Origin of the sequence: Methylobacterium brachiatum, assembly GCF_020523825.1 — a bacterium.
Taxonomy (GTDB): Bacteria; Pseudomonadota; Alphaproteobacteria; order Rhizobiales; family Beijerinckiaceae; genus Methylobacterium; species Methylobacterium brachiatum.
This window is the reverse complement of sequence record NZ_JAJALK010000003.1, coordinates 1-57,671: the sequence shown is the minus strand read 5'-3', so window position 1 is coordinate 57,671 and position 57,671 is coordinate 1. Positions and strand designations below refer to the sequence as shown.

Sequence of the window (57,671 nt, the reverse complement as noted above, 5' to 3'; positions counted from 1 at the left end):
ACCGGCTCGGTGAACTTCCCGACCATCGTGTACGAGAACAGCGCCAGCCTCGTCGCCGACCTCGCCGGCCAGATGAAGCAGTTCGGGATCCGGCCGGAGATCGAGATCTTCGACCTGTCGCACCTGCATGGCGCCAAGCGGCTGGTCGAGGCGGGCCTCATCGATGCGCGCCCGCACGTGCAGTTCGTGATGGGTGTCCAGAACGCGATGCCGGCCGAGGAGCATCTGCTCGACATCCTGCTCGCCGAGACGCGGCGGATCCTGCCCGAAGCGACCTGGACCGCCGCCGGGATCGGCCGCAACCAGGCGGTCGTGATGGAGTGGGCGCTCGCCCGCGGCGCCGACGCGGTCCGCACCGGGCTGGAGGACAACATCCGGGTGACCAAGGACAGGCTGGCGGCGAGCAATGCCGAGCTGGTCACCCTCGCGGCCGAGGCGGTGCGCCGCCACGGCCGCCGGGTGGCGAACCCGGCCGAGGCGCGGGCCGCTCTCGGCCTGGCCTGACCGGGCCGCCGGAGGCCCGCGGGGGCCGCATCCTCACGCGGCCCGGACGGTCTGCAGGAAGTGCCGGACCTCGACCGCGAGGTGCTCGGACTGGCGCGACAGGGCAGAGGCGGCGCTCAGCACCTGGGAGGCCGCCGCCCCGGTCTCGTCGGCCGCTCCGGCCACGCCGGCGATGTTCGTCGTCACCTCGGCGGTGCCGGTCGCGGCCTGCCCGACATTGCGCACGATCTCCTGCGTCGCCGCGCCCTGCTGCTCCACGGCCGACGCGATCGAGGTCGCCACGCCGCTGATCTCCTGGATCCGCGCCGTGATGCCGCCGATCGCCGTCACCGCCTGACCGGTCGTGCCCCGGACCTGCGTGATCTGCCCCGAGATGTCCTGCGTGGCCTTCGCGGTCTGCTCGGCCAGCGCCTTCACCTCGGACGCCACCACCGCGAACCCCTTGCCGGCCGCGCCCGCGCGGGCCGCCTCGATGGTCGCGTTGAGCGCGAGCAGGTTGGTCTGACCGGCGATGTTCGAGATCAGCCCGACCACGTCGCCGATCCGCGAAACCACCGTGCTCAGCTCCTCGACCAGCGCGCCGGTCTGGTCGGTCTCCGACACCGCCAGCCGGGCGAGCTGCGCCGAGCCGTCGACCTGCCGGCCGATCTCCTGGACCGAGGAGCCGAGCTCCTCGGCTGCGGCCGCCACGGTGTTGACGTTGACCGCCGCCGCCTCGGCCGCGACCGCCACCGTCGTCGATCGGCTGGCGGTCTGGGTGGCCGTGACGGTCATCGTCTGCGCGGTGGCCTGGAGCTCGGAGGCCGAGGCCGAGACCTGGCCGATGATGCCGCCGATTGCGGCCTCGAAGCTGTCGGCCATCTCGCGCATGCCGAGCTTGCGCTGCTCCTCCGCGGCCAGCCGGGCCTGCGCGGTCTCCTGTTCGAGGCTGCGGGCGCGGATCATGCTCTCCTTGAAGATCTGGACAGCGCCGGCCATCGCGCCGACCTCGTCGCGCCGGCCGAAGGCGGGGATGGCCGTCTCCGTGTCGCCGGACGCGAGCTGATGCATGGCGGCGGTCATGCGTCCGAGCGGGCGGCTGATCTCCAGGACCAGCATCACGACCGCCCCGATCGCCAGGATCGCGGCGACCGCCAGGAAGACCATCATCTGCTGCCGGGCCTGATCGTAGGCGGCCTGCGCCTGCGCGCCGCTCGACTCGGCGGCTGCGTTCTCCAGGTCCGCCAGGGATTTCAAGGTCGCGACGATGCCCCGGATCGAGTCGGACATGGTCGTGTTGTACTGCTCCTGCGCGCCGGCGGCGTCACCGGCATCGGCCTTGGCGAAAGTCTCCGCCTGCTCGTTCAGATACGCCGCCCATTGCTGCTCGAAGGTCCGAAACAAGGCCCGTTTGGCCTCGGTTTCCATCAAGCTCGTGTAGCGTGCCTTGTAGCCCTGCAGTTCGGCCATCCGCTGGTCGATCGACGTCATCGCGTCCGCACGCTGCTGCGGTGTCTTGGCGAGGAGGAGACGGTTGCCGTTGACCCGGATGCGCAGCGTCATGGTCTGGATGCCGCCGAGCGCTTGCGTCGCCGGGAGACGCATGGCGCGCAGGTCGGTGGCGACGTGATTGATCGTTTCGATCTGGTGATAGGACAGGGCCGCCAGGCCGCCGATCAAGGCGAGCATGATCGAGAAGCAAGCGATCAGCTTGCCTTTGATGGACACGGACTCGAGCATTATTCTTCCAGGTCGTGTTAGTCTCTGCGCTCCATGCGCGCGGACAATGCTTTATCGTTGCAGATAAAATAGATCCTTAAGCTCCGATAATTCTTAGCCGGCGACGACTTTTAGCTTCGGCCGTCATTGATATCGGAACCGCAGGATTACCGGCGCGCCCGGATGGCAGCTTTGCGCATCGCCGAATCAAGTCCAGGGCCGCCGCTATTCCTGCAGCGGGCCGGGCCGGGCCGAAGCCGGCCCTGGACGGCCGCCGTTTCGCGCGGCCCCGCCCCCAACTCCCACCTTCTCACGCGCCGGGCGGCGTGCTAACGATCCGCCCGCGCGGGTGTAGCTCAATGGTAGAGCAGCAGCCTTCCAAGCTGAATACGAGGGTTCGATTCCCTTCACCCGCTCCACGCCCGCCCCATGACGGGATGACGGAGCCCCGGCATCGCCGCACGGCCCGCCCGGTCAGGCGCCCACCCATCCGGTTTCAGCCCTCCGCCCTTTCGTCGGCGGCCATGCGCCGCGTTCGGGCCCCTCGGGAAGCATCACCATGAAGGTATCCGCCGACCTGTGCATCGTGCCGATGGGCGTCGGGCCGTCGGTCTCGCCCTATGTGCGCGAGATCAAGGCGATCATCGAGGCGAGCGGCCTGACCGCCACGATGCATCCCAACGGGACCAACATCGAGGCCGACTTGTCGGAGGTCTGCGCCCTGGCCGAGCGCTGCGAGGCGCGGCTGGCCGAGCTGGGCGTCGAGCGGACCTTCTTCACGCTGATCTTCTCGACCCGGCGGGACAAGGAGCAATCCATGGCCGACAAGCTCGCGGCCGTCTCCTGACGGGTCGCCCCCAGGGCACCGCGCGGCGGGCACACCGTCGCGCGGTTCTTTCAAGTCCGAAACCGCTCAGCCGTGGCAGGCGCAGCCGGCATGCTCGCAGCCGGCGTGATCTTTGTGACCGTCGGCGCAATCGTCACAGCAATAGGCCTTGCCGTCCCGGGATACAGCCTTGGTCAATTGGACCACGCACACGCAGTCCTGACAGGCACACTTTACCATCTCGACGTCGACACTGGCCATAATCTTCTCCTCAGACGATTCGTCCGCCGGCCCAGCCTAGCGCCGCGCCGCCCCGGGCGGAAGCGGATCGGCGCCGCGGTGACGCGCCCGTGATCCGACCCGCCCCTTCGTGCGTTCACCCCCGTCCGGACGTGCGCGTCCCGGGAGGAGGACGGCATGAGCGAGCAGAACACCGGCGACGTGCGGATCGAACCCTATGACAGCCCGGCCGGCGGCTGGGGCTCGGCCCGGTCCCTGGTCGAGATCCTGACCCGCGAGGGCGTTCCGGTCACCGGCTCGGCGATGCTGCTCAAGCAGAACAAGCCGGACGGGTTCATGTGCGTGTCCTGCGCCTGGGCGAAGCCGGCCAAGCCCCTGGCCTTCGAGTATTGCGAGAACGGCGCCAAGGCGACCGCCTGGGAACAGACGCGCCGGCGGGCGACCCCGGACTTCTTCGCCGCCCACACCGTCACCGAGCTGCTCGGCTGGAGCGATTACGCGCTGGAGGAGCAGGGCCGCCTGACGCATCCGATGCGCTACGATCCCGAGACCGACCGGTACCGGCCGGTCTCCTGGGGTGAGGCCTTCGCGGAGATCGGACGGGAATTGCAGGCGCTGCGGGCCGAGGATCCGAAATCGGTGGTGTTCTACGCCTCCGGCCGCGCGTCCCTCGAGACCAGCTACATGTGGGCGCTGCTGGCGCGCCTCTACGGCAACAACAACCTGCCGGACTCCTCGAACATGTGCCACGAGCCGACCTCGGTGGCGCTGCCGCAATCGATCGGCGCGCCGGTCGGCACGGTCCTGCTGGAGGATTTCGAGTCCACCGACTTAATCTTCTTCTTCGGCCAGAATGTCGGCTCGAACGCGCCCCGGATGCTCCACCCGCTCCAGGAGGCGCGGCGCCGGGGGGCGCAGATCATCACCTTCAACCCGCTGCGCGAGCGCGGGCTCGAGCGCTTCACCAACCCGCAATCGCCGGTGGAGATGCTGACGCGCTCGGCCACCAAGATCTCGACCCAGTACCATCAGGTGAAGGCCGGCGGCGACCTCGCGGCGATCACCGGCCTGTGCAAGATCCTGATCGCCATGGACCGGGAGGCGACGGCGTCCGGTCGGCCCGCCATCCTCGACCACGCCTTCATCGCCGAGCACACGCACGGATTCGAGGATTTCGTGGCGTTCTGCGACAGCCAGGATTGGGCGGGGATCGAGCGGCGCTCCGGCCTCACCCGACCGGCCCTCGAAGCCGCGGCCGGCACCTATGCCCGGGCCAAGGCGGTGATCGGCATCTACGGGATGGGGCTGACCCAGCACCGCAAGGGCACCGAGACGGTGCGGATGCTGGTCAACCTCCTGCTGCTGCGCGGCAATATCGGCAAGCCCGGCGCCGGGATCTGCCCGGTGCGCGGCCATTCCAACGTGCAGGGCCAGCGGACGGTGGGCATCTCCGAGAAGCCGGAGCTGGTGCCCCTCGACAAGCTGAAGGAGCTCTACGATTTCGAGCCGCCCCGGGAGAAGGGGCTCAACACGGTCGAGACCTGCGAGGGCATCCTCGACGGCAGCGTCCGGGCCTTCGTCAGCCTCGGCGGCAACTTCCTGCGCGCGGTTCCCGATACCGGGCGCATGGAGCCGGCCTGGCGGCGGCAGCGCCTGACCGTGCAGATCTCGACCAAGCTCAACCGCTCGCACCTGGTCAACGGGACCGTCGCCTACATCCTGCCCTGCCTCGGCCGGATCGAGATCGACCAGCAGGCCAGCGGTCCGCAGGCGGTCTCGATGGAGGATTCCACTGCGCGCTTCCACGGCTCCCGGGGCGTGTCCGATCCGGTCGGCCCCGATGTCCGCTCCGAGCCCTGGATCGTGGCCGAGATCGCCAAGGCGTCGGTGCCCCCGAACCCGCGGATCGACTGGGATGCCTGGGTGGCCGATTACGCCCGGGTGCGCGACGCGATTGAGGCGACCTACCCGAAGGTGTTCCACGACCTGAACGGCCAGATGTTCCGCCCCGGCGGGATCACCAAGCCGCTCGGCGCCCGCGACCGGAAATGGGAGACCGACACCGGCAAGGCGAATTTCGCGGTGCCGGAAGGGCTCGAGGCGGATCCCGACCTACCGGCGCGCGGCCCGGACGTGCTCGACCTGATCACGCTGCGCTCGAACGACCAGTTCAACACCACGGTCTACGGCTACGATGACCGCTTCCGGGGCGTGAAGGGCACCCGGGACATCCTGTTCATGAACCGGGCCGACATCGCCCGGCTCGGGCTCAAGGATGGCGGCTCCGTCGATGTCGAGGCGGTGGCCGGCGATCAGATCGCGCGGCGCGTCGGCGGCCTGCGGGTGATCGCCTACGACATCCCGCCGGGAAATTGCGGCGGCTACTACCCGGAGCTGAACGTCCTGCTGCCGCTCTGGCACCATGACGAGCAGTCCAAGACCCCCGCCGCCAAGGCGATCACCGTGCGGGTGACGGCCGCGACCTGAGCCGGGGGATCTGGCGCGGCGCCGTTCTCTCCGGCAAAGAGCCCGGATGGATCAGGTCACGCCCCGAGACGTGGAGCCGCGCCTGCGCGGGCTCCTGGACCTGATCGCGGCCGGCACGCCCGTCCGCGAGCCGGGTCTCGACCTCGCGCATGTGGATGCGAGCGGCACCGCGCTCGCCGCCGGCGGGACCGCGCCGGCCGATGCGGAATCGGGCGGCCTGCCGCTCGCCGAGGCCGACCTGTCGCGCGCCCGCATGGAGGAGGCCGACCTGTCCGGGGCCAACCTGCGCCGGGCGAGCCTCACCGGGGCGGTCGGGCGCTCGACCCGCTTCGTCGGGGCGATCCTCGAGGAGGCCGACCTGTCCGAGGCGGACATGTCGGGGGCGGATTTCACCGGCATCGTGGCGGGGCAGGTCAAGTTCGCCTCCGCCATGCTGGAGGATGCCCGCTTCGGCCAGGCGGCGATGCGCTTTGCGGATCTGTCGGGGGCGCTCTTGGACGGGGCGAGCTTCGCGGAGGCCGACCTCTGGGGGGCGGATTTCTCCGGCGCCGACGCAGACGACACCGTGTTCCGGGATGCGCGGCTCGACGAGGCCAAGCTCGCCGACGCCAACCTGACCCATGCCGATTTCGAGGGCGCCAGCCTGACCAAGGCCTCGCTGGCCGGCTCGCGCCTGCGCGGCGCCAAGTTCACCGGGGCGAAGCTCGACGGCGCCGACCTGTCCGGTGCCGACCTGTCGGATACCGATCTCGTGCGGCTCAACCTCGCCACCTGTCGGCTGCGGCATGCCCGCTTCGCCGGCGCCTGGCTCAACGGCACCCGGATGAGCGTCGAGCAGCTCGGCGGCGCCGTGGGCGAGGAGGTGACCGGCGCCTATGAGCTGGCGCAGGCGAGCTACCTCGCCCTGGAGCAGAACTGGAAGAGCATCGGCAGCCACGATGCGGCGAGCTGGGCCTACAAGCGCGGCCGCCGGATGGGCCGCTTCCATGCCGGGCACCAGGCGCGCGCCGCCTGGGCCGAGCGGGACTGGGCCGGGATCCTGCGCCACGGCTACCGCTGGACCGCCGACCGCTTCGTCGAATGGCTGTGCGATTACGGCGAGAGCCTGTCGCGCATCGCCCGGGCCTTCGCGCTTCTGATCCTCGTCTTCGCCGGCCTCTACGGGCTCACCGGCGGCCTGTTCGTGGTGGAGGGGCCCGAGGCGGGACCGACCTACAACCCGATCGACTTGATGAGCTACAGCGCCCTCAACATGATGACCGCCAACCCGCCGGAGATCGGCCTCAAGCCGACCGGGCGGGTCACCAACCTGCTGGTCGGCCTGGAAGGCGCGGTCGGGATCATCCTGATGGGGCTCTACGGCTTCGTCCTGGGCAACCGCCTGCGGCGGTGAGGTCCGTCAGTCGTTGCCGTTCGCGCTCAGCCGCTCGATCAGGGTCCCCAGATCCTTGCGCAGGGCCCGGATCTCCGGCTCGCTGAGCTCTAGCTGGCACATCACGCTCTCGCGCACCGTGACCGCCTCCGCCCGCAGGGCCGCGCCCTGCGGGGTGAGCGCGATCTCGACCTCGCGCTCGTCGGATTGGCGCCGGGTCCGGACCAGGAAGCCCGCGCTTTCCAGGCGCTTGAGCACCGGCGTGAGCGTGCCGGAATCGAGCCGCAGCCGCCGGCCAATCTCCGAGACGGTCACGCCGTCCTGCTCCCACAGCACCAGCAGGACGAGATATTGCGGATAGGTCAGGCCGAGCCGCTCCAGCAGCGGCCGGTAAGACTTCGTCATCCGGTGCGCGGCCGCGTAGAGCGCGTAGCAAAGCTGGTTATCGAGGAGCAGCGGATCCATCGCCTGCTCCGTCTCGATCGTGTCCACTGAATACGACATGTGTCTCGCCCATCGCGGTCCGAGTGCCGCCTGTCTCGCACCGCGACCGCGGGTTGGTCATCCTAGCATAACATGCTCGCCACACGCGCAAGCTCCTGCTTGACCAGCCCTTTCTCAACAACCCCGTCGGTCCGGCGTTGCGACACCTGGGGATGACAAGTTCGATAGGCTGTCCAGAAACCCGGCTTCGTCCTCCAGCGTACGCAAGTCGAGCACGATGGCATCGCCGCTGATGCGGCCGATCACCGGTACCGGCAATCCGCGCAGGCGCTCGGCCAGCCGCTTGCAACGCCCCCCGGAGCCGCGGCGCCCGCCCTCGCCCTCTGGCACCAGGACCAGGGCGGCACTCGGCAGGGTCTCGACCGGCAAAGCGCCGGAGCCGATCTGGCTGATGCAATCCCCGACCGACACCGTGGCCCAGCCGGACACAAGGTCCGCGACCGCGGGGGCGATGGCCCGGGCCTGCGCGTCGATCGCCGCGCGCGGGCGGGTCAGCAGGCGCAGGGTCGGCAATTCCTCGGTCAGCCGCTCGGGGTGGAGATAGAGGCGCAGCACCGCCTCCAGGGCCGCGTAGGTCATCTTGTCCACCCGCAGGGCCCGCTTGAGCGGGTTCTTGCGCACCCGGGCGATCAGGTCCCTGCGTCCGGCCACGATCCCGCACTGGACGGCGCCGAGCAGCTTGTCGCCGCTGAAGGTCACCACATCCGCCCGCGCCAGGGCCGCCCGCACGGTGGGCTCGGGCGGCAGGCCGTAGGCGGAAAGATCGACCAGGCTGCCGCTGCCCAGATCCTCAGCCAGGGGCACGCCGTGCTCCCGGCAGAGCGCGTGGAGCGCGATCGGATCCGCCTCGGCGGTGAAGCCGGTAATCGCGTAATTGCTCGGATGCACCTTCATGACGAGGCCGGTGCGCGGCCCGAGCGCCTCGGCGAAGTCGCGCAGATGCGTGCGGTTGGTGGTGCCGACCTCGCGCAGCCGGCAGCCGGCGCGGGCCATCACGTCGGGGACCCGGAACGAGCCGCCGATCTCCACCAGCTCGCCGCGCGAGACCACCACCTCCCTGCGCATGGCGAGGGCGTTCAGCACCAGCAGGACCGCGGCGGCGTTGTTGTTGACGACCACCGCCGCCTCGGCCCCGGTCAGGCGGCAGATCAGGCCCTCGACATGGTCGTCGCGCTCGCCCCGTGCGCCGGTGGCGAGATCGAATTCGAGGTTGCTGGCCTGGACCATCACGGCGGCCACCGCCTCGGCGGCCGAGCGCGGCAGGAGGGCACGGCCGAGATTGGTGTGCAGCACCGTGCCGGTGAGGTTGAACACCGGTCGCAGGGACGGGCGCCGCTCGGAAGCGAGGTTCCGGGCCGCCGCCTCACGGATCGCCGCCGCATCCGGCACCGTACCGCCCTCCGCCCGGATCTCGGCGAGGACGGCCCGCACCGCCGCGGTGAAAGCCGTGCGCCCGTAAGCGGCGAAGACCTCCTCCGAGGCCCCGCCGACGAGACGTTCCACCGACGGGATCCGGCGCTGGCCCTGCGCGGCGTCTTCGGGGGTCGGGCGGGCTGTCGCTGAGGATGTCATGGTCCGCTGAGAGATAACGATGCCCGCGCCGAGGACTACCCCGTCCGGCGCGCGCGATCCCCGCAGGATCGGTCTGGGGGTTGCTTGAGCGGGTGGGGGCCAGCGACCGCTTCTGCGTGAGGCAGATCCACGTCGTGCCCGCCTGGCGCCTGTCCGGCGGAACCGGGATCGCCGTGCCGAGCACCGAGTGGATGTCAGCGGCATCCTCGGCCAGGGTCCCGCTTGGGCTGATCGAGGTCCGGGTCGGCTCGTCGATCGGCGACGCCATCAACGGCGCCGAAGAAAATCCGGAGCGGTTGAGCCGGGCGCGCGACAGGGCGTGCGAGCTGCGGCCGGATGACACTAACGGGACACGGCTTTCCCGCCTTCGGCTGCTTCCCGGCATCCGAGTTTCCTCGACCGCTCTTTCGCATCTTGGACTCGGGCACCCGCGACGTCAGGCCGCGCAGCAGCGTCGGGATGTTCAGGCGCCTTACAGGGGGCTCCGTCGAGGGTAGCGCGCATCGCCGCCGCAGCTTCTGCATTCCAGCACTCGGGTCCCGGCGAGGCCGAGCCACCTCGGCTGCGATCCGTATCGGTATTTCTCGACGAGGACCCGATGCCCGTCGCACGGCATTCAGGGCCCGAGCGATGCGACGCGCTTCGGCTGACAATGCCGCGAGGTGATCCGGCACGGCCCCACCCTTGCAACGCATGTATCCGCCGGCGGAAATAAAATCGTTCCCGCCTAGACCCACAGATTTACCGTCCAGCCCCGGATGCGATACGAGTGCTCAGCGAATCACAATTTGTAATGGAAAATATCGGCGATGGGGCAAATAGACATCCCGACGAGCGCCGCATCCCCTTCGGAAACATGCTGATTCGCGCGTCAGTCGCGCGATGAAGACCAGAGATCGTGATCGCCGGGTTGAGATGAGACATGGTTGAGCAGGCAGCCCCGACGATCGAGAACCAGGAATCGCGCGAACATTACGAGGCCGTCGTGCTCGGGGCCGGCATCAGCGGCCTGGTCTCGGCTGCGGTCCTGATCGAGCAAGGGTACCGCCGGATACTCGTCATCGACGAGTTCGAGAAATACGGCGGCAATCACATCGATTGCGCCATCGGTCCGTACAGCTTCGATATCGGCAGCTTCATATTCCAGGACGACTCGCCGTTGCTGGTGCATTTCCCTGAAATGCTGCCGTTGTATGTGCCCATCGACCCGACCTGGGGGAAGCTGACGCCGCAGGGCGCTGTTGCCGGCTATCCGCTGTCGATCAAGGACGACATCCTGCGCTCCGGCCTGTGGGGCTGTGCCCGGATCGGGTTGTCCGTCCTGTATTCGCGGATCTCCCGGCCGGCGATCCGGAACGCGCGCGATTTCGCCCGGTACTGGATCGGCGACTACCTGCTGAGACGGTCCGGGCTCGAGAGCTACATGATGCGCTTCTTCGGCATCGCCGCCGAGAAGGTCGATCTCGATTTCGCCGAGAAGCGCATGCTCTGGATCAAGGAGCATTCCTCCCCGAGAGCGATGCTGCGGCACCTGCGGCCCCGCAAGGCGGAGGCGCCGACCAATCGACAGCTCGCCCGGCCGAAATCGGGCTACGATGATCTGTACGCGGTCGCCGCCGCGAAACTGCGCGGACAGGGCACCGAGTTCCGGCTGGGCTGCACCGTCTCGCAGATCCGAAAGGCCGGGTCGGTGTTCCATCTCGACACGACCGGGGGGGCCGTGACCGCGGACCGGGTCGTGTCGACGATCCCGATCAACCGCGCCCTCGAGATCTCCGGACTGGGCGCCGACGAGAACCTCACGTCGGTGACCCTGATCAGCCTGTTCTTCAGCTTCTCGGGCAAGAAGGGCTTCGACTGCGCGGTCCTGTACAATTTCTCGCATGGCGGGTTCTGGAAGCGCCTGACCATGTACTCAGATTTCTACGGCACGGCCGAGGGGCGTGAGTATTTCGGCGTGGAGGTCATCGCGTCCCAGGCGGGGAACAGCCTGGAAATCGCGGAGCGGGATTTCCGGTCGCACGTGGCGGCCAATCATCTGTTCGACGGCGACCTGAGACTGGAGGGCAGCCGCTTCGTGCCGAACGCCTACCCCATCTACATCAACCGCGCGCAGGAGCGGGTCGGGGTGGCTTTGGCGCGGCTGCGCGCGTTCGGGATTGAATCCTTCGGCCGGCAAGGCGGATTCGATTATCAGCCGACCGCCCGCGTCTCCACGCAGAACGCCGAGACGCAGGTGCGGCGCGGGCCGGCGCAGAAAGTGTCCTGACACCAGCAACCCGCCGCGGGCGCAGGCTGACGCCCTCGCCGGCCATGGCAGCACGGACAGGGGCCGCGCCGGACCTATCGACATGGTTGCAGCCTCATCAACGCTTGCAACCATGAGATCAAGGTTGGGGACACGAAGAATTGAGGGCCTGAGATACCGGACCGACCCATGTGGATCGAGCAATCCATCCCTTGTATCGGCTACGTAGACGAGTGGATTTTGACATCCGGGCAGGATAGAGACCGGGGTGAAATCCGTACCCGGTTCCGTCGTGTGGGGCGGGGCTTTGAAGGCCCGGTGCGGCGCCGTCTGGCGCTGAAACGGCGTCCGCTCCGAACGCGAGCGGTGAAGCGATCGGCTCGCGGCGGGCGCGAACGGGCCTGACCTGCGTGAGCGCGAAGCGGAGTAGGCGTCAGTCGTGGAGAAAGAGCCGAGGATCGCCGTCGTCATCACGTGTTTCAATTATGAGACCTACGTGGGCAAGGCGATCCGGAGCGTCCTCGACCAGAAGACGGCCGATTGCGAGCTCGTGGTGATCGACGACGGGTCCACGGACCGGTCGTGGGCCGTGATCCAGGAGACGGGCGCGCGCGCATACCGGATCGCCAATGGCGGGCAGCGGTCGGCGTGTCTGTACGGTCTCGGACAGACACGCGCGCCGTTCGTCCTGTTCCTGGATGCGGACGACGAATTGGCGCCCGGCGCGCTCGCGCGCATCCTCCAGGTCCTCGATCCCGGTGTCGCGAAGGTCCAGTTCTGCCTGACCTGCATCGACGCGACCGGACGGGTCATCACCGAGCGCTACCCGGCCCTGGAAGCCTTCCGCAGCCAGGACAAGGTGGTCGACGAGATCCTGCGCTCGGGCGTCTATCAGACGCCGCCGACCTCCGGGAACGTGTTCCGGCGGGATGTCTGCGAGGTCCTGCACCACTGCGCGTACGACAATGCGGTCGACGGCGTGATCCTGCTCGTCGCGCCGTTCATGGGCGATGTCGTCAGCCTGTCCGAGACCCTCGGCCTGTACCGGGTCCATGGGCAGAACGATTCGGGGCTGGGGCGTGCCCCGCGGGCCGAGACGTTCGAGCGCGACCTCCGGCGCTTCGAGCTGCGGTTGGCGCATCTGCGCCGGCTGGTCGGTCAATTGCGGCCGGAGGCGGTTCTGATCGAGGCCGAGCGGACCTACTATTTTCGGTTCATGGATTTTTCCGCCGCGCTGGTCCGCGGAACCCGATACGGGTCTCGTGGCTTCCTGGACCTGCTTCGGGCCATCCTGACGGAGCCGCGCCCGCTGAAGTGGAAGGTCGCGACCGCGCTGTTCTTCGTGGCGATGTTCCTGGCCCCGCTCCGCCAGGCACAGGCGCTTCTCGCGTTCCGATTCTCGGTCGGGCAGCGCTCGGCGCGACGCTTTCTGCGGGCCGCCAACGCCTCGCAATAGAGGCTCGACCGGCCGAAATTCAACCTGTGCGTACTATATCCAGGCACAGCGCAGACAATGCGTAGTCCAATAACGCTGGACGGTTTGTATTAATCTTCGGCGTTGATTAGGGTCGCGCCTCGCGGCACCGCCGAGCGTCACGCGGCCTTGAGGGCCGGACGCGATGTCGGGAATGTCTCAGGTGAAGCGAGCGTCGGTGTAACGTGCGGATTCTGCATCTTCTCAATCATAGGCGCCGCCTGAACGGGCATGTGCATGCGGCCGTCGATCTGGCCTGCGCACAGGTCAAGCTCGGCCACACCGTCGCGATGGCGAGCCAGGGCGGCGATTTCGACGAGCTGCTGCGGACGAACGGCATCGAGACCTTCGTCGTCGATCACGAGCGCCGCCCGGGCCCGGTCCTGAAGTCCATGGTGGGGCTCACCGGGCTTCTGCGGCGCTGGAGACCGGATGTCGTCCACGCGCACATGATGACGAGCGCCGTCCTGGCCTGGCCCGCATGCAAGCTGACCCGGGTCGCGCTGGTGACGACGGTCCACAACGAGTTCGAGAAGGGCGCCATCCTGATGGGGCTGGGCGACCGGGTCATCGCGGTGAGCGCCGCCGTGGCCAAGTCCATGCAGAAGCGCGGCATTTCGGCGTCGCGGATCGACGTCGTGCTGAACGGGACGATCGGTTCCGCCCGGATGACCGGCCGTTCCGAGGTTCCGAAATCCCTCGATCACCCCGCGATCGTGTTCGTCGGCGGCCTCCATCCCCGCAAGGGCTTGCCCGACCTGCTGCAGGCCTTCGACGCCGTCCACGCGCAGCACCCGGCGGCGCGGCTCTACGTGGTCGGCGGCGGCCCGACGCAGGATAGCTACACCGCGATGGCCCGGGCGATGGCGTCCGCGGACGCGATCGCCTTCGCCGGCCCGCAGGACGATCCCTATCCGTGGATGCTCGGCGCCGACATCTTCGTGCTGCCCTCTCACGCCGACCCGGCGCCGCTCGTGCTCTCGGAGGCGCGGGAGGCCGGGTGCGCGGTGATCGCCACCCAGGTCGACGGCATTCCCGAACTCCTGGGCCAGGGCGAATCGGGGATCCTCGTGCCGCCGAAATCTCCGGACCGGATCGCCGACGCGCTCCGGATGCTGGTGACGGACCCGGACCAGCTCAAGGCGTGGCGCGCCAAGAGCCAGATCGGGATCGAGAACCTGCGGATCGACCGCGTGGCGCGCGCCGCCCTCGAGGTTTACGGCCGCGCCATCGGATCCAGGGCCAAGCCCTCCGCATCGTGACGCAGGCGGGACCCAGGGGTCGCGCGAAGCCGCTATCCTGGCGGGTGTCAGGCTGTGTATTGGGGCAATAGGCTCACTAAGGCCTGTCATCGCCATATCGCCCATATCCGGGTTCATTTTCAGGGACAGAGACATCACGTTTCGCGCCGGCCGCGATCCCGTCGCATGTCGTCTCCCGCAGGATCGGTTCATGCTCACCCTCAAGACGTTGCGTGGCGCCGGCTGGAGTGTCGCGGCCCGAACGTCGTCGCGCGTGATCGACCTCGCAACGCTGCTCCTCCTCGCCCGGATGCTGACCCCGGCCGATTTCGGCCTGACGGCGATCGCGGTCTCGCTGGTCGCGATCGTTGAAATGGTTCTCGAAGTGCCCTTGGTGCAGGCGCTGATGCGCCTGCAGAAGATCGAGAAATCGCACCTGGACACCGCGTTCACGCTCGGCCTGCTGCGCGGCGGGGTGATCGCGGTCCTGATGATGCTCGCCGCTTGGCCGGTCGCGCATATCTACGACGATCCGCGGCTCGTCCCGCTGATCCTCGTCCTGGCGCTGGGGCCGATCGCGCGCAGCCTCTACAGCCCGACGATGGTGCACTTCTTCCGCGATCTGGACTTCCGCGTATCGTTCGTCGCGGATTTCTCGGGGAAGGTCATCGCGGCCCTGCTCTCCCTGGCGGTGCTCTACGCGGGCGGCGGCTATTGGGCGCTCGTGATCAATCCCGTTGTGTCGTCGCTCATGCCGACGATCCTGTCCTACGTGCTGGCCCCCTACAGTCCCAGGCTCTCGCTGGAGCGGCTGCGCGACTTCTCCGCCTTCACCGGCTGGTTCACGTCCTCGCAGGTCCTGGCCGCGTTCAGCTGGCAGTATGATCGCGTGTTCCTGGGCTACAATGTCGAGAAGGCCGTCCTCGGCCGGTACAGCCTGGCGAGCGATTTCTCGGTCATGCCGACCCAGAGCCTGATCGGTCCCGCCATGCGGCCGGTCATGGCGGCCTTCGCCACGATGGCCGACGACCGGAAGCGCCTGCACCTCTCCTTCCTCAAGGCGGCGCGCCTGACGATGTTCATCGCGCTGCCGGCGGGCATCGGGATCGCGCTGACGTCGGACCAGATCGTCGAGGTCTTTCTCGGCAGCCAATGGAGCTCCGCGTCGGTCTATCTGCGGTGGCTGTCGCTCGCCGTCATGCTGACGGCCTATTATCAGCCGGTCTCGTCGCTCTGCGTCGCAATCGATCAGCCCAACCTGTTGTTGAAGATCAACATTCTGGAAACCGTCACGAAGCTCCCGCTGCTGACGGTCGCCTTCTACACGGGAGGCCTGCTGCTGATGCTGTACGCGCGGGTCGTCGCCGCGGCCCTGCATTTCCTGATCAGCGCCGTTTACGCGCGCCGCGTGATCGGAACCAGCCTCACGGCGCAGATGCGCAATCTGTGGCAGGTCGCGGTGTCCTGCATCGCGATGGCCTTGGCCGTCCTCCTCCTGGAGAACCTGTTGCAGCGCTTCGCCATCCCCTCGATCATGCAGCTGGTCGCCATGAGCGCGTGCGGCGCCGTCGTCTACGCCGCATCCATGCACCTGTGCGGCTTTCGCCTGCGCGCCCTGCGACAATAATCCCGGGCGGTCGATCGCGGATAACACCGGCCATCGACCGGGATATGCTGCGCCGCGTTCGATTCAATCTTAATTTGTCTGTTCATCGCGCCGCGCGATTTTTAGCAAAATTCGAGGGCGCGATATTTGCGTAAACTGCGGAGCGGGTTGAGTGTTGCCTGATATCGTATAAAGTAACAGCCAGCGACGCAGTGCGGCCCTTGTCCCGAATAGCGGGACGAAGCCGAGGTATTTTGTCGGAACCCGGTTTCGGCTCAGGAGATTTGAATGTATTGGCGGCAGATTGCTGCGTCTTGCGTGTTCGTGGTTGCCAGCGTTCTCGCAGCACCGGCCGCCGAGGCCCCGGGCCGATACTTGCTCGGCCCGCAGGATCGTCTGACCATCCGCGTCTACGATCTGCGACGCAACACCGGCGAAGCGTATTCGTGGACCGCCCTGAACGGCGAATTCTCCGTGGCCGCGGACGGCACGGTGTCGCTTCCTCTGATCGGCCAGATCAAGGCGTCCGGCGGGACGCCGACCGATCTTGCCGAGGCGATCGGAACCTCGCTGAAACAGGCGGCCGATCTTGCGGAGACGCCGGCGGCGTCGGTGGAAGTCGCCAAATACCGCCCGTATTACATTACCGGTGCGGTGCAGCAGCCGGGCAAGTTCGAGTATCAGCCCGGCCTGACCGTGCTCCAGGCGGTCAGTACCGCGGAGGGGCTGCTGCGCGCCACCGACCCGCGCATGGTGCGGCGCGAGATGGTGACGACGCGCGGTGAGCTGCGGACGCTCGCCGCGGAGCGGATCGCGCTGGCCGCCAAGCAGGCGCGCCTCGACGCGGAGATCGCCGGGACGGATACGATCACCTTCGGTGAGGATCTCAAGGCCAACGCGGACAAGGCCCGGGCCGATCAGGCGATGCGCGGCGAGCAGCTCCTGTTCGACACGCGCCGCAACGCGATCAAGGCGGAGGTCGCCGCGATCGAGCAATCCATGTCGAGTTTCCGCGCCGAGATCGGCGCCCTGGAGAACAAGTCCAAGTCGCTCGATCGCCAGATCGAGCTGAGCCGGGGCGAATTGAACCTCGTCAACGATCTCGTGGCCAAGGGGCTGACGATCACGCCGCGGAAGCTGGCTGCCGAGCAGAGCCAGGCCGCCTTCGAGAGCAACCGGCTGGACGTTCAGGTCGCGATGCTGCGCGCCCAGCAGAGCCTGACGCGGGCCGAGCGCGACATCATCGAGCTCCGGTCCCGGTTCCGCCGCGACGCCCTGGCGGAGGCGTCCGATACCCGCCTCAAGCTGGCGCAGAACGACGAGAAGACGCTGACCGCCGGGCGGCTCTCGGCGGATGCCGAGGCGCAGACGCTCGGCACGGCCGAGGATGGCAGCGAGACGCTGACGCCGCGCTACGAGGTGACCCGCCGGGTCGGCGACCGCTCGACCACCTGGCTCGCGCAGGAAGACGGCCAGGTCGAGCCCGGCGACGTCGTCCGGGTCACCCTGGTCCGCAACCCGGGCAGCAGGTCCGGGGAGGCGCCGCAGGTCGCCGTTCCGCGCCGGCCGTCCGAGGGGGGCAATGCGAACCGCACCGGGCCGGCTTCCGCGGATGCCGTGCGCCGGGCCGCCGAGAGCGCGGACCGCTAGCGTCCGGCCCCGGACGGAGCGGGGTCGAGCGCGGCGCACCGCGGCGACCAGCTGAACGTTTCTCCCCTTGAGGCAGGCGGATCATGAGCTTCGAGCCGATCGGCGCTATCACGATCGTTGTCGGGCTGTTCTGCCTGCTGTTCGGCACCCGGTCGACGGTCGTCGCCTTCGTCATGTTCTGCACGCTCGGCTCCGCCGCCGCGCTGCTGCTCGGCGGCGCGAACGTGCAGCCGGCCCACCTGTTTCTCGTCTTCCTGGCCGTCTCGACCCTGTTCTGGCGCAAGACCGCCGTCGAGATGCTGGAGGCCCTGAAGATCACCGAGCCGGGTTTCTGGCTGCTCTGCCTCGTCCTGTACGGCGTGCTGAGCAGCTATGTCATGCCGCGGCTGTTCGCCGATGAGACCTACATCATCCCGCTCGGCGCCTCGGCGCATCTGAGCACCAGCGACGGCGCCGTGCCGCTGGGGCCGGTGTCGAGCAACCTGACCCAGCCGATCTACCTGATCGGCGACCTCTTCTGCTTCCTCATGATCGCCACCGTGGGATCGACGCAGCGGGGCCTCGAGACGCTCGCCACCGCGCTCATCGCCTACGCGGCCACCAATATCGGCTTCGGCATCCTCGACCTGGTCACTAGCGCCACCGGCACGCAGGAGGCGCTGCAATTCATCCGGAACGCCCAGTACACGTTCCACGATGAGGAGGTGGTCGGCACGATGCGGCGGATCATCGGCTCCTGGCCTGAGGCGTCGGCCTTCGCCGGCATGACGCTGGGGGCGCTCGGATTCACCGGCATGCTGTGGCTGTGCGGGCGCAAGCCCCTCGTCACCGGCCCCCTGGCGCTGCTCTCGCTCATCTTCGTGGTGATCTCGACCTCATCGACCGGGCTGGTCGGTGCGGTCGTCGTGCTGGGGCTCCTCTACGCGACGGCGCTGCGGCGGTGCAGCCTGCGCCCGCAGGATCGCTTCAGCGCCGCGACGGTCGTCCTCGGCCCGCTGCTGCTCTGCCTGATCGTGCTGCTCGTGCTCGCCACCGACGGCGTGGCCGCGCGGATCTACGAGTACGTCGACACGCTGATCCTGAGCAAGGCGCAGACGGAATCGGGCATTCAGCGCGCATCCTGGAATGCGCTGGCCTGGCGAAACTTCTTCGATTCCTGGGGTCTCGGCGTCGGCCTCGGCACGAACCGGACCTCCAGCTTCCCGCTCGCGGTGCTGTCGAATGTCGGCGTGCCCGGTGCCGTCTTCTACCTGCTGTTCATCCTGACCGTGTTCGGGGTCCGCCGGGGCGAGCCGCGGAGCTATCCGAGCGACGTGCGCGCCGCGGCCCGGGTCGCCTGCCTATCCCTGCTGACGGGCGCCGTCATTGCCGGTCCCACGGTCGACCAAAGCCTGCTGTTCTACGTCTTCGCCGGCGTCGCCTCCGCCTGGCCGGAACGCGAACGCCGCCCGGCCGCGTCGGCCGCGAAGCTCATCCCCGACACGCTCGCTCTGGGCCAGGTGCGGCCCGCGCTGCGGTAGCGGTCAGGCCGCCGCGGCGGCCCCTGCGGCTTGCCGGATGGCCTCCGCGTGGATCTTGGCCGAGTTCCCGACGCTGTAGCGCTCGATATTCTCCCGCCTGAAATCCGCGAAGCTTCTCTCTTCGGCGATCCGGTCGCAGTAGCCGTTCATGGCCTCGACCAGGGCGGCCTGGTCGTCGGGCGGGACCAGCTGGCCCAGGCGCCGGTCGATCAGGATGTCGCTCGGCCCGAACTCGCAATCGGTCGAGATGACCGGCAACCCGCATCGGAGCGCTTCGCAGATGGCGAGGGACCATCCCTCCCACCGCGACGTCGCGACGAAGACATCGCTCGCGTAGAGCGCCCGCTCCGGACTGTCGGGGTGATATTCGAGCGTGACCACATCCGTCAGGCCGAGACGTTGGATCTGCTCGGTCAAGGCCGCCTTGTCGGCACCGTGGCCCACGAGACGCAGCCGGATGTCCTGCCGGCGCTTGTAGAGCGCGGCGAACGCGTCGATCAGGATGTCCTGGCCCTTCTGGTAATCGTATCGCCCGACATTCACGAAGGTCACCAGCCCCGCCGTCGGCTTGTCGTCGGGCCCGGGCGCCGCGAATTTCCGGACCGGGTTCGGCACCCAGACCGTCGGCCTGCGGCAGTTGAAGTCGTCGGTGAAGGCGCGCAGCTGCCGGGGCGAGGTGCCGAACACCGCGGCCACGCGTCGGAGGACGAGGTGCCGGAGGAGGAAGAACAGGATCTTCGCCTTGAGGTGCCCGCTCTCCCGGCGCGGATTCCCGTGCAGGTGCATCGCGATGGGCTGCCTCAAGCCCAGGCACGAGAACCAGAAGATCACCGTCGGTTCGATCTGGGGAATGACGACGAGGTCGTAGCGCTTCTCCCGCACGACGCTCCGGAACGCCCGCATCAGGGCCAGGCGTGACGAACCGGGACGTCGGACGATGGTGTAGGCCCGCGGCAAGGGCGGGTGGTTCCTGTGCTCGGACACGAGCAGGACATCGACGTCGAACGCGTCGCCGTAGGTTTCAGCCAGTTCCGTGCAGATCTCGTCGTTGACGCGCTCGATCCCCGCGAAAACCGTCGTGCCGGGCTGGCAATAGAGGACTTTGATCTTTCGATCCGTCGCGACGGCCATCAGGGACACTCTGAGTCTCGGTATGCGGGCACGGTGATCGCCGGAAGTGCGCCGCGAGGGCGGGACTTCGCGCGGACCTTGGAGCGATCCCCGCCGGAGCGGAGGCCGGTTCGGCGGGAGACGGCGCGCCCGGTGACGGACCAGGCGCGCGCCAGCACGCTAGGCGCGGTTGAGCACGGCACCGATGACGCTGGCGCCGGCACTGCGCAATCCGTTCACGGCGTCCGAGAGTTCGTCGACGGTGGTGCGTCCGGCCTCGGCCACGATGATCACCGCATCGGCCCGCCGGGCCGCGGCCCGGGTCTCGGCGGAGACCGACAGGGGCGGCAGGTCGAGGATGACGTAGCCCGTCTGCCGCAGGTGGTCGATCACCTTGGGAAAGGACGGGGCACCGAGGTAGACGCGGCTGTTGGCGGCCGTGTTCGGCAGGCGCGCGGGCAGCACGGAGATCCCGCCGTAATCGAGGAGCTTGGCCTCGGGAATCCGGCTGGGATCCTCGATCAGGTCGGCCAGGCAAGCCCCCTCCCAAGTGTCGACATCGTAGGTCAGGGACCGCGGGGCGGATCCGTGGATGTCCGCGTCGATCATCGTCACCGAACGTCCGCTCTCCCGGATGATCCGGGCGAGGTTCAGCCCGATGAGCGAGGTTCCGGAATTCGCGGTGCAGCCGACCAGGGCGACGACCGCCTCGCTGTCGCCGGGGCGGCTCGAGAGGGCGAGCTGGATCGAGGTCCGCAGGTCGCGGATGCCGGAGGCGAAGCCGCTATTGCCGAGCCACAGCGTCGTGGCGGACCGCAGGTCGCTCGGACCGCGCCGGCCGGCGACGCCCTTGCGCGAGACGTCGGGCATGACGGCCAGGCACGGGATGCCGACGCGCTGGACGAGATCCTGCGGGGTCCGGATCCGCCGGTCCAGCGCCTGCCGCAGGGCGACGGCGAGCAGCCCGCCGACGAGACCCACCGTCAGGCCGAGGCCCAGGATCAGCGTCTTGCGGGGTGCGGACGCCCGGAGCGGCTGGAGCGCGGCACCGATCACGCGGGCATCGGCGTCCGGCGTCGGCGCGTCCGGCAGGCTGCCGCTGGCCACCGCGGCTGCGGCCGACCGCGCCTGCGAGGACAGCGCGTTGACGCGGCCCTGCAGGAATTCCGCGCCGTTCTTGGCGGCGTCGGCCTTGGCGGCGATCGATTGCCAGAGATAGGCCGAGACGGCGGCGTTCGCGATCCGACGCGCCTGGGTCGGGTTGGTGGAGGTGTAGGAGACCTCCACGACGTAGGACTGGCCGACCCGTCGGACGCTGAAATTCTGCGCGAAGGTCTCGAACTGACGCTGCTGAACGACTTCGGGGCTCGGCGGCGGCGGCTCCGGAATGCCGAGCAGGGATTTCAGGCTCAGGCCCGACGACTCGGCCTTGGCGGAGGGCGGAAGGCCGAATTCCGGATTGTTCGCGAGGCCGAGGCTGTTGAACACGTTGGCGAGCAGGCGCTCGGAGCGCAGGACCTGAAGCTCGCTCTCGGCGCGTCCGACATCAAGGCTCGGCGCCACCGCGCCTTCCGCCGAGCCCGAGCCGGCCTGGCGGCGCGGCTCGAGCAGCAGCGTCGCGGTCGCCGTGAACAGGGGCGTGGCGGTGCTCGCGTAGACAAAGGCGACGCCGACGCAGAACAGGATCCAGAGCGCCACCACGAATTTGTGGCGCTTGGCGGCCTTCAGCGCGGCGGAGATCACCGCCATGGGACCGTCCGGGACGCCCACGGAGGTCGCCTCCGGGAACGGCCAGACGACCTGAGGCCGATCCTGCGAAATCCGATTTTGATCGTGCACGCTCATCTCACGGCTTTCCGTCGGATCTGCAGGGCCCGCTCAGGTTCGAGGCGTCCGAGGAGTGCGTCGGCCGCACCCCGCAGGTTGCCTCGCAAACGGCCGCGCCGATCGATGAACGGCTCCGGGACGGCTGATCGCGCCAGATTGCTGGTGAAGTTCCGAAATAAATGATCGGCCACCTGAGCGTAAGTCATCGTTCCCTTACGCAGCATGTACAGGGGATTAACCACCTGCGAATAGCCGAGCCGGTCCCCGGCGATCCGGCCGCCCTTCACACCCATGTGGACGCCGCGGGCCGCCATGCATTTCACGAGCCGACCGCCCTTCGCCCTGAGGGCCGCGCCGAAATCCCGGTCCTCCAGCCAGCCGTAGAGGACCAGGCGCTCATCGAACCGCAGGGCCCCGATCGCGGAACGCCGGAAGGCCATGTTGCATCCATAGGGACTGAACGGCTCGATCAGCGGCGCCGGTACGACCGGCCCGCTCTCCGCGAGCAGGCGATCGACCTCCTCGAAGGTCAGGCCGGGCCCCTTGATGCCGTCCGCGAGCACGTCGCCCGTGAAGCCGACGATATCCGCCTCGTCGCGGAACGTCCGGGCGGCGACATCGAGCCACTCGGCGTCGGGCACGAAATCGTCGTCGAAGAAGGCGACGACATCGATCCCTTCGGGTAGCGCGGCCAGCGCCGCGTTGCGCTGCGCCGCGAGACCGGGGCGGCCGGTCACCACCGCGACGTCGGGCCAGTTCGCGGCGTCGCCGGCATCCTCCGGCTTGATGCAGGAGATCATCACGGCGGCCGGCTTGTAGGTCTGCCGGTCGAGGATCCGCCGCAGCGTCTGGGCGACGACGTCCGGCCGCCCCAGGGTCGCGATGACCACGGCGATGCTGGGCGGGGCGGAAGCGGTGCGGGGGCGCCCGACATCCCGCCGCTGCGGCGCCTGCATCACGTCCAGGTAGCCCTGCGCCGTGTCGGCCCAGGAGAACCGGGCCGCCTGGAGCCGGCCGCGGCCGATCAGATCCTGACGGAGGTCGGCACTCGCCAGCAGCGTCCGGACATGCGCCAGCCAGAGATGCGGCTGGTCCGGGGGCGCCAGGAGCGCGGCGGTGCCGCAGATCTCCGGCAGGCTCGCCCGGTCGGTGGAGATGACCGGGCAGCCCCGGGCCATCGCCTCGAGCGCCGGCAGACCGAAGCCTTCGGTCAGCGAGGGGAAGGCCAGGCACAGGGCGCGCTCGAGGAGGTAGGCCAGATCGTGATCGCTCACGAAGCCGAGATGCTGCACGTTCGCGCTGCGCTGCAGATCCTCCGCGGCGAAGATGCCCGCCTGCCCGCCGGCGATGATCAGGTCGACGCCGAGGGTCGCGAACTCGCCGGCCAGGCCGAGCAGCAGGCCGAGATTCTTGTGTCGCGCGCGCGAGCCGAGCGCCAGGACGAAGGGGCGCTCGCTCCCGTCCGGATTGCGGCGCAGGGCCGACGGCGCCCGGGTCGCCTGGTTCGGATCCCACGCCTGGACATGCTCGTGCCCGTTGGGGAGGACGAGGATGTCGGAGGCCTTCAGCGACAGATGCTGCGCGATCTGCCCGGCCGAGAAGGTCGAGACGGTGGCGATCCGCGCCGCGCGCCGGGCCAGCAGGGGCTGGAGCGTCTTGTAGAACGCCCGGAACGACGCGCTGTAGCTCTCCGGCTCTAGGAAGACGTTGGCGTCGTGGATGCAGACGACCTGATCCGCCTTGAAGGCCGGGGCGGTGTTGCAGAGGTTGAGCAGCCGACCCGGCCAGGCGCGCGGCAGGACGGCCTGCTCCCAGGCATGGCCGCCCGAGCGGCCGACGAGCTTGAGCGGCGTCCCGTCCAGGCCAGGATCCTGGGCGCCGGGCGGCGCGAGCAGGGGGATCGTGGATCCCTGCACGGACATGGCCTGGCTGATCGCCCGGGTCACGTTCAACGCGTAGCGCTGAACGCCGGTCATCGATTGCGTCAGGAAGCGACCATTGATCCCGAACGATTCAGCCGCTTTCATGCTGACGATATACTCCTATTGCGATTCGTCATATAAAATATTAATCTATCCAATATGCTCGATAGTGCTTGTCACTATTTTTGCCGTCCAACCCGACCCTTCCAGGCCGCGACGTCCGTTTCAATTGCTGCGGGCCGTTTTGCACTATCACAGCGATATTACTGGTAAATGCCCCTTAAGGCCACAGTTCCCTACGCTATCGCTCAGCCGTGTACAAGAAACGGCCGCTGCCCTTGAGAGCAGCGGCGCCGCGTCGTGGCATCTGCGCGTCGGGATCGATCCGGCCCGGACCAGACCGGATCGCGGGGCCTATTCCGCCAGCACCAGCAGGGAATAGCCGCCGAGGATCCGCACGGTGAGATCCTGGTTGAGCGCGAACATGGCCCGGCGCGGGATCTTCATCAGCTTGCTGGACGTCGCCTGGTTGGGCAGTTCGAGGCGTCCCGCCGTATAGGCGTGGTCGATGATGTTGTATCCGCAGTCCCGCAGGGTCGCGAGCGCCGATTCCTTGAAGAAATAGTGCAGGTGGCCGACACCCTTTCGCAGGTTCATGATCGGTCGCTCCCGGGCAAGCGACTGCACCGACAGGTCAAGCGGGATGTGGAAGATCTTGTATTTCGCCAGGGGACGCAGCTGCTTCGCGAAGCCGAGGTAATCTTCCACATGCTCGATCACGTCGATCACCAGCATCACGTCGAACGGCGCCGCCGCGGTATCGAACACGCTCTCGAGGTGGAATTTGGTCCGGTCGGTCTCCTTGGTCTTGGCCCGCCGATAGGCATGCGGGGAGACCTCGTAGCCGTAGCCCTTCGAGAAGCCGAAGGAACGCTCTAGGTTGAGAAGGATGTCCCCGGTCCCGCAGCCGACCTCGCAGAGCGTATCGAACGTGATGGCGTTCTTGTTGATGATCTGAGCGATCTGCTTGGCTTTCCAGGGCGCGTCTTCCTCGTGCCAGCCTGGATTATTCTCCGCATACGTCTCGCTTTGGTATATTTCAAGCATACTGGTCATCCCCAGGCATAGGTGTGACGGGGAACTGAGTTCGTCCTGCCATCAACGTTTCGACAGCCAATATGGCTTCACCGCGCATTGCATTTTTGTAGCTCTGCCCCCCGGCAAAGCAACCTTCCAATTGAAATATCAACCGCTTAACGGAAGGATCGTTAAGGCCCGAGATTTCTATAGCTGGCCAGATATCCATTTTCGTCCGCGTAATTGCGGTGGATCCATTACGGGCGACGCTCGCGCAATGGGTTGCCCTCGCGGGCGGCTCGCCGATGGGTTGAAGAGCGTCGCTGTTTGCAATCTATAAGGCTGTATAAGCCGCGCTGTAGCCGGATCAGTACTTACATCGGCGTTCTGTGCAGCCGAATCGGCAGGCGCGAAGACTCTCCCGGCCCAACGCGCCGTCGCCCGACAGCGTGCCGCACCTCGTCAACGCTCGCGCCGGTGCAGAGCCCGCATCTCGGAGCGCAGCGCGCGCCCGGCATAGATCAGCTCGATCAGCGAGAGCGCGAGGCGGCCGCCGCGCGGGAACGTGCGGATCACGGCCCCTTCGCGCCACAGGCTTTCGCGGATCTGCTTCAACGGGCTCGCCGCGCCGGGACCGGCAAATTGCGCCCGCAGCTCGGTTCGCCCGAAATCCCGGGATCGGTGCCCGAGGCTCAAGGTCGCCACCGCCTGCGCGTCCGGCCAGACCACCGCATCCTTGAGTTGCTGCCAGGCCCGCGCCGCATCCTGCGGGACGCGATGGAGCGATTCCGGCGTGAGGCTGTCGATGGCGGCCAGGACACCGGAGAACAAGCCGGGCTGCTCGGGCGCGACGCGGCTCTCCCAGCCGGGAACCTGAAGGTTGGCGCGCGGCGCAGCGCCGTCGGCGCCGGCCGTGAAGGTGCGAACGCTCGCCAGGTCCGGCTCGAGGCAGGACTCGATCAGCTGCCAGAACCGGAGCGCCGAGGTCCGGACCTCCCAGGGCTTGTACGCGTCGCTCTCGACGCTGAGGCCGAATGTCCGCGCGAAATGCGGCGTGGGAAGCCCCTTGTAATTGCAACGGGCGAATTGGAGGCCGGACCATTGCCGGTCCGGGATGCCCTCCTGAAGGATCCGGACCGTGCTGCCGTAGAGGCCGGTATCGACCAGGACGCCGTGGCGGCGGCCGCCGGTACAGGCCGCGAGATGGGCGCGAAACAGCCCATCCTGCTCCGCGACCGCGCGGTGGAGCGCCACCACGCCGGGCTCGTCGCCCGCCAGGAGCGCGATGAACGTTTCCGTCTCGAACGGCGCGTGCCAGGGCGGCGGCAGGTCGAGATCGTCGCGCTGCGCCAGGGCGGCGGCGATCTCGGCCATCGACTGGCCGCTGAACTCGCGCTCCAGCTCGGACAGGACGCCCGGGCTCGGCGGGTCGAAGGCGGTCCGGGCCGCGACGAGGCGCGACACCATCAGGTCGGCGTGCGGCACCCGCTGCGGCAGGGCGGTACGGTCGAGGAAGCGCTCATAGGCGAGTCTCAGCCGCAGGCCGCCGCGGGCGCAGAAAAGCAGGACGGCCTCGTCCCCTTGGAGGAAGCGCTCGAACAGCCAGAGACGGAGGCAGAATTCGGCCAGGATCGGGCCCAGCACGACACGCCCGAACGTCTCGGCGTCGAGCCGGTCGACATCGGGTACGCTCATGCGGGTGCGCCCGCGCGCTGCGTATGCGCCGCACGGATCCGGAACCCGTGGAGCGCGCGGGCCTGCAGGGCGTCGGCCCGGCGCCGGAACACGAGATGCTTCGGCCGCAGCACCTGCAGGGAGCGCAGGCCCGCGGCCTGGGCCATCGTCACATCCGCTTTAGTATCGTCGCCGATATGCAGGATATCGGCGGCCGCGACGCCTTCCTGGCGCAGCACGACCTCGAACAGGGCGCCGGTGCGCTTGGTCGCGTTGTGGTCGGCGCTGGCATAGATCTGGGCGACGGGATGGTCGGGCGCGCGGGCGGCGAGCAGCTGCGCGATCGTCTCGCCCCGATGATACGTGTCGCTGACCGCGATGATCCTGCATCCGCTCCGGGCCTGCGCGCGGAGCCAGTCCAGGAGGACCGTATTGGCGGTCAACTGGGCGATCTCGATCGCGATCTCGGCGTGATGCAGGATCTCCGCCGCCTGGGCATCGAGAGAGAGGATCCGCGCCATCGCGTCGATCATGTCGGCGAACCGGACGTCCCCCGTTGGGCAGGAGAGGTCGAGGGCTCGATAGGCCTGCTTCTGGACGTCGAGGCGGGCGTCGTAGATCGCACCGGGATGCCGCACGATGCCCCGCTCGGCGGCCAGGCGCTGCGCAGCGAGCACGGCGATGTCGTTGAACCGCTGACGTTCCGAGCGATGATCCCGATAGAGCAGCGTATCAAATACGTCGCAGGAAATGATCCGGGCAGCAGCTGTCTTGGGGAGGAGCATGATGCCTTTTAGCCCTTTAAACCCGCGCGTATAGCCGCGGCGGGCCGATCGCCGGGTCGCGTCTCCGGCATGCCCGACCTATCCGGAGCGTGGCAACCGCGATTGCGGTCTATCCAGCCAAAATCGCTGGACGGATTGCCGGTTAACAATATTCGTGCGCGACTTTGCTGCCGAACAAGCTTGTCGGGGTCCGGCGCCGATCGCGCGTCGGAAGGAAGCGCGCCCCACCCGGACCTCTCCGTCCTCGCCGAACCGGCAGCCCGTCCGGCGAAGGGCGCTGCGGGCCGCGCTTCGAGCCCGCAGCCCTGGGCGAACCCGCCCTATTCCTTGCAGACGGCGTCGCGCTTCGTCTCGTCGGGGGCGAAGGCGTAGACGTAATCGACCAGCAGATCGGAGGGGTTGGGGGTCTTGTCGATCGGCCAGCCGGAGCCGAGGGCGAGGTTGACGAGGATCATCAAGGGCTTGGTGTGCTCGGGCGGGGTCGGGGTCCGGCCGATCTCGCGGCGGTCGAGATAGAAGACGACCCACTCCTTCGTGACGTCGACACCATAGGTGTGGAAGCTTTCGTTAAGCGAGCCGCTCGGCACCGAGGTGACGATCTCGCCGCCGCGGTTCTTCTTCGGATCGGTCTTGTCCCAGATGTGCCAGACCGAATGGAATCCGTCCGGGAACTGGCCATAATATTCCAGCACGTCGATCTCCACCGACGGTGTCTTGTCGTCCTTCGGGTTGTTGGCGTTCAACCAGAAGGCCGGCCACACCCCGGGGCCCGGCGGAAGCTTCATCCGGGCCTCGAAATACCCGTACATCAGGGCAAAGCCCGCGGTGGTGGGATCGGCCGAGGAGATCAGCCCGGAGGTCCACTTTCCGTTGTCGTGCTTGCGCGCCCGGATCTTCAGGATCCCGTCCTTGACGATGAACGGCGCGTTCTTCTCGGGGTCGGCGAAGATGTCGATCGGATCGATGAACTGGGCATCGCCGAAATCGCCGTTCCAGGGCGTGTGCGCCGACCACCGCGTCCGCTCGTTGTTGGACTTCGAAACGCTCAAGTCGTTGAAATCGTCGGCGAAGACCTTCTTGTACCGACAGAGCTGCAGCGGCTCACCCTGCGCTTTCAGCTCCCGGCATCCCGCGACCGTGGCGAGGCCGGCCAAGGCTGCAACGGCCGGGAATACCCATTTATTCCTCATCAAGCGTGCGCCCATTTGGGATACCTGCAATGTCAGTGAGTTTTAGCGATTATATTTTGCCTTATTAGACGGTGTATATAGTTTCGGTCCAGGGCAAAGATCGGCAGATTGCCGAGGCGCGGGACGGTCAGGGCGCGACAGGGCGTCCGGACGACGCGCGGGCCCGGGACTGCGATGACACGGTTAACGGCGCCGCAGCGCGGCCTTGACCCGTGGCCCCGTCGAGCGAGACCGCACCGATGGCGATGGAAGGACGCGCGCGAGGGCGCCACGCGTGGCACCGGGCGGGCCGGCGCACGTCATCGCCAGCGGACGCAAAGTCCAGGAACGGTCTCGGCGCTCAACCGCTGCGCGGCCGCGAATGTCGTCGCCCCGCCCAAAGCTCCGGCGCGGACGGGCCAGACCCGTCCAGCGGCCTCAGAACGCGAACCCGACTTCGGCCGCGAAGGCGTCGAGGAGCGGCAGCGAGGCGTCGAACAGCGGGCGCGAGCCGAAGGCGTCGCCGGCGCGCACGAACAGGGTCGCCTTGGCGTTGCGGTGCGGACCAAACACGCAGGCGAGGCGGCCGTCATCCTTGAGCTGATCCAGCAGCGCCTGCGGCCGGACCTCGACGCGGCCGTTGATCAGGATCACGTCGAACGGCCCCTCCTTGGGGGCCCCCGCCTGGAGCGGCCCCTCGATCACCCGGACCGAGGAGCCCAGCTTAGCGCGGGCCTTCTCGGCGAGGTCCGGCACCGATTCGAGCGCCGTCACCGCCGCGCCGAGATGCGCCATCACGGCGGCCGCGTAGCCGGTGCCGGTGCCGACATCGAGGGCCTTGGCGCCGGGCCGGATCTTCAGGGCCTGGATCATCCGGGCCAGCACCATCGGCGCCGGCAGGCAGCGGCTCTCGCCGTTCGCGCCATCGAGCCGCAGGGTCTGATCGATATAGGCGAACGGCTCGCGGCCCGGGGGCACGAAGGCCTCGCGCGGCACCGTTTCGAACGCGTCGAGCACCGCGTTGTCGTTCACGTCGAAGGTCCGCAACTGGCAATCGACCATCATCCGCCGCGCCTGCGCGTAATCGATCATCGAACCGTGTCCTCGAACCGGATCGGAACGCCGCCCCCGCCGGGCCGCTGCGTCGGCGCCGCGGTCCCCGGCCAAGCTCAAGCGTTCCGGACGCGCGCGTTTTCGGAGATCACTCGACAAAACGCAAGGTTTTCGCGGACGGGACCGGCCACGAGCGTCAACGGCGCGGCCGCCCGGAGACGGCAGCCGGCGACGCTGGCACGCGAAAGGCGGGTGACGGCCGCATGCCGCTGTCGCGTCAGGGTTGTCCAAGGGCTCGCGTCCCGCGGCCAGACGTTGAATAATGAGTGCAGACCGGATCGGGCGCGCGAAGAGCCCGGCCATATCGGGAGGCATCATGACGCCAGCCACCAAGCCGATTCTGACGCGTGGGCTCGCCGCCGCGCTCGCCTGCCTGGGCCTCGGAACCCTGGCCCCGGGCGGATCGCGTGCCCAGGAGACGCCGGCGAGCTCCGCGCCACCGGCCAGCGTGCAGATCGACCGCGGCTCGGCGCTCTATGGTCGGCCCGAGGGCGGTGACGCGGCCAAGCTCGCGCCGGTCGCCGGGCCGCCCCTGGCGACGGCCGCCGCCAAGCTGCCGCTCGACAAGCTCAAGGTTCCGGAGGGCTTCAAGGTCGAGGTCTATGCCAGCGGCCTCGCCAATGCCCGCTCGATGACGCAGGCGCCGGACGGGACGCTGTTCGTCGGTACCCGCACGGTCGGAAAGGTCTACGCGGTGCTGCCGCAGGCCGGCCCGGACGGCAAGCGCGCGGTCAAGACCATCGCGTCCGGCCTGCATCGGCCGAACGGCGTCGCGTTCCATGACGGCGCGCTCTACGTGGCCGAGCTGTCGAAGATCTGGCGCTACGACGACATCGCCCAGCACCTCGACGGCGCCGGGAAGCCGAGCCTCGTCTACGACGACCTGCCGAAGGACGAGGCCCATGGCTGGAAGTTCATCGCCATCGGGCCGGACAACAAGCTCTACGTGCCGATCGGCGCACCCGGCAACATCGTGCTTCCGCCGGACACCCACGCGCAGATCCGTCGAATGGATCTCGACGGCAAGAATGCCGAGGTCATCGCCCGCGGCGTGCGCAACACGGTGGGGTTCGACTGGAACCCGAAGACCAAGCAGCTCTGGTTCACCGATAACGGCCGCGACTGGGTCTCCGAGGATATCCCGAACGACGAGCTCAACGTGCTGACCGAGCCCGGCAAGCAGCATTTCGGCTACCCGTTCTGCCACCAGGGCACGTTCACCGATCCGGAATTCGGCTGGGGCCATTCCTGTTCGGAATTCACCGCCCCGGCGGGCCTGCTCGGGCCGCATACGGCCTCGCTCGGCATGCGGTTCTACACGGGCGCGCAATTCCCGGAGGCCTACAGGGACGCGGCCTTCATCGCCCGGCACGGGTCCTGGAACCGCACGGCCAAGCTCGGCGGCGACGTGGTCGTCGCGCGGCCGGGCCCGGACGGCAAGGTCGCCTCCGTCGAGCCGTTCCTGACCGGCTTCCTCCAGGACAACAAATATGCCGGCCGGCCGGTGGACGTGCTGGTCGCCAAGGACGGGGCGCTGCTCGTCTCGGACGATTACAACGGCGCGATCTACCGCGTCAGCTACGGCCAGTGATGCGCGCTGTCTCGAGGATCGGGGCGATCCGGGGGTTCGCGCCGGCCCTCGGCGTCCTGCTGGCCGGTGCGGCGCTGGCCGCACCCGATGCGGCCATGCAGGAGCGTCTGGCTCCCTGCGTGGCCTGCCACGGGACCGGCACGTCCGAGACCGACGGCGTGCCCTCGCTCGGCGGACAGCAGGCGGATTACGTCGTCACGCAGCTGTTCCAGTTCCGGGAGAAGCAGCGCGAGGCCCCGCCGATGAACGACGTCGCCGCCGGCTTCTCCGACGACGACCTGCGCGCCTATGCCGACGCGGTCGCGACCCTGCCGGCACCGGCCTGGTCGGGCCCGGCCGCGGACCCGGCCCTGGTGGCGCGCGCCCAGGCGCTCGTCTCCAAGCACCAGTGCAATTCCTGCCACGGCGCCGACCTCGCCGGCCGGGACGCGATTCCCCGGATCCGGGCGCAGCGCGAGGAATATCTCGCCCGGGCGCTCACGGCCTACAAGTCGAACGCCCGGCCGGGCTACGACCCGGCGATGAACGAGGTTGCGCAGGGGCTGAGCGAGGCCGACATCAAGGATCTAGCGGCCTACGTCGCGCGGCTCTAGGCCGCGCGGCTCAGCTCACGGGTCGCAGCGTATCGCCCACGGCGAGCGCGCCACCGGCGATCACCTCGGCATAGACGCCGAGGTCGCGATGGCCGAGCCGCGCGTCGAGGGTCCAGGGGATGTCGTGGTCGCGCACGCCGCTCACCGGATCGACGTTGGTGGCGGCGCAGCGCACGGTGCGCTTGGTGATCTTGAGCCGCAGCCCGCTCGGCGCCTCGATCACCCGCCCGACCATGTCCAGCTCGGCGAACGGTGCCAGCCCCTCGACCAGCAGGTTGCCCCGGAAGCGCAGCGGGTCGACCGGCGCGCCGAGATAATCCTCCACGGCCGCCACGCTCGCGCGGTTGATCAGCGAGACGTAGCCGGTGGGCGAATCGGTGAAGCGGTATTGCGGCGGCGCCGCGAGCACTTTCGGCTCACCCCGCAGGCTGTCCGGAAGATAGCGCCGCATCAGGTCGGCGAGCCCGTCCCGACCGGCCTCCGTATCGAGCCGGAAGGCCAGGGTTTCCCCGCCATGCGCCACCGTGAGCGTGGCGGTGGAATCGTCGTAGCGGGTGCGCAGGAGGGCCAGCGCCTCGTCGCGCATCAGCATCAGGTACTTGGTCTTGGGCTGGTGCCGCGGCGCCACCGGGTTGAAGCCCGAAGGCCCGTTCTCGATGGCGTAGAGCCGGTCCCCCGGGAAAAAGCCGCTGGTCTCCAGCTCGGCCCGTTCCAGAGGCTCGGGACTCAGCCCCTTCACGGGGTAGCGGTAGAGGCCGAGGAGGCCGATTTCGAGCGCGGCTTGCATGCCGGGAAGGTGGCGCGGAAAAGCTGTGCCGCGCAAGTCCCCGGCCCCTTGTGGTGCGCAAATACAACACCACATCGGGTCTACCGGTGGCTTTCGGCGCCGGGGCCCCGACGCGGCGGATAGCCGGGGGGCGACGTTTCGGCAGGGCCGCGCCATCTCGGGCGGCGGATGCCGGCACGGGAGGGTGAGACACGCATGAATTTCGACATCTACACCGAGCGCGCCCGCGGCTTCGTCCAGGCGGCGCAGAACCTCGCGATGCGCGAGGGCCATCCGCAGCTTCAGCCGGGGCACCTGCTCAAGGTGTTGCTCGACGATCCCGAAGGCCTGTGCGCCGGTCTGATCGACCGCGCCGGCGGCCAGTCGCGAGTCGCGCTGGCACAGACCGATCAGTGGCTGGCAAAACAGCCGAAGGTATCCGGCAACGCCTCGGCCCCGCAGGCGACGCGCGAGCTGATGCGCCTGTTCGACACCGCCGAGCAGGCGGCGAAGAAGGCCGGCGATTCCTACGTCACGGTGGAGCGCCTGCTCCTCGCTCTGGCGGTGGAGAAGGATTCCGAGGCCGGCCGCGCGCTGCAGGCGGCGGGCGTGACGCCCGCCTCTCTCAACGCGGCGATCAACGCGCTGCGCAAGGGCCGCACCGCCGACAACGCCTCGGCCGAGAACGCCTACGACGCGCTGAAGAAATATGCCCGCGACCTCACCGAGGCCGCCCGGGACGGCAAGCTCGATCCGGTGATCGGCCGCGACGAGGAGATCCGGCGGACCATCCAGGTCCTGTCCCGGCGCACCAAGAACAATCCCGTCCTGATCGGCGAGCCCGGCGTCGGCAAGACCGCGATCGTCGAGGGGCTGGCGCTGCGCATCGTCAACGGCGACGTGCCCGAGAGCCTGCGCGACAAGAGCTTGCTGGCCCTCGACATGGGCTCGCTGATCGCCGGTGCGAAGTATCGCGGCGAGTTCGAGGAGCGGCTGAAGGGCGTGCTCTCCGAGGTCACCGCGGCTGAGGGCGGCATCATCCTGTTCATCGACGAGATGCACACGCTGGTCGGCGCCGGGAAGGCGGACGGGGCGATGGACGCCTCGAACCTGCTCAAGCCCGCGCTCGCCCGCGGCGAGCTGCACTGCGTCGGCGCCACCACGCTGGACGAGTACCGCAAGCACGTGGAGAAGGACGCCGCGCTCGCCCGCCGCTTCCAGCCGGTCTTCGTGTCGGAGCCGACCGTGGAGGACACGGTCTCGATCCTGCGCGGCCTTAAGGAGAAGTACGAGCAGCACCACGGCGTGCGCATCCAGGATTCGGCCCTGGTGGCGGCCGCGACGCTCTCGAACCGCTACATCACCGACCGGTTCCTGCCCGACAAGGCGATCGACCTGATCGACGAGGCCGGCTCGCGCCTGCGGATGCAGGTCGATTCGAAGCCGGAAGAGCTCGATTCGATCGACCGCGAGATCGTGCGGCTCAAGATCGAGGCCGAGGCGCTCAAGAAGGAGACCGATTCCGCCTCGCGCGACCGGCTGGTCCGCCTGGAGAAGGAGCTGGCCGATCTCGAGGAGCGCTCGGCGTCGATCACCGCCCGGTGGAAGGCCGAGAAGGACAAGCTCGGCACGGCCGCCGGCCTCAAGAAGAAGCTCGACGAGGCGCGCAACGAGTTGGCCGCGGCCCAGCGCCAGGGCCAGTACCAGCGCGCGGGTGAGCTCGCCTACGGGGTGATCCCGGGCCTGGAGAAGCAGCTCGCCGAGATCGAGGCGAAGGCCGAGGGCGGCCGCGACGGCATGATGGAGGAGGCGGTCACGCCCGCCCACGTCGCCGGCGTGGTCTCCCGCTGGACCGGCGTGCCGGTGGACAAGATGCTCGAGGGCGAGCGCGAGAAGCTGCTGGCCATGGAGGAGGCGCTGGCCAAGCGCGTCGTCGGCCAGCGGGAGGCGGTGGAGGCGGTCTCGACCGCGGTCCGGCGCGCCCGGGCCGGGCTGCAGGACCCGAACCGGCCGATCGGCTCGTTCATGTTCCTCGGCCCCACGGGCGTCGGCAAGACCGAGCTGACCAAGGCGCTCGCCGGCTTCCTGTTCGACGACGACACGGCGCTCGTGCGCATCGACATGTCCGAGTACATGGAGAAGCACGCGGTCGCCCGCCTGATCGGCGCGCCTCCGGGCTATGTCGGCTACGAGGAAGGCGGCGCGCTGACCGAGGCGGTGCGGCGCCGGCCCTACCAGGTCGTGCTGTTCGACGAGATCGAGAAGGCGCATCCGGACGTGTTCAACGTCCTGCTGCAGGTCCTCGACGACGGCCGGCTCACGGACGGACAGGGGCGGACGGTCGACTTCCGCAACACGCTGCTGATCATGACCTCGAATCTCGGGGCCGAGTACCTGGTGAACCAGCCCGCGGGCGAGGACACCGAGGCGGTCCGCGAGGAGGTGATGAACGTGGTGCGAAGCCACTTCCGGCCGGAATTCCTGAACCGGGTCGACGAGATCATCCTGTTCCACCGCCTAGCGCGGTCGGAGATGGGCGCGATCGTCGAGATCCAGCTCGGGCGCCTAGCGAAGCTTCTGGAGGATCGCAAGATCACCCTGGACCTCGACGAGGAGGCCAAGATCTGGCTCGCCGACAAGGGCTACGACCCGGCCTACGGGGCGCGGCCGCTCAAGCGGGTGATCCAGAAGAACGTGCAGGATCCGCTGGCCGAGCTGGTCCTGTCGGGCAAGATCCACGACGGTGAGACGGTGCCGGTCCGGCTGGGCCCGATGGGCCTGATGATTGGCGACGTCACGGTCGGCGCCGAGCGCCGGCCGCCGAACGTGGCTCTGAACTGAGCGTCTCGGTCTTCGAACGGGGCGGCGCGCCGGATCAGGGCGCGCCGTCCTTTTTGTCATCGGGCTTCTCCAGCCAGAATGCTGCCCACGATCCACTGCATCAGCCGGTCGCGACGCGCCGGCCCCGGGCCAGGATCGCCATCTGCAGCGCGAGGCCCCCGGCCGCCACGGCGGCGGCCGCCGCCGGTAGGGCGGAGATACCGGCCAGCGTGACCACCACGCCGCCGAGCGCCGCGCCGGCCGCGCCGCCGAGATAATTCGCCGAGCTGTTCAACGCGACGGCGACGCTGCCGTGGTCGGGGCGAAGGTGGAGCAGCGCATGCTGCTGGGGCGCCTGCGAGGCCCAGCCCATCGCGCCCCAGACCAGCAGCGGCAGGTAGCCGAGCAGCGAGGCGCCGAGGAGGCCCGGCAGGGAAGCGAGCGCGAGCGTCAGGGCGGCCAGGATGATCGCCATCACCCGGCGGGGATCGCGCGTCCGGTCGATGAGCGGTCCGACCGAGAAGCTTCCCACCATCCCGCCGATGCCCCAGGCCCAGAAATACGAGGCCGCGGCACCGCCGAGGCCGGCCCGGTCCAGAAGTGGCGCCAGATAGGTGTAGAGGCCGAGGCTGGCGATGGCGGTGAGGAACGTGACCGTCACCGTGGCGACCACGGGCGCGTCCGCCAGCAGGGCCAGGCGCGCCCGCCAGGATGGCGGCTCGGCGGCCTCGATGTCGGGCAGGCGCGCCAGGATCGCCGCCGTCGCGACGGCACCCAGGATCGCCACCATCCAGAGGGCGCCCTGCCAGCCGAACCGGTTTGCGATCCATAGCCCGGCCGGCACGCCGATGACCGTCCCGGTGCTCATCCCGCCCAGGGTCAGCGCCAAGGCGCGCCCCTTGCGGCCGGGCTCGACCAAGGCCGCCGCCGACGCGATCGCGACTGGGGCGTACAGGCCGGCCGCGAGCCCGGCGAGCGCCCGGGCCAGGAGCAGCCCCCACAGGCCGGTCGCCAGCGCGCTCAGCGCATTGGCCAGGGTGAACACCGCGAGCGCCAGGCCGAGGATCCGGCGCACCGGCTTGCCGGCCAGGAGCGTGGCGCAGACCGGGGCGGCCAGCGCGTAGGCCAAGGTGAAGACCGTGACGGCCTGCCCGGCCTCGCCGGGCTGGACGCCGAACGCAGCGCCGATCCCCGGCAGCAATCCCGCGACCACATACGCATCCAAGCCCAGGGCGAACATCCCGAACGCCAGAATCGCGATCCGCTTCATGTCTCGCCGCCCTCTTTACGATGTACGACGAAAATCGTACATAGACGCCGTCATGAGCCCACGCAAGTTCTTTCACCCCGACCTCGCGGACCTGACGCTACACCGGGTCCTGTTCGCGCTGAGCGATCCGACCCGCTTGGCGGTCGTGTCGGAGCTGATGAAGACGGGCGAGCGCGCGTCCGGCGATCTTCTGGCCGAGAGCGTGCCGCGCTCGACCATGACGCATCATCTCAAGATCCTCCGTGAGGCCGGCGTGACGCGCACCCGGCCCGAAGGGATGCGCTGCCTGATCTCGCTGCGCCGCCAAGACATCGACGCGCGCTTTCCCGGCCTGCTCGACGCGATCATGGCTCATGGCGGCGCAGAGGCGTGAGGGCGTGCCCCTCAGCGGGTTGTCAGGGCAGGATCCTGATGTTGCAGGGCTCTGCCCGGCCGCTAAGCCTTGCGGATCGCCTGCGCCAGATCGGCCGCCTGCTCCCGGTCGCGACAGACCATCCACAGGTCGTCGTGGGCCGACAAATCCGCATCGAACAGGTCGATGAACGCCGCCGGCGGGGCGGCGAGGTCAGGCCAGTGGAAGAGGCGAAAGCCCAGCGCCTCGAAGAGCGGCAGGATCGGCGCCAGGTCCCACAGCATGCTGTTGACCACCGTCGCGTCGAGCCGCCCGGTGGCCAGGAGCGCGGCGTCCGAGATCGATCCGCCCTCGCTCCAGGGGAACCAAGCCCGCCCGTAATCCAGGGTGAAGCGCTGTGCCGCGACGGCAAGCCAGCCGACATGGCCGGTGCGGCTCGGGGTGGGTTTCAGCGCGCGCAGGGCTTCCGTCCGGCGCCCGCCCCGGGTCGGCGCCCAGAACGCCCGGCCCTCATAGACCGCGAACAGGATGCCCCGGGCCGCCTCGGCGGATTCGATGCGGGCGGGGCCGGATCGGTCCCCGTTCCAGGCCGGCAGGTTCATCACGCCGGCGCGCGGCCACCCGTCGCGGCAGGCCGCCACCATCACGCCCCAGCCCGACAGCCCGCCCGCGAAGGGCCGTGTGCCGTCGATCGGGTCGCCCACGAAGGTCCAGGCATCCCGGGCCAGCATGGCCTTGGCGTCCGCGTGGCCCAGAGCGTCGGCGGCCTCCTCCTCGATCAGGTCGGGGCCGAACCGGGCGTGGAGCAGGCGGCTGACGGCGAGGTCGGCCTCGGTGAGGGCCTGGCCGAGATCCGGGCCCTTGTTGGTCATGGACAGCCCGGCCGCCCGCATCGCGAGCGCCAGCGGGGCCGCCTCCTCGGCGAAGGCCAGCATCTCGGCCAGGACGGCGTCGATCGGGGCGTCGGGCCGGATCATGCGGTGAACAGCTCGGGACGGCGCAGCATCAGCGCCTGGACCAGGACCAGGGTCTTGAGGTCGGCCAGATGGCCGGAGCGCACCTGCTCCGCCAGGGTGGCCAGGGGCAGCTCCAGCACCTCGACCTGCTCGCCCTCGCCCGGCAATCCGCCGCCCGGTCCGACCCGGTCGGCCTGCGTGTAGGGGGCGAGGTAGAGCCACAGCCGTTCGGAGGAGACGCTCGGCATGCTGTAGGCGTGGGCTACGGGTTCGAGCCGCGCGAGCCGCAAGCCCGCCTCCTCCATCGCCTCGCGGATCGCGGTCTCCTCCGGCTCGCCGCCGTCGAGGCCCCCTGCGGGCGCCTCGTCGAGGGCCGGGGGCTCGCCCCAGAAGGCCGGGCCGACCCGGCTCTGCCGGACGAGCAGGGCGACCCGCCGCTCGGGATCGTAGGGCAGCACGCAGGCCGCCTCGCCATGGTCCTCCAGGGCCCGCGGCACCGTGCTGCCGTCGGGCTGGGTGAGCGTGGCGATGCCGAAGGTGTTCCAGCCCCTGTGGATCACCCGCAGGGGGAGAGCGGTCCGCGTGCCGGTCATGGACGGGTCAGCGCTTGGTGGTCGCGGCGGTCTGGCCGAACATCACCTTCTTGGCGTCCTCGCTCATGGTCTGGCCGTAATCGGGATTGACCTCGGGCGCCCGGGCATAGGCCGCCTGGGTGCCGGGCCGCTCCGCGATCGCGGTGAACCAGCGCTTGAGGTTGGGGTGGTCGTCGAGCTTTTGGCCCTGCTTCTCCCACGGCACGATCCACGGGTAGCAGGCCATGTCGGCGATCGAGTATTCGGAGCCTGCCACGAAGGGCCTGTCGGCCAGCCGCCGGTCGAGCACGCCGTAGAGCCGGTTGGTCTCGTTCACGTAGCGCTTGATCGCGTAGTCGATCTTCTCGGGGGCATATTGCGAGAAGTGATGGTTCTGGCCGAGCATCGGCCCGAGGCCACCCATCTGCCAGAACAGCCATTGCAGCACCTCGGCCCGGCCGCGCAGATCGCCCGCGATGAAGCGCCCGGTCTTCTCGGCGAGATACAACAGGATCGCGCCCGATTCGAACAGAGAAACCGGCGCGCCGCCGTCGGCCGGCTCGTCGTCGACGATCGCCGGCATGCGGTTGTTCGGGGCGATCTTGAGAAAGTCCGGGTTGAATTGTTCGCCTTTACCGATGTTGACCGGCTTGATCCGATACGGAACGCCGGCCTCCTCGAGGAACATCGTGACCTTGTGGCCGTTCGGCGTCGGCCAATAGTACAGATCGATCATCGGATTGTGTCCCGCTGACGCATCATCCCGGACGGTCGTGCCGGCGTTCGGAAACGATGATGCCAAAACAAAGCCCCGGCGCCTCCTCGGGGATCCGCGATCCGGAAGGAGGCCCGGGCCCCGGCGCTGGGGAGGTGGGCCTGCGACCCGCCCCGGTCAAGCATGGTCGAAGGCCCGCCGCGCCAGCGCGGCATCAGCCGCCGGCGCAGCCCTGGGTGTCCACGTAGAGGGCATAGAGCGACTGGCTCGCCGCCATGAACAGGCGGTTCCGGTGGCGGCCGCCGAAGCAGAGATTGGCGCAGCGCTCCGGCAGCCGGATGCGGCCGATCAAGCGTCCGTCCGGGTTGAACACCATCACGCCGTCGAGGGCGTGGTCGCCCATGCCCCAGCCGCACCAGAGGTTGCCGTCGGTATCGCAGCGGATCCCGTCCGGCGTGCCCGGCCCGGCATCGATCAGGACCCGGCGGTCGCGCAGGGCCCGGCCGCCGACCACGTCGAAGGCGACGATGCGCCGGGTCGGCTCCCCGCGGGATTCGACGAGATAGAGACGCGATTCGTCCGGCGAGAAGCACAGGCCGTTCGGCCCGGCGATGTCGTGCGCGACCACCTCCAGGGCGCCGGTCTCCGCGTCCAGGCGGTAGACGTTCTGCGGCAGCTCGGACTCGGCCCGCTCGCCCTCGTAGAACCCGGCGATGCCGAAGGTCGGATCGGTGAACCAGACCGAGCCGTCCCGGGCGGTGACGACATCGTTCGGCGAGTTGAGGCGTCTGCCGTCGAAGGAATCCGCCAGCACCGTGAGCGCCCCGTCATACTCGGTGCGCACGATCCGGCGGCCGCCATGCTCGCAGGTGACGAGCCGCCCCTGCCGGTCGCGGGTGTTGCCGTTGGCGAATCCCGACGGCCTGCGGAACACGCCGATTGCGTTGCTCTCCTCGTCCCAGCGCAGGATCCGGTTGTTGGGGATGTCGCTCCACAGGAGATAGCGCCCGTCCCCGAACCAGACCGGGCCCTCGCACCAGCGGAAGCCGGTGGCGAGCCGCTCGACCGCGGCGCTGAACACCCGGTAGCGGGCGAACGAAGCGTCGAGAATCTCGACGGCCGGATCGGGATAGAGCGCGCTCGGCGTCCACACGGGCTGATCTCCTCACACCGGCCGGTGGATCCGGCCAGGGCGTGACCGCGATACAAGATCGCCGCGGAGACGCCAGACGCAACGAGCCGCGTTGCCGAGGGTGCTGCGTCCGCAGCAGGTATCGAAGCGTATTGAGGACCGGCGATGAGCAGCGCAACGCCGTACACGGGAGCGACGAGGACCAAGATCCCCCACCGCTGGTCACCGCGCCGCGTCTCCACCGCCCCCCAATGGATATGCAGTCGGTTCGTCGGTGCGAGAATCAGCCCTCGCCGTCCCGATAAAGACCTTAGCCGCCGTTGAATTGTCTGACAAGTGATCGAAGGATTTTTGAGCGGCCCACGACTGCGGGACGGTTAATCCCGGCGTGGGATAGCCCCCGTGGCCCGGTGCCCCGTTGCGCCCGAACCGGCGAAACGCTAGGGATCGGAGCCCGTAACGGGGTGTCGGGGTGTGGCGCAGTCTGGTAGCGCACCTGGTTTGGGACCAGGGGGTCGTAGGTTCGAATCCTATCGCCCCGACCATTCGATCAGGAGCTTGTCGAGACCAGATGCCGAGCGCCCGCATCTTCCGCCCGTCCCGGGACGCCACCCAGTCGGGCATGGCCCGCACCAAGCAGTGGATCCTGGAATTCGACCCGACCAGCCCGCGTGAGATCGATCCGCTGATGGGCTGGAACGGGTCGGCCGACATGATGCAGCAGGTCCGTCTGGAGTTCGACACGGAGGAGGAGGCGGTGGCCTACGCCAAGCGCGAAGGCATCGCCTACCGGGTCGAGCAGCCGGCCAAGCCGGTCTCCCGCAAGGGCCTGTCCTACTCCGACAACTTCAAGTTCAACCGCACGGCCCCCTGGACGCACTGAGCCGTCAGCGGATCGATGGCGGCGTCCGGGTTCGGCACCGGCAGGCGGCTGGCCTTCGTCCCGGGGGCCTGATCTTCGGAGATCCGACTATTCCCCGCGCTGCGATGGCGCCCCGCCCTTCTCGCCCATAAGGGCGTCGCGAAGCGGTCTTGCGGCAGGCGTGGCCTGAAGCTGCACGATGCCTTGGCTTCTGCGCGACGGCGCGGGACGACCGGACCGAAAGCGGTATCGTCAGCCCTCCAAAGACTGAGATTGCCGGGGCAAATAGGCGGCTTAAGCCTGATTCACCGCAGCGTTGGACGGCTCGACACATCGAGACCGTGTCGACGACAGCGCAAACGGGGCAGACCTCGCCCATGCCAGCCGGAACGCGCCCGCGGAAGACGTGCCGCGGGTCGGGCGGCACGGGTCTTCTTCCCCTTGGCTCGGCACAATCCGAGCAGCGCCAACCCGTTCGAAACATGGGCGAAACGGCCGTTCGCGATGCCGGCCGTAGCGCCGTGGCGAGTGCGCCCCCGGGCCGGCCCGCCATGTGTCACCTTAATGCCCCAACGCGCCACATTTCGACGCCAGCGCCAGGCAAGCCCGAGCCAAACCGGCGGTTTTGCGCTAAGCGTGACGGTGGGGCGGGCTTGATCGGATCCCTGCGTAACGCCGTACCTTGGCCGTTTTCGTGGCGGACATCCGGACCGTTAAGAGACCGCAAGGGCTTGTTATCGTGACAATACGTCCACCAGCGAGTTGCCCCGCGCTCCGAATCATCGGAATAGCGTCCGGACTCGCGATTTTTGCGACGAATCCTTCTATTGCCGAGACATTGGAGAGCGCTCTCGCCAAGGCTTACCAGGGCAACCCGTCTCTGAACGCCGGCCGCGCCGGCGTCCGCGCGGTCGACGAGAACGTCGCCATCGCGCAGTCGGGCTACCGGCCGCAGGTCAATGTCGGCGCCTCGATCGGCGTGCAGTATCTCCAGACCCGCAGCGGCAGCTCCGTTTCCGCGGCCGCCGGGGCGACCAGCACAGGTGCGAGCACGGCCAGCACGGGAACCACCGGCGGCGGAACCGCGGGCTCCGCAGGAGCCTCGGGCCTCGGCGGCGCGGCCGCCGGCGCCACGACCGGGATCGGGACGGGCACCGCCGCGGGCGGGCTCGGCAACACCGGCACCTCGGCGGGCGGCCTGGCCTCGAACACCGCCGGTCAGGCGGCCGGCGGCGCGACCACGACCAACGACGTGACCTCCCAGGTCGTCACGTCGAACCGGACGACGCGCACCACCTACCTGCCCAGCAGCGCGAGCCTCACCGTCTCGCAGACCATCTTCAACGGCTTCCAGACCGACAATTCCGTCCGTCGGGCCGAATCCACCGTCTACAGCCAGCGCGAGACCCTGCGGTTCACCGAGATCACGGTGCTCTACAACGCCGTCCAGGCGTATATGAACGTGCTCAGCAACACGGCGACGCTGGAGCTCAACCGGAACAACGTCGAGGTTCTGGAGGAGCAGCTGCGCCAGACGCGCGACCGCTTCAACGTCGGCGAGGTGACCCGCACCGACGTCGCCCAGGCGGAAGCCCGGCTCGCCGGCGCGCGCTCCCAGGTCAGCGCCGCGGAATCGACCCTGCGCACCAGCATCGGCGTCTACCGCCAGAATATCGGCGTCGAGCCGCGCCAGCTGGCCCCGGGCCGGCCCCTGGACCGCTACGTCCCGGTCAGCCTCGACGCGGCGATCGCCATCGGCCTGCGCGAGCATCCGCAGGTCGTCTCGGCGATCCACGCGGTCGACGGGGCCGAGGCCCAGGTCAAGATCCTGGAAGGCCAACTCGCGCCGTCGCTCAGCCTGCAGGGCTCGCTCAGCCAGCTCTACGACCAGAACGGGCCGAACCAGAGCTTCTTCGTCGGGTTCGTCGGCGGCCGGCTCAACATCCCGATCTACGAGGGCGGCCAGACCTACGCGCAGATCCGTCAGGCCAAGGAGACGGTCGGCCAGTACCGCATCCAGGTCGATCAGGTCCGCGACCAGGTCCGGGCGCAGATCGTCGATTTCTGGGGCCGGCTCGAGGCCGCCAAGGCGCAGGTCATCGCGGCCCAGGCCCAGGTCCAGGCCAACGAGGTGGCGCTGAACGGCGTGCGCGAGGAGGCCCGCGTCGGCCAGCGCACCACCCTGGACGTGCTCAACGCGCAGCAGGAATTGCTGAACTCGCGGGTGAACCTCATCCTGGCCCAGCGCGACCGGGTGATCTTCTCCTACGGCGTGGTCCAGTCGATCGGGCAGCTCACCGCCCGCTTCACCGCCCTGCCGGTGGAGTACTACAGCGCCAAGATCCACTACGACCAGGTCAAGGATCTGTGGTTCGGCCTGCGCACCCCGGACGGGCGCTGAGGTCTTTTCCACGGGGAGTGTGTTGCAGGCGCGCTTGCCGCGACGAATTGGCATGGAATACTGTTTGACGAGCGGCCCGATCGGGTCATCTTCCGAACATCCCCTGCCCGAGCGCGCCTGTTGATGAGTGCAGCGAGCCCCAAGATCCCGGACTCGAAATTCCAGGACAAGGCTGCCGAGAAGGCGCATGAGCCTTCGATGGAAGAGATCCTGGCCTCGATCCGGAGGATCATCGCGGACGATCAGGCGGCCAAGCCCGCCGAGGTCGCGCCCGCGCCGGAGCCGGACGACGTGCTCGACCTCGCCGAGGTCGCCGAGCCGGTGATGCGGCCCCGCGCCGTGCCGCCGCCGGAGCCGACGCCCGAGCCCCTCGATTTCGACGCGATCGATTTCGGGGACGAGGCCTTCGCCGAACCGGAGCCCGCGCCGGAGCCCCCGCCCGCGCGGCCGAGCCCGCCGCCGCAGCCGGAGCCGGTCTTCCAGGCCCCGCCGCGGCCGGAGCCTGAGGCCGAGACCCTGATCTCGCCGGCAACCGACGCCAGCGTCAACGGCGCCTTCAACCTGCTGGCCCACACGGTCCTGACCCAGAACGCCCGCACCCTCGAGGATCTGGTCAAGGAGATGCTCCGGCCGATGCTCAAGTCCTGGCTCGACGACAACCTGCCGGCCGTGGTCGAGCGGCTGGTGCGCGCCGAGATCGAGCGGGTCTCGCGCGGCCGCTGAGCGGCCGGCCCGCCCGCCCGGGGGTCTGCCCGGTGCCGGGCGCGTGTTGACGGACGCGGCCTGACGGTCGAAAGCGGGTCCAACCTGTTGGACGAGCGCCGGCCCATACCCGCGATGATGGACAAGACCTTCGAGCCCGCCTCCGTCGAGGCGCGGATCTCCGCCGCCTGGGCTGAGGCGGACGCCTTCCGCGCCGGCCGGCCCGAGCGCGCCGGCGCCCCGCCCTACTGCATCGTGATCCCGCCGCCGAACGTGACGGGCTCGCTGCATATGGGCCACGCGCTCAACAACACGCTCCAGGACGTGCTGTGCCGGTTCGAGCGGATGCGCGGCAAGGACGTGCTCTGGCAGCCCGGCACCGACCACGCCGGCATCGCCACCCAGATGGTGGTCGAGCGCCGGATGATGGAGCGCCAGGAGCCCGGCCGCCGCGAGATCGGCCGGGCGGCCTTCGTCGAGAAGGTCTGGGCCTGGAAGGCCGAATCCGGCGGCGCGATCGTCAACCAGCTCAAGCGGCTCGGCGCCTCCTGCGACTGGTCGCGGGAGCGCTTCACCATGGACGAGGGCCTGAGCCGCGCCGTGCTCAAGACCTTCGTGGATCTGCACCGCCAGGGGCTGATCTACCGCGACAAGCGGCTGGTGAACTGGGATCCGAAGTTCCAGACCGCGATCTCGGACCTCGAGGTCCAGCAGATCGAGACCAAGGGCCATCTCTGGCACTTCGACTATCCGGTGGTGGATGAGACCGGGGCCGAGACCGGCGCGATCATCACGGTCGCCACCACCCGGCCCGAGACGATGCTGGGCGATACCGGCATCGCGGTCCATCCCGAGGATGCGCGCTACACGGCGCTCGTCGGCAAGCAGGTCCGCCTGCCCCTGGTCGGTCGCCTGATCCCGATCGTCGCCGACGAATATTCGGATCCCGAGAAGGGCACCGGCGCGGTCAAGATCACGCCCGCCCACGATTTCAACGACTTCGATGTCGGCCGGCGGCGCAATCTCGGGGTGATCAACATCCTCGATCCCGAGGGCCGGATGCTGCTCGACGGCAATGCGGCGTTCCTGGCCGACGCGTCGCCCGAGCCCGAGGCCCTGGCGCTTCACGGGCTCGACCGGGCGCAGGCGCGCAAGGAGGTCGTCGCCCTGATGGAGGCGCGCGGGCGCCTGCGCGCCATCGAGCCGAACACCCATGCGGTGCCGCACGGCGACCGCTCGGGCGTGGTCATCGAGCCCTATCTCACCGACCAATGGTACGTGAACGTCAAGCCGCTGGCCGAGCGCGCGCTCCAGGCGGTGCGCGACGGCCAGACCAAGTTCGTCCCCGAGAACTACGAGAAGATCTTCTTCCAGTGGCTCACCCATATCGAGCCCTGGTGCATCTCGCGCCAGCTCTGGTGGGGCCACCAGATCCCGGTCTGGTACGATGACGAGGGTGGGATCTTCGTGGCCGAGAGCGAGGCCGAGGCGCTGGCCCTGGCCGCGGCGAAGCACGGCAAGCCGGTGCCCCTGACCCGCGACGAGGACGTCCTCGACACGTGGTTCTCCTCCGCACTGTGGCCGTTCTCGACCCTGGGCTGGCCGGATTCGACCCCGGAACTCGCCCGCTTCTACCCGACCAACGCCCTGGTGACCGGCAAGGACATCCTGTTCTTCTGGGTCGCCCGGATGATGATGATGGGCCTGCACCTCACCGACCGGGCGCCGTTCGACACGGTCTACCTGCACACGCTGGTGCGCGACGCCTCCGGCGCCAAGATGTCGAAGTCGAAGGGCAACGTCGTCGATCCCCTCGAGCTGATCGATCAGGTCGGGGCCGATGCCCTGCGCTTCACCCTCTGCGCGCTCGCGGTCCAGGGCCGCGACATCAAGCTGTCCACCGACCGGGTCCAGGGCTACCGCAACTTCGCGACCAAGCTCTGGAACGCCGCCCGCTTCGCCGAGCTGAACGGCTGCCAGCTCGATCCCGCCTACGATCCGCGGGCGATCACCGGGGCGATCAACCGCTGGGCGCTCACCGAGGCCGCCCGGGCCGTGGGCGAGGTGACGGCGGCCCTCGAAGCCTACCGGTTCAACGATGCGGCGAGCGCCGCCTACCGGTTCGTCTGGAACATCTTCTGCGACTGGTATCTCGAGCTGGCCAAGCCCGTGCTCCAGGGCGAGGGCGTGGATCCGACCGTGCGGGCCGAGACCCAGACGACCGTGGCGTTCCTGATCGATCAGGTCGCCAAGCTTCTGCACCCGTTCATGCCGTTCCTCACGGAGGAGCTCTGGGCGATCAAGGGCGCGGCGCTGCCCGAACGCGGCCTCCTGACCCTCGCGGCCTGGCCGGATCTGGCCGGGCTCGCGGATGCCGGCGCCGAGGCCGAGGTCGGCTTCGTGGTCGATCTCGTCACCCAGGTCCGCTCGGCCCGTTCCGAGACCAGCGTCCCGGCCGCCGCGCAGATCCCCCTGGTGATGGTCGGGGCGTCCCCCGAGGTCCGCGCCCGGGTCGAGGCCTGGCGGGACACGCTGCTGCGGCTGGCCCGGCTCTCGGAGATCACCTTTTCGGAGACGCCGCCGAAGAACTCGGTGCAGCTCCTCGTGCGCGGCAGCGTCGCGGCCCTGCCGCTCGAAGGCATCGTCGACCTCACCGCCGAGGTCGCGCGCCTGAAGAAGGAGCAGGGCAAGGCGCAGGGCGAGATCAAGAAGATCGACGCCAAGCTCGGCAACGCCGATTTCGTCGCCCGCGCCCCCGAGGAGATCATCGAGGAGAACCGCGAGCGCCGGGAGGCCGAAGCCGCGCGGCTCGTGAAGATCGAGGAAGCGCTGGCCCGGCTCAGCGGGGATTAGGCCGCTGGCGCGGCCGCCTTAAGCCGCGTCGCGTAACCTGCGCGACCTTTCGATCCCGAAGCGCCCTCAACAGCGGGCATTGAAGGAGACCGCCAGGGATCGTTGATCTTTCTGGAGGGCTCCTTCGAGGCCTACGCTTTTGCGCCAGCTCCTCGGGATGAGGCCGGTGGTGGGACTGAGCCGCTGGATGGCCAAACCCGACCTCAACGGCGCGTGCCGAGCGGGCCGACGAAGGGATTGGGCGCGCTGAAGCTGCCATACGATTCGGCGGTCGAACCGCCGAAGCCGTCCCCGGCCGAGCCGCGCGGATGGGTGGAATAGTCGGGCGGCACGTAGATTCCGGCGCGGTTCCTGTAGCCCAACTTCAGATTGTCCGGGTTCGTCGTCGCAACGCCGTCGTCGTAGCGCCGCGTATCGACGTCTTCGATGGGATGGCGCTTCGTCTTCGTGGATTTCAGCTTGGTCCGATCGCCGGCAGCGGGCTTTTCATCGAAGTAGCTCCGATAATTCCCGTACCCATCAGCCGCCATCGCCCCGATGGTCGATCCGACCAGAATGGCAACCGCAAACACCGTCCTCATCGCCCCACCCTCACGCATCTCACGCGGCGCCGACCGACAGGACCGAAGGTTACGGCCGCCTGCCGGGATCGATCAGACCCTATCGCACGTTTCCGGAAGCGCCGGTGACAGGCGGCACAAGCCGCGGGCTCTTCCCGAGCCGCCAACGAGACTTGGCTTTGCCTGACCGCCCTCCGGGAGCCGGACACGGCAACCTCGTCTTCGCGGAGCTGGCGCACATGTCCAAACCGTAATTTGACCGCCACGCCGGGGTCAGGCGCCGCCCGTTAGACCGATCGCATCGACCGCCGCGTTCCCGGCGGCGTCCCGATCCATTCCAAGAGGTTGCGATCCCCATGACCGAGACCCGTCCTCAAAACCCGATCGCCGGCCGGACCTCGCGCCGCGCCCTCGCCTCGGTGGCAGCTGCCGCGCTGATCGCCGGCGGCGCCCTGGGCAGCACCCTCCCCTCCGTGACCCCGGCCTTCGCCCAGGCCCTGCCCAAGACCCCGATCGAGGCCCCGGAGCATCCGCCGGGCTCCTTCGCCGGCATCGTCAACAAGGTGAAGCCGGGCGTCGTCTCGGTGAAGGTCAAGCTCGACGATTCGGCGAGCAGCGACGACGATGACGGGCCGAGCCAGGGCCGCAACCTCCAGAACGTGCCGCCGCAGCTGCGCGAGTTCTTCCGGCGCTTCGGCCAGAACGGCCCGGGCGGCATGCCGGCGCAGCCGCAGCAGCGCCAGGGCTCGCGCGGCGCGGTCGGCTCCGGCTTCATCATCTCGGCCGACGGTTACGTGGTGACCAACAACCACGTGGTCGACCATGCCAAGACCGTGCAGGTGACCCTCGACGACGGCCGCACCCTCGACGCCAAGGTCATCGGCAAGGATGCCAAGACCGACGTCGCGCTCCTGAAGATCAACGAGGGCTCGAACTTCCCCTACGTCCAGTTCGGCAAGACCGCCCCGCAGGTCGGTGACTGGGTGGTGGCGATCGGCAACCCGTTCGGCCTCGGCGGCACCGTCACGGCCGGCATCGTCTCGGCCCGCGGCCGCGACATCGGCGCCGGCCCGTACGACGACTTCCTGCAGATCGACGCCCCGATCAACAAGGGCAATTCCGGCGGCCCGACCTTCAACGTCAACGGCGAGGTGGTCGGCGTGAACACCGCCATCGCGTCGCCGTCCGGCGGCAGCGTCGGCCTTGCCTTCGCGATCCCGGCCGAGACCGTGCAGGCGGTGGTCGACCAGCTCCGCACCGACGGCAAGGTCGCCCGCGGCTATCTCGGCGTCCAGATCCAGCCGGTGACGCAGGACATCGCCGAGGGGCTCGGTCTCGACAAGGCGAAGGGCGCCCTGGTGGATCATGCCGAGAGCGGCACCCCGGCGGCCAAGGCCGGCCTGAAGGCCGGCGACGTGATCGAGAAGGTCAACGGCGACACGGTGGACAGCGCCCGCGAGCTGTCGCGCCGGATCGCCAGCATGAAGCCCGGCGCCAAGGTCGAGCTGGGCTACCTGCGCGGCGGCAAGGCCGACACGGCGACGGTGACGCTCGGCGCCATGCCGACCGACGGCACCAAGGTCGCCAGCCGCGAGGACGATTCGGGCAACGGCCAGCCGCGGCTCGGCCTGAACCTCGCGCCGGCCGCCGATGTCGGCCTGTCCGAGCAGGGCGTCGCCGTGGTCCAGGTCGATCCGGACGGCCCGGCCGCCGCCAAGGGTATCGAGGCCGGCGACGTGATCCTCGATGTCGGCGGCCAGAGCGTGTCCCGCCCGGCCGACGTCGCGGCGCAGATCCGCGCGGCGGAGTCGAGCGGCCGCAAGGCCGTGCTGATGCGGGTCAAGAGCGGCAAGGGCCAGACCCGCTTCGTGGCGGTGTCACTGAGCAAGAACGCCGGCTGAGGCCGGTTCCCACCCGGCGCAGGATTCAGGTCTCCCGCGCCGGGCGACGCATCCGCCTGACAGACGCCGGCCGAAGAGGTCGGCGTCTTTTTTCGTTCAGACGTCAGGCTTGCCGCGGAGCCGGATGTCTTCTCCGGGCCTCCAGTTTTGCATTGTCGTCGCGCGCCGAGCGCCCCCGGGGGCCCTTGTTCGGAGAGGGCGCGCGTGATTGCTGATCTGTCAGCCGGACACCGGTTGCGACGGCGTCGGGATCCCGAGCCCCTTCCCCAACCGCGTTCGGCACTTCCCCAACGACGCGAAGGCGGCGTTGGAGTCGCGAGCCAGCCGCATCAGGTCGCCCAGCCGCGCCCTGCCCCGGGCGAAGGCGAAGAACACCGCGGCGATATCGGGCTCGCCGTCCGGGGTGAGCGCCTGGGCCGCGAAGGCCGGGAGCGCCTGGTTGGCGGGGTCGCAGATCACCCGCAGGGCCGCGAAGGGTAGGCCGTGGCGGCCCGCGAAGGCGGCGGCCACGTGGGATTCCATGTCGACGGCGGCGGCGCCGGTCTGAGCGCGCAGCTCCGCCTTGCCGTCGATACCGAGGATCGCGGTGTCGACGCCTGCGAGGTCGGCGGGGATCACCCGGGGGCCGATCCCCGCAAGGGCGTTGAGAAGGGTGGCCGAGAGGTCGAGATCGGCGGCGCGCCGGCCTTCCTCGCCGACGATTCCCGTCCCGACCACCACGTCGCCGGGTTTCAGGGACGGGTCGAGACCGCCCGCGATGCCGAAGCTGATCACCGCCCGGCAGCCGGGCTGCGGGCGGGCGTCGAGGAGCTGACGGAGGCGGTGCGGGTTGCCACCGGCGCCGACCGCCTCGACTCCCTCCCCGGCCGCGAGACGGCGCTCGCGGGCGAGACCGGTGACGGCGAGGACGGGGGCGGCGGGATCGATCATGGCGCGCTGGTGGACCAGTCCGGCGAGCTCCGCAAGGAGCCGCGAGCGCCGGGGGGCCGGCGCCGCGGGATCGTCGTCGGAGGTGGCCACGTGCGGGATACCGGGGTTCGCGGGCGGGAGGAGGTTGCGATCCGCTCCGGCGTCGTCCCGAACGGTGGCGCCGGCCCGGGGGCCGGCGCCGGGCGCGTCACATGCCGAACTGGACGCGGCGGCTGTTGGTGCGCTTGAGGTTGCGATAGCGGGCCATCGCCCAGAGCGGGAAGAACTTCGGGTAGCCATGGTACCGCAGGTAGAACACCCGCGGGAAGCCGGTGGCGGTGTAGCGCTCCTCGTTCCAGAACCCGTCCGCCCCCTGCGTGCGGGTCAGGAAGTTGATCCCGCGGGTCACGGCCGGGTCGTCGACCGCGCCGGCCGCCATCAGGGCGAGCAACGCCCAGGCGGTCTGCGAGGCCGTGGACGAGCCCGCCTCGAAGGCTGGGTCGATCTTGTACGAGGAGGCGTCCTCGCCCCAGCCGCCATCCGGGTTCTGGATGCGGATCAGCCACGACACCGCCCGCTGGATCCGCGGATCGGCGGAATCGACCCCGGCGGCGTTCAGGGCGCACAGCACCGACCAGGTGCCGTAGATGAAGTTCATGCCCCAGCGGCCGTACCAGGAGCCGTCCTCCTCCTGGTCGTTCAGCAGGTAGTTCACGCCGCGATCGAGCGCCCGGGAGGTCTCCCGGGTCTCGCCGAGCTGCGCCAGCATCCCGACCACGCGGGCGGTCACGTCCGCGGTCGGCGGGTCGAGGAGCGCGCCGTGGTCCGAGAACGGGATGTGGTTGAGGTACATGTGGTTGTTGTCGGCATCGAACGCCGCCCAGCCGCCATCCTCCGACTGCAGGCCCTCGACCCATTCCCGCGCGCGGGCGATCGAGGCCTTGTAGTCCGGCATGCCGGCGACCAGCCCGTGCTGGCGCATGGCCCGGTCCATCGCCATCACCACCACGGCGGTGTCGTCGAGGTCGGGATAATGGGGGTTGGCGTACTGGAACGCCCAGCCGCCCGGGCGGACCTTCGGCTTGCGTGCCGCCCAATCGCCGACGATGTCGAGCACCTGGCGGGGCTTCAACCAGTCGAGGCCGGCGCGGGCCTGGGCCTCGGCCTCGGGGCCGCCGGCCTCGAGCAGGGCGTGGCTGGCGAGCGCCGTATCCCAGACCGGCGAGACGCAGGGCTGGACGTAGGCCTCGTCGGCCTTCTCGACCACGAGCTTCTCGATGGCGTCGCAGGCCACGCGCACCTGCGGGTGATCGGGCCGGTAGCCCATCACCTCGTACATCAGCACCGAGTTGACCATGGCGGGGAAGATCGCGCCCAGTCCATCCTCGCCGTTCAGGCGCTCGCTGACCCAGGCGCGGGCCTTCTCCATGGCCCGCTGGCGGCTCTTGCGCGGCAGGCGGTCCTCGACCAGCTGCAGCATCCGGTCGATGAAGCCGAAGATCGGCGTCCACGGCCAGGTGGCGTGCGGCGAGCCCGGCCAGGTGCGGACGCTCTCGGGCGGGGTGATGAACAGCTCCTGGACGCTGATCCCGCGCGGGTTGCGGGCGCGCGGCTTGGTCGCCTGGAGCACGAACAGCGGCACTACGGTGGTGCGGGCCCAGTAGCTGATCTTGTCGAGGTGGAACGGGAACCACTTCGGCAGAAACATCACCTCCACGGGCATCACCGGCACGGCGCGCCAGGGCACCTCGCCGTAGAGGGCCAGCATGAAGCGGGTGAAGACGTTGGCGTTGGCGGCGCCGCCGCGGGACAGGATCGCCTCACGGGCCCGGCGCATATACGGCGCCTCGATATCCTCGCCGATCATCTTGAGGGCGAAATACGCCTTGACCGTGCAGCTCATGTCGAACGGACCCTCGTGGACGAGGGCCCAGCCGCCGTGCCGGCCTTGGGTGCGGCGCAGGTAATTGCCGATCTTGGCCTCGAGGCCGTCGGGAACCGGCGTGCCGCGGAAATGGTGGAACAGGACGTATTCGGACGGAATCGTGGCATCCGCCTCGAGCTCGAAGCAGATATGCCCGTCGTCATGCGCCAGGTTGATCAGCGAGCGCGTCGCCTGCGCCACGCCGCGCTCGACGTCGTCGAGCGAGATCCCCTGGGTCTTCGAGCGCTGAAGCGGCTCGACCTTGCTTACGGCCTCTCTCATGGTCCTCGCCTCGAACGGCCGCTGCGACGCGGCCGCCATGCCTCAAGCGGCGCCCAATGCGCCTGATACCGGCGCGCGTAGCCCGGCGCGCACGGAGGATCCGTGACGCAGCGCACGCGCGGCCGTCTTGCCCGAGCGGATCGCTCCCTCGATCGTCGATGGCAGACCGGTGGCGGTCCAATCGCCTGCCAGGACGAGATTTTCGTAGGCGGTTTCGGCCCCCGAACGACGCGCGGCCTCGGCCGGCGTCGCCGCGAAGGTCGCACGCTTCTCCTTTACGATCTGCCAGCTGGGCAGTTCCGGGGCAAGACTGCACAACTGTGCGATCTCCCCCCAGATCTGGCGGGCCAGGTCTTCCCGGGGCACGTCGAGGAGCCGGTCTGCACCGCTAATCGTGACCGAGTACCGGTCCGGATAGGCGAAAAGCCACTCCGTGAGGGCGTTTACGACGCCGAGAACGAGCGGGCTGCCGGGCTTCGGCGCCAGGGCGAAATGCGCGTTCACGATGGAGCGGAATTCCACCGGGGCGAGGAGACCGGGCAACACCTCCCGGGCGACCCAGGGCGGCAGCGCGAGCACGATTCCGTCCTCGGGGCCGATCGGCTCCGGGCCGTCGGAGAACAGGAGCTGCCCGACGCGGCCGTCTGTCCCCTCGAGGCCGCGGAGGCGCCGGCCGACGCGGATCTCGCAGCCCCAGGCGGTCAGGTAGCGCAGGGCCGGGTCCACGAAGGCGTAGGACAGGCCCTCGACCGCCACCAGCGGGCGGCAGGCCTTGCCGCCGGCACCCAGGGTCTCGCGTAGGATCCGGGCGGCCAGCCCGACATCGCTGTCCCGCGGCTCGGTGTTGAGCGCGGCCAGCAGGACCGGGTGCCAGAGCCGGGCGTAGAGATCGCCCTCGCAGGCCATGCTCTCGCCGATCGTGCCGCCCGCACCCTCCGGCTTGCCGGAGGCCGCGCGCAGGATCCCGAGCGGGGCGAGATAGTCCCGGGCCCGGGTGCCGGGGACGCGCCGCGACGGGCTCATCACCCACCAAGGCAGCCGCCCGGCATTGGGGCGCAGGCGCCAGGTCTCGCCGGTCTTCAGGTCGGCGAAGTCGAACGCCGCCTCGTCGGGGCCGACGAGCGCGTCGGCGGGGGCGCCGACGGTCTTGAGGAAGCCCAGCGCGTCGGCATTGCCCGACAGCAGCAGGTGGTTGCCGTTGTCGATGGTCAGCCCGAGGGCCGGATCGTAATAGGAGCGGCAGCGCCCGCCGGCCTGCTTGGCGGCCTCGTGCAGCACCACCTGGGCGCCGGTCTCAGCCAGCGCGACGGCCGCGGAGAGGCCGGCCAGGCCGGCGCCGACGACGTGGATGCGTCCCATCAGATCAGGCCATGCCGGAGGACGACGGCGAGCAACGCGAGCTTGCCGGGCTTCACCCGGGCACGGGGCATCGCCCAGCCGCGCGCGATCACCGCCTTGAGGTAGAGGTGGTAGGCCGCGGCCATCAGCCGAGCGGCCTTGGTCGCCTTGCGCGGGCTGCGCCGGATGATCTCCCAGGTCGCCTGGTAATGCTCCTCGGCCTCCCGGGCCACCGACAGGCAGACCTCGCCGATGCGCGGATGGCTGATCGCCTCCATGGGGGTCGGATCGGTCAGGCCGATGGCGGCCAGCTTCTCCCGGGGCAGGTAGAGGCGCCCGCGCTCGGCATCCTCGTCGATGTCCCGGAGGATGTTGGTGAGCTGGAGCGCCCGGCCCTGGTGCCAGGCGAGCCGGATCCCGTCCGCCTCCGGCATGCCGAAGATCCGCACCGACAGCCGCCCGACCGCGCTCGCGACCCGGTCGCAGTAGAGGTCCAGGGTCTCGGCGTCGGGGGCGACGATGTCCTCGACCGCATCCATGGCCATGCCGTCGATGACGGCCTGGAAATCCTCGCGCTTGAGGTCGTAGCGGCGCACGGGCTCGACGAGGTCGCGCACCCGCGGCGCCGGCCGGCCGGCATAGAGCGCGTCGATGTCGGCGCGCCAGCGGTCGAGCTCGACCTGGCGCACCGCCCGGGGGCCGCCATCGTCGGCGACGTCGTCGACGGCGCGGCAGAAGGCGTAGACGGCATACATCGCCTCGCGCCGCTCCTTCGGGAGCAGGCGCATGGCCGTGTAGAACGAGGAACCGGCGGCCGGCAGGGCCGGGGCGGCGGAATCCTCGGCGGGGGCGGTGGTCGCGGTGGCGCTCACGAGCGGATTCCCTGAGCCGCGCCCCGCACGATCCGGCCCCGGAAGGGCCGGCGCGCCAGGGTGGCGGCGACGCCGCCGAGCGCGGTGAGCGCGAAGGCGGCCTTGCCGTGATGGACTTTTTCCGAGAGCGGATCGCGCGTGGTCAGCCCCTTGGCGAGCACCACGGCGAGGCGGTGGATCGCGGCGATCTCCAGGGAGAGCCGCAGATCGTCGATCAGGTCCGGCAGGACGGCGCCCTCCTCGAGCAGGTCGAGGCAGCGCTGCGCCAGCTCGGCGATCACCGCCCGGAGAGGCGGGCTCGCCTGCGGCGCCCCCAGCATCGCCACCGTAGCGCCGTGCCGGTCGAGGGCGTCCTGCGGGAGGTAGACCCGGTCGAGGTCGGCGTAATCCTTGCCGCAATCCTGAAGGTGGTTGATGATCTGGAGCGCCGCGCAGATCGCGTCGGAGGCCGGCCAGACCCGGGCCGGGTCCTCGCCGTGCACGTCGAGCACGAAGCGCCCGACCGGCATCGCCGAGTAGCGGCAATAATGGATCAGCTCGTCCCAGTTGGCCGTGCGGTTCTTGCGCGCGTCCATCCGGAACGCGTCGAGCAATTCCAACGCATGGCGGGGCGGCAGGCCCCGTGCGGCGAGCTCGCGCTTGAGCGGCTCCGCCTCGGGGTCGGACGGGCCGGCGCCGGTGAGCGCATCGGCCAGCCGGTCGAGCAGCGCGAGCTTGCGCTCGGACGTAAGGTCCGCGTGGTCGGCCACGTCGTCGCCGGCGCGGACGAAATTGTAGAAGGCCAGGATCGCGCCGCGGCGGCGCGGGTGGATCAGGTGCGAGGCGACCGGAAAGTTCTCGTCGCGGTGGCCCTTGCCGGAGCGCGCCGCGGTCGCGGTGTCGAGCTGGCTCATCCGAGATACCCGGCCTGGCGGAACCACGTGATCGCGTCGGACAGGCCCTCGCGATAGGGCCGCGCCGTATAGCCCAGCTCCGCCCGGGCCTTCTTGTCGGAGAAGAACATCCGGTAGCGGGACATGCGGATGCCGTCGATGGTGGCAAACGGCTGGCGGCCGGTGACCCGGGCGGCGAGCTGGGCGAAGAACGCCACCGGGTAGACCGCGGCCCGCGGCAGGTTCACGGTCGGGGGCTTGCGGCCGACCATGCCGGCGATGTCGGCGAGCATCTGCGACAGGAACACGTCCTCGCCGCCGAGGATGTAGCGCTCACCAATCCGGCCCTTGCGCAGAGCGAGCAGGTGGCCCTGGGCGACGTCGTCGACATGGGCGAGGTTGAGCCCGGTATCGACGAAGGCCGGCATCTTGCCGAGCGCCGCCTCCTGGATGATCCGGCCGGTCGGCGTCGGCTTGACGTCCCGGGGACCGATCGGCGTCGATGGGTTGACGATCACCGCCGGCAAGCCGTCCCGGGCGATCATCTCCTCCACCACGCGCTCGGCCACGACCTTGCTGCGCTTGTAGGCGCCGATGGCGGTCTCAGGCGTCAGCGGCATGGTCTCGTCGGAGGGGGTGACCCCGTCAGCCGGCGGTTTGATGGTGGCGACGCTCGACGTGTAGACCACCCGCTCGACTTGCGCATCGAGGGCCGCGCGCATCATCAGGCGGGTGCCGTCGCGGTTGGTGCGGACGATCTCTTCCATATCCGGCGCCCAGAGCCGGTAATCGGCGGCGGCGTGGATCAGGTAGCGCTGGCCGCGCATGGCGGCGGCCACGGCCGCCGGGTCGCGCATGTCGCCCTCGGCGATCTCGACGTCGGTCCAGGTCAGGTTCCGGCGCGGGCTCGAGGCGCGCACGAGGATGCGCACCGGGAAGCCGGCCCGGCGGAACACGTCGACCAGGGCTGAACCGAGGAACCCGCTCGCGCCGGTGATCAGCACGGGGCCGACCTCGGACGGGCCGGAGGAAGTGGCCTCTACCATCACATGTTCAAAGCGTTGCGGAATGCCGGCGCGGGCGGGGGACCCCGCCGCGCCGCGCTTGTGTCATCGAACCGTCCGGGCGGCAAGCGAGGCGCGGACCCGCGTCCCCCGCCCGCTCGCGCCGGGATCAGGCCAGGCGCAGGCGCGAGCGGCCTTCCTTGCGCTCCGGCAGGGTCGCCAGCGCGGTCTTGACGATGGTGGCGGCGTCGAGGCCGGCCTCGGCGTACATCTTCTCCGGGCTGTCGTGGTCCTGGTACAGGTCCGGCAGCGTCAGCGTCCGAACCCGGACCCGGCCCGCATCCAGCGCGCCCCGCTCCGACAGCAGGTGCAGCACCATCGCGCCGAACCCGCCGCGCGAGCCCTCCTCGATGGTGATCAGGACCTCGTGGCTCTGCGCCAGATCCAGGATCAGCGCCTCGTCCAGCGGCTTGGCAAAGCGCGCATCCGCCACCGTCACCGCAACGCCCTGATCCGACAGCGTATCGGCCGCCTTCAAAGCCTCGGACAGGCGCGTGCCGAGCGACAGGATCGCCACCCGCGCCTCTGCGTCCTGGCGCACCATCCGGCCCTTGCCGATCGCCAGAGCCTCGCCCCGCTCCGGCAGCTCGACGCCCACGCCCTCGCCGCGCGGGTAGCGCAGCGCGATCGGGCCCGAATCGTGCGCGTGCGCCGTCGCCACCATGTGCACCAGCTCGGCCTCGTCGGCCGCCGCCATCACGGTCATGTTCGGCAGGCAGCACAGATACGCCAGGTCGAAGGCCCC

General features: G+C 69.3%; 45 protein-coding genes and 2 tRNA genes (1 of these 47 running past the window's edge). 21 read left to right on the top strand and 26 right to left on the bottom strand.

What is annotated here, in order from left to right:
- Positions 1-504, top strand: the 3' portion of a protein-coding gene (locus tag LGR69_RS07280; protein WP_122161313.1) for a beta-keto acid cleavage family enzyme. It extends 339 nt beyond the left edge of the window; 504 of the gene's 843 nt are visible here — the last part of the coding sequence; its start codon lies off the left edge, out of view; it ends in the stop codon at positions 502-504.
- 33 nt (positions 505-537) lie between these two features.
- Here LGR69_RS07280 and LGR69_RS07275 read toward each other — a convergent pair whose 3' ends face one another.
- Entirely contained in the window at positions 538-2,223 is a 1,686-nt protein-coding gene (locus tag LGR69_RS07275; protein ID WP_230365617.1) for a methyl-accepting chemotaxis protein, read from the bottom strand.
- Between the two features lie 324 nt (positions 2,224-2,547).
- Between LGR69_RS07275 and LGR69_RS07270 the strand changes: the two genes are divergently transcribed.
- Together LGR69_RS07270 and LGR69_RS07265 are read left to right on the top strand one after the other, a co-directional pair.
- A tRNA-Gly gene (locus tag LGR69_RS07270) sits at positions 2,548-2,621 on the top strand.
- Between the two features lie 140 nt (positions 2,622-2,761).
- Complete coding sequence (locus LGR69_RS07265; RefSeq protein ID WP_007561858.1) at positions 2,762-3,049, top strand: MTH1187 family thiamine-binding protein; 288 nt, start codon at positions 2,762-2,764, stop codon at positions 3,047-3,049.
- A 66-nt stretch (positions 3,050-3,115) separates the two neighbouring features.
- Here LGR69_RS07265 and LGR69_RS07260 read toward each other — a convergent pair whose 3' ends face one another.
- On the bottom strand, positions 3,116-3,289 hold the full coding sequence (locus LGR69_RS07260; RefSeq protein WP_007561852.1) for a metallothionein: 174 nt from the start codon (positions 3,287-3,289) through the stop codon (positions 3,116-3,118).
- Between the two features lie 156 nt (positions 3,290-3,445).
- On the opposite strand from LGR69_RS07260, the gene LGR69_RS07255 reads away from it, so the two are divergent.
- Both LGR69_RS07255 and LGR69_RS07250 read left to right on the top strand, forming a co-directional pair.
- Complete coding sequence (locus tag LGR69_RS07255; protein WP_230365616.1) at positions 3,446-5,755, top strand: FdhF/YdeP family oxidoreductase; 2,310 nt, start codon at positions 3,446-3,448, stop codon at positions 5,753-5,755.
- Between the two features lie 46 nt (positions 5,756-5,801).
- Positions 5,802-7,148, top strand: coding sequence for a pentapeptide repeat-containing protein (locus LGR69_RS07250; protein ID WP_091858896.1), 1,347 nt, complete (start codon positions 5,802-5,804; stop codon positions 7,146-7,148).
- Between the two features lie 6 nt (positions 7,149-7,154).
- On the opposite strand, the gene LGR69_RS07245 is transcribed toward LGR69_RS07250, so the two are convergent.
- Both LGR69_RS07245 and selA read right to left on the bottom strand, forming a co-directional pair.
- Positions 7,155-7,631: a MarR family winged helix-turn-helix transcriptional regulator gene (locus LGR69_RS07245; protein WP_007561845.1), complete on the bottom strand. Its 477-nt coding sequence runs from the start codon at positions 7,629-7,631 to the stop codon at positions 7,155-7,157.
- A gap of 114 nt (positions 7,632-7,745) precedes the next feature.
- Complete coding sequence (gene selA, locus LGR69_RS07240; RefSeq protein WP_268868442.1) at positions 7,746-9,203, bottom strand: L-seryl-tRNA(Sec) selenium transferase; 1,458 nt, start codon at positions 9,201-9,203, stop codon at positions 7,746-7,748.
- 922 nt (positions 9,204-10,125) lie between these two features.
- Here selA and LGR69_RS07235 point away from each other — a divergent pair.
- From LGR69_RS07235 to LGR69_RS07210, 6 genes are all read left to right on the top strand, one after another.
- The gene (locus LGR69_RS07235) at positions 10,126-11,472 is read left to right on the top strand and encodes an FAD-dependent oxidoreductase (protein ID WP_230365614.1); all 1,347 of its coding nucleotides are present in this window, start codon (positions 10,126-10,128) and stop codon (positions 11,470-11,472) included.
- Positions 11,473-11,890: 418 nt separating this feature from the next.
- A complete protein-coding gene (locus LGR69_RS07230; protein WP_091865041.1) occupies positions 11,891-12,907 on the top strand; it encodes a glycosyltransferase family 2 protein in 1,017 nt (338 codons plus the stop codon).
- Positions 12,908-13,110: 203 nt separating this feature from the next.
- Positions 13,111-14,187 (top strand): glycosyltransferase family 4 protein, encoded by a 1,077-nt coding sequence (locus LGR69_RS07225; RefSeq protein WP_091865043.1) that lies wholly within the window; start codon positions 13,111-13,113, stop codon positions 14,185-14,187.
- A gap of 190 nt (positions 14,188-14,377) precedes the next feature.
- Entirely contained in the window at positions 14,378-15,793 is a 1,416-nt protein-coding gene (locus tag LGR69_RS07220; protein ID WP_230365613.1) for a lipopolysaccharide biosynthesis protein, read from the top strand.
- Positions 15,794-16,060: 267 nt separating this feature from the next.
- Entirely contained in the window at positions 16,061-17,422 is a 1,362-nt protein-coding gene (locus LGR69_RS07215) for a polysaccharide biosynthesis/export family protein (protein WP_230365612.1), read from the top strand.
- An 83-nt stretch (positions 17,423-17,505) separates the two neighbouring features.
- The gene (locus tag LGR69_RS07210; protein WP_230365611.1) at positions 17,506-18,942 is read left to right on the top strand and encodes a hypothetical protein; all 1,437 of its coding nucleotides are present in this window, start codon (positions 17,506-17,508) and stop codon (positions 18,940-18,942) included.
- Between the two features lie 3 nt (positions 18,943-18,945).
- Here the strand turns inward: LGR69_RS07210 and LGR69_RS07205 are convergent, their stop codons facing one another.
- From LGR69_RS07205 to LGR69_RS07170, 8 genes are all read right to left on the bottom strand, one after another.
- Positions 18,946-20,073: a glycosyltransferase gene (locus LGR69_RS07205; protein WP_230365610.1), complete on the bottom strand. Its 1,128-nt coding sequence runs from the start codon at positions 20,071-20,073 to the stop codon at positions 18,946-18,948.
- 159 nt (positions 20,074-20,232) lie between these two features.
- Positions 20,233-21,801 (bottom strand): Wzz/FepE/Etk N-terminal domain-containing protein, encoded by a 1,569-nt coding sequence (locus LGR69_RS07200; protein WP_230365609.1) that lies wholly within the window; start codon positions 21,799-21,801, stop codon positions 20,233-20,235.
- 92 nt (positions 21,802-21,893) lie between these two features.
- On the bottom strand, positions 21,894-23,906 hold the full coding sequence (locus LGR69_RS07195; protein ID WP_230365608.1) for a glycosyltransferase: 2,013 nt from the start codon (positions 23,904-23,906) through the stop codon (positions 21,894-21,896).
- Positions 23,907-24,215: 309 nt separating this feature from the next.
- Positions 24,216-24,908 carry a class I SAM-dependent methyltransferase gene (locus tag LGR69_RS07190; RefSeq protein ID WP_230365607.1) on the bottom strand — a complete coding sequence of 231 codons (693 nt, stop codon included), beginning with the start codon at positions 24,906-24,908 and terminating at the stop codon, positions 24,216-24,218.
- Between the two features lie 432 nt (positions 24,909-25,340).
- A complete protein-coding gene (locus LGR69_RS07185; RefSeq protein WP_230365606.1) occupies positions 25,341-26,573 on the bottom strand; it encodes a glycosyltransferase in 1,233 nt (410 codons plus the stop codon).
- Complete coding sequence (locus tag LGR69_RS07180; RefSeq protein ID WP_230365605.1) at positions 26,570-27,337, bottom strand: HAD family hydrolase; 768 nt, start codon at positions 27,335-27,337, stop codon at positions 26,570-26,572. The genes LGR69_RS07185 and LGR69_RS07180 overlap by 4 nt, the downstream gene beginning before the upstream one ends.
- A gap of 320 nt (positions 27,338-27,657) precedes the next feature.
- Entirely contained in the window at positions 27,658-28,527 is an 870-nt protein-coding gene (locus LGR69_RS07175) for a glycoside hydrolase family 16 protein (protein ID WP_230365604.1), read from the bottom strand.
- A gap of 417 nt (positions 28,528-28,944) precedes the next feature.
- Entirely contained in the window at positions 28,945-29,598 is a 654-nt protein-coding gene (locus LGR69_RS07170; RefSeq protein WP_230365603.1) for a protein-L-isoaspartate O-methyltransferase family protein, read from the bottom strand.
- Between the two features lie 337 nt (positions 29,599-29,935).
- Here LGR69_RS07170 and LGR69_RS07165 point away from each other — a divergent pair, with 337 nt between their 5' ends.
- Positions 29,936-31,210, top strand: a complete 1,275-nt coding sequence (locus tag LGR69_RS07165) for a PQQ-dependent sugar dehydrogenase (protein WP_230365602.1) — start codon at positions 29,936-29,938, stop codon at positions 31,208-31,210.
- Positions 31,210-31,803: a c-type cytochrome gene (locus LGR69_RS07160; RefSeq protein WP_230365601.1), complete on the top strand. Its 594-nt coding sequence runs from the start codon at positions 31,210-31,212 to the stop codon at positions 31,801-31,803. The genes LGR69_RS07165 and LGR69_RS07160 overlap by 1 nt, the downstream gene beginning before the upstream one ends.
- Positions 31,804-31,813: 10 nt before the next feature.
- On the opposite strand, the gene LGR69_RS07155 is transcribed toward LGR69_RS07160, so the two are convergent.
- Complete coding sequence (locus tag LGR69_RS07155; RefSeq protein WP_230365600.1) at positions 31,814-32,626, bottom strand: MOSC domain-containing protein; 813 nt, start codon at positions 32,624-32,626, stop codon at positions 31,814-31,816.
- Positions 32,627-32,785: 159 nt separating this feature from the next.
- Between LGR69_RS07155 and clpB the strand changes: the two genes are divergently transcribed.
- Positions 32,786-35,410, top strand: coding sequence for an ATP-dependent chaperone ClpB (gene clpB, locus LGR69_RS07150; protein WP_007561814.1), 2,625 nt, complete (start codon positions 32,786-32,788; stop codon positions 35,408-35,410).
- A gap of 100 nt (positions 35,411-35,510) precedes the next feature.
- Here clpB and LGR69_RS07145 read toward each other — a convergent pair whose 3' ends face one another.
- On the bottom strand, positions 35,511-36,659 hold the full coding sequence (locus LGR69_RS07145) for an MFS transporter (RefSeq protein ID WP_230365599.1): 1,149 nt from the start codon (positions 36,657-36,659) through the stop codon (positions 35,511-35,513).
- Between the two features lie 52 nt (positions 36,660-36,711).
- On the opposite strand from LGR69_RS07145, the gene LGR69_RS07140 reads away from it, so the two are divergent.
- Positions 36,712-37,032: an ArsR/SmtB family transcription factor gene (locus LGR69_RS07140; protein WP_007561810.1), complete on the top strand. Its 321-nt coding sequence runs from the start codon at positions 36,712-36,714 to the stop codon at positions 37,030-37,032.
- A 62-nt stretch (positions 37,033-37,094) separates the two neighbouring features.
- Here LGR69_RS07140 and LGR69_RS07135 read toward each other — a convergent pair whose 3' ends face one another.
- The 4 genes from LGR69_RS07135 to LGR69_RS07120 form a co-directional block, all read right to left on the bottom strand.
- Positions 37,095-37,988 (bottom strand): inositol monophosphatase family protein, encoded by an 894-nt coding sequence (locus LGR69_RS07135; protein WP_230365598.1) that lies wholly within the window; start codon positions 37,986-37,988, stop codon positions 37,095-37,097.
- Positions 37,985-38,560 (bottom strand): NUDIX domain-containing protein, encoded by a 576-nt coding sequence (locus LGR69_RS07130; RefSeq protein WP_230365597.1) that lies wholly within the window; start codon positions 38,558-38,560, stop codon positions 37,985-37,987. Before LGR69_RS07130 ends, LGR69_RS07135 begins: the two co-directional genes overlap by 4 nt.
- Before the next feature lie 7 nt (positions 38,561-38,567).
- The gene (locus LGR69_RS07125; RefSeq protein ID WP_007561804.1) at positions 38,568-39,275 is read right to left on the bottom strand and encodes a glutathione binding-like protein; all 708 of its coding nucleotides are present in this window, start codon (positions 39,273-39,275) and stop codon (positions 38,568-38,570) included.
- 193 nt (positions 39,276-39,468) lie between these two features.
- Positions 39,469-40,407 (bottom strand): SMP-30/gluconolactonase/LRE family protein, encoded by a 939-nt coding sequence (locus LGR69_RS07120; RefSeq protein WP_230365596.1) that lies wholly within the window; start codon positions 40,405-40,407, stop codon positions 39,469-39,471.
- Between the two features lie 447 nt (positions 40,408-40,854).
- On the opposite strand from LGR69_RS07120, the gene LGR69_RS07115 reads away from it, so the two are divergent.
- From LGR69_RS07115 to LGR69_RS07095, 5 genes are all read left to right on the top strand, one after another.
- A tRNA-Pro gene (locus tag LGR69_RS07115) sits at positions 40,855-40,931 on the top strand.
- A 26-nt stretch (positions 40,932-40,957) separates the two neighbouring features.
- On the top strand, positions 40,958-41,269 hold the full coding sequence (locus LGR69_RS07110; protein WP_007561800.1) for an ETC complex I subunit: 312 nt from the start codon (positions 40,958-40,960) through the stop codon (positions 41,267-41,269).
- An 817-nt stretch (positions 41,270-42,086) separates the two neighbouring features.
- Positions 42,087-43,649, top strand: coding sequence for a TolC family outer membrane protein (locus LGR69_RS07105; protein WP_268868441.1), 1,563 nt, complete (start codon positions 42,087-42,089; stop codon positions 43,647-43,649).
- 123 nt (positions 43,650-43,772) lie between these two features.
- Positions 43,773-44,372: a PopZ family protein gene (locus LGR69_RS07100; RefSeq protein WP_230365595.1), complete on the top strand. Its 600-nt coding sequence runs from the start codon at positions 43,773-43,775 to the stop codon at positions 44,370-44,372.
- Positions 44,373-44,486: 114 nt separating this feature from the next.
- A complete protein-coding gene (locus LGR69_RS07095) occupies positions 44,487-47,204 on the top strand; it encodes a valine--tRNA ligase (RefSeq protein WP_230365594.1) in 2,718 nt (905 codons plus the stop codon).
- Positions 47,205-47,407: 203 nt separating this feature from the next.
- Here the strand turns inward: LGR69_RS07095 and LGR69_RS07090 are convergent, their stop codons facing one another.
- On the bottom strand, positions 47,408-47,785 hold the full coding sequence (locus LGR69_RS07090) for a hypothetical protein (protein WP_230365593.1): 378 nt from the start codon (positions 47,783-47,785) through the stop codon (positions 47,408-47,410).
- Positions 47,786-48,120: 335 nt separating this feature from the next.
- On the opposite strand from LGR69_RS07090, the gene LGR69_RS07085 reads away from it, so the two are divergent.
- Positions 48,121-49,665, top strand: coding sequence for a Do family serine endopeptidase (locus LGR69_RS07085; protein WP_007561776.1), 1,545 nt, complete (start codon positions 48,121-48,123; stop codon positions 49,663-49,665).
- A 219-nt stretch (positions 49,666-49,884) separates the two neighbouring features.
- Here LGR69_RS07085 and LGR69_RS07080 read toward each other — a convergent pair whose 3' ends face one another.
- The 7 genes from LGR69_RS07080 to LGR69_RS07050 form a co-directional block, all read right to left on the bottom strand.
- Entirely contained in the window at positions 49,885-50,685 is an 801-nt protein-coding gene (locus tag LGR69_RS07080; protein ID WP_230365592.1) for a phosphorylase, read from the bottom strand.
- Between the two features lie 97 nt (positions 50,686-50,782).
- A complete protein-coding gene (shc, locus tag LGR69_RS07075; protein ID WP_007561772.1) occupies positions 50,783-52,780 on the bottom strand; it encodes a squalene--hopene cyclase in 1,998 nt (665 codons plus the stop codon).
- A gap of 42 nt (positions 52,781-52,822) precedes the next feature.
- Positions 52,823-54,139 (bottom strand): hydroxysqualene dehydroxylase HpnE, encoded by a 1,317-nt coding sequence (gene hpnE / locus LGR69_RS07070; RefSeq protein WP_230365591.1) that lies wholly within the window; start codon positions 54,137-54,139, stop codon positions 52,823-52,825.
- Complete coding sequence (hpnD, locus tag LGR69_RS07065) at positions 54,139-54,990, bottom strand: presqualene diphosphate synthase HpnD (RefSeq protein WP_091865085.1); 852 nt, start codon at positions 54,988-54,990, stop codon at positions 54,139-54,141. Before hpnD ends, hpnE begins: the two co-directional genes overlap by 1 nt.
- Positions 54,987-55,883: a squalene synthase HpnC gene (hpnC, locus tag LGR69_RS07060; protein ID WP_230365590.1), complete on the bottom strand. Its 897-nt coding sequence runs from the start codon at positions 55,881-55,883 to the stop codon at positions 54,987-54,989. Before hpnC ends, hpnD begins: the two co-directional genes overlap by 4 nt.
- A complete protein-coding gene (gene hpnA, locus LGR69_RS07055; RefSeq protein WP_039902645.1) occupies positions 55,880-56,908 on the bottom strand; it encodes a hopanoid-associated sugar epimerase in 1,029 nt (342 codons plus the stop codon). The genes hpnC and hpnA overlap by 4 nt, the downstream gene beginning before the upstream one ends.
- 127 nt (positions 56,909-57,035) lie before the next feature.
- A partial coding sequence (locus LGR69_RS07050) for a transketolase C-terminal domain-containing protein (protein ID WP_328505087.1) occupies positions 57,036-57,671 on the bottom strand: 636 nt, incomplete at its 5' end.

Bases quoted from the DNA above. Each gene is read 5' to 3' on its own strand.
- LGR69_RS07275 (WP_230365617.1), bottom strand. From the start codon at position 2,223: ATGCTCGAGTCCGTGTCCATCAAAGGCAAGCTGATCGCTTGCTTCTCG.
- LGR69_RS07265 (WP_007561858.1), top strand. From the start codon at position 2,762: ATGAAGGTATCCGCCGACCTGTGCATCGTGCCGATGGGCGTCGGGCCG.
- LGR69_RS07260 (WP_007561852.1), bottom strand. From the start codon at position 3,289: ATGGCCAGTGTCGACGTCGAGATGGTAAAGTGTGCCTGTCAGGACTGC.
- LGR69_RS07255 (WP_230365616.1), top strand. From the start codon at position 3,446: ATGAGCGAGCAGAACACCGGCGACGTGCGGATCGAACCCTATGACAGC.
- LGR69_RS07250 (WP_091858896.1), top strand. From the start codon at position 5,802: ATGGATCAGGTCACGCCCCGAGACGTGGAGCCGCGCCTGCGCGGGCTC.
- LGR69_RS07245 (WP_007561845.1), bottom strand. From the start codon at position 7,631: ATGTCGTATTCAGTGGACACGATCGAGACGGAGCAGGCGATGGATCCG.
- selA (WP_268868442.1), bottom strand. From the start codon at position 9,203: ATGACATCCTCAGCGACAGCCCGCCCGACCCCCGAAGACGCCGCGCAG.
- LGR69_RS07235 (WP_230365614.1), top strand. From the start codon at position 10,126: ATGGTTGAGCAGGCAGCCCCGACGATCGAGAACCAGGAATCGCGCGAA.
- LGR69_RS07220 (WP_230365613.1), top strand. From the start codon at position 14,378: ATGCTCACCCTCAAGACGTTGCGTGGCGCCGGCTGGAGTGTCGCGGCC.
- LGR69_RS07215 (WP_230365612.1), top strand. From the start codon at position 16,061: ATGTATTGGCGGCAGATTGCTGCGTCTTGCGTGTTCGTGGTTGCCAGC.
- LGR69_RS07210 (WP_230365611.1), top strand. From the start codon at position 17,506: ATGAGCTTCGAGCCGATCGGCGCTATCACGATCGTTGTCGGGCTGTTC.
- LGR69_RS07205 (WP_230365610.1), bottom strand. From the start codon at position 20,073: ATGGCCGTCGCGACGGATCGAAAGATCAAAGTCCTCTATTGCCAGCCC.
- LGR69_RS07200 (WP_230365609.1), bottom strand. From the start codon at position 21,801: ATGGCGGTGATCTCCGCCGCGCTGAAGGCCGCCAAGCGCCACAAATTC.
- LGR69_RS07195 (WP_230365608.1), bottom strand. From the start codon at position 23,906: ATGAAAGCGGCTGAATCGTTCGGGATCAATGGTCGCTTCCTGACGCAA.
- LGR69_RS07190 (WP_230365607.1), bottom strand. From the start codon at position 24,908: ATGCTTGAAATATACCAAAGCGAGACGTATGCGGAGAATAATCCAGGC.
- LGR69_RS07185 (WP_230365606.1), bottom strand. From the start codon at position 26,573: ATGAGCGTACCCGATGTCGACCGGCTCGACGCCGAGACGTTCGGGCGT.
- LGR69_RS07180 (WP_230365605.1), bottom strand. From the start codon at position 27,337: ATGCTCCTCCCCAAGACAGCTGCTGCCCGGATCATTTCCTGCGACGTA.
- LGR69_RS07175 (WP_230365604.1), bottom strand. From the start codon at position 28,527: ATGAGGAATAAATGGGTATTCCCGGCCGTTGCAGCCTTGGCCGGCCTC.
- LGR69_RS07170 (WP_230365603.1), bottom strand. From the start codon at position 29,598: ATGATCGATTACGCGCAGGCGCGGCGGATGATGGTCGATTGCCAGTTG.
- LGR69_RS07165 (WP_230365602.1), top strand. From the start codon at position 29,936: ATGACGCCAGCCACCAAGCCGATTCTGACGCGTGGGCTCGCCGCCGCG.
- LGR69_RS07160 (WP_230365601.1), top strand. From the start codon at position 31,210: ATGCGCGCTGTCTCGAGGATCGGGGCGATCCGGGGGTTCGCGCCGGCC.
- clpB (WP_007561814.1), top strand. From the start codon at position 32,786: ATGAATTTCGACATCTACACCGAGCGCGCCCGCGGCTTCGTCCAGGCG.
- LGR69_RS07145 (WP_230365599.1), bottom strand. From the start codon at position 36,659: ATGAAGCGGATCGCGATTCTGGCGTTCGGGATGTTCGCCCTGGGCTTG.
- LGR69_RS07140 (WP_007561810.1), top strand. From the start codon at position 36,712: ATGAGCCCACGCAAGTTCTTTCACCCCGACCTCGCGGACCTGACGCTA.
- LGR69_RS07135 (WP_230365598.1), bottom strand. From the start codon at position 37,988: ATGATCCGGCCCGACGCCCCGATCGACGCCGTCCTGGCCGAGATGCTG.
- LGR69_RS07130 (WP_230365597.1), bottom strand. From the start codon at position 38,560: ATGACCGGCACGCGGACCGCTCTCCCCCTGCGGGTGATCCACAGGGGC.
- LGR69_RS07125 (WP_007561804.1), bottom strand. From the start codon at position 39,275: ATGATCGATCTGTACTATTGGCCGACGCCGAACGGCCACAAGGTCACG.
- LGR69_RS07110 (WP_007561800.1), top strand. From the start codon at position 40,958: ATGCCGAGCGCCCGCATCTTCCGCCCGTCCCGGGACGCCACCCAGTCG.
- LGR69_RS07100 (WP_230365595.1), top strand. From the start codon at position 43,773: ATGAGTGCAGCGAGCCCCAAGATCCCGGACTCGAAATTCCAGGACAAG.
- LGR69_RS07095 (WP_230365594.1), top strand. From the start codon at position 44,487: ATGATGGACAAGACCTTCGAGCCCGCCTCCGTCGAGGCGCGGATCTCC.
- LGR69_RS07090 (WP_230365593.1), bottom strand. From the start codon at position 47,785: ATGAGGACGGTGTTTGCGGTTGCCATTCTGGTCGGATCGACCATCGGG.
- LGR69_RS07085 (WP_007561776.1), top strand. From the start codon at position 48,121: ATGACCGAGACCCGTCCTCAAAACCCGATCGCCGGCCGGACCTCGCGC.
- shc (WP_007561772.1), bottom strand. From the start codon at position 52,780: ATGAGAGAGGCCGTAAGCAAGGTCGAGCCGCTTCAGCGCTCGAAGACC.
- hpnE (WP_230365591.1), bottom strand. From the start codon at position 54,139: ATGGGACGCATCCACGTCGTCGGCGCCGGCCTGGCCGGCCTCTCCGCG.
- hpnC (WP_230365590.1), bottom strand. From the start codon at position 55,883: ATGAGCCAGCTCGACACCGCGACCGCGGCGCGCTCCGGCAAGGGCCAC.
- hpnA (WP_039902645.1), bottom strand. From the start codon at position 56,908: ATGGTAGAGGCCACTTCCTCCGGCCCGTCCGAGGTCGGCCCCGTGCTG.